We start from the raw sequence: 56523 nt of genomic DNA, 5'->3' as shown, positions 1-56523 counted from the left end.
GAAAGGCGTCAGCCTCGACGACAACGTCAAGCGCATGCGCGGCGAGCCGGGCACCAAGGTGTCGCTGACCATTGCCCGCAAGGATGAAGCGCAGCCGCTGGCCTTTACCATCACGCGCGAGGAAATCCATCAAAAAAGCGTGAAGGCGAAGATGGTCGAACCGGGCTACGCCTGGCTGCGCGTGTCGCAATTCCAGGAACCGACCGTCGACGACATGGCCGCGCAGATCACGGCGCTATATCAACAAGATCCGAACATCAAGGGCATGGTGCTCGACCTGCGCAACGATCCGGGCGGCGTGCTGCAGGGCGCCATCGGCGTTTCGGCCGCCTTCCTGCCGAAGGATGCGGCCATCGTCTCGACCAACGGCCAGTTGCCGGACTCGAAACAGGTGTTCTACGGCCGCGCCGAATACTATACCTTCCGCTCGGAAGGCGATGCGCTGGCGAAATTGCCGGCTGCCATCAAGAAAGTGCCGCTGGTGGTGCTCGTCAACACGGGGTCGGCCTCGGCCTCGGAAATCGTCGCCGGCGCCCTGCAGGATTACAAGCGCGCCACCATCATCGGCACGCAAACCTTCGGCAAGGGTTCCGTGCAAACCATCCGCCAGCTGACAGCCGACACGGCCGTCAAGCTGACGACGGCCCGCTACTACACGCCGAACGGCCGCTCGATCCAGGCCAAGGGCATCGTGCCCGACCTGCTGGTCGATGAAAATGCGGATGGCGACGGCTTGAACGGCTTGCGCATCCGCGAAGCGGACCTGACCAAGCACCTGAGCAACGACCGCGACAAGGAAAGCACCAAGGCCGCCCCCGTCAACGACGAGATGGAAGAGCAATTGCGCATCATCGCGCTGGAAAAGACCCGCAAGCCGCTGGAATTTGGCAGCAAGGACGATTTCCAGTTGCACCAGGCACTCAATCACCTGAAGGGCTTGCCGGTGCAACTGGCCAAGGCCGAACCGGTGGTGGTGCAGGCCGACGTCAAGAAAGAGCAGAAGAAGTAAGCAGTTTGGGGTCAGACCCGGCGGGTCTGACCCCATCACACGCAATACCCCCAGCACCGCTCCACGCGACAAAAATCAATCTTCCGCCACACATCGCCCTGCCCCGCAACACGAAACTCTCTACAGTCGAGCCTGTTTGTGTAAAATTTGCTTCACTTATCGGCGCCACGTCGATTGCCAAATTTGAAAGTTTAACCATGAAACAAGTCGTCATCAGCGGTACCGGACTGTACACGCCGCCATTTTCGATCTCCAACGAAGAGCTGGTCACCTGCTTCAATGCCTACGCGGAAAAGTTCAATGCCGACAACGCCGACGCGATCGCCGCAGGCACGGTGACGGCGCTGGACCTGTCGAGCGTGGCCTTCATCGAAAAGGCGTCCGGCATCAAGTCGCGCTTCGTGATGGAAAAGGAAGGCATCCTCGACCCGGCGCGCATGGTCTCGCGCATTGCGGAACGGGGCGATGACGAACTGTCGCTGCAGGCGGAAATGGCGGTCGCCGCCGCGCGCGATGCGCTGGCCCGCGCCGGCCGCACGCCAGCCGATATCGACATGGTACTGGTCGCTTGCAGCAACATGCAGCGCGCCTACCCGGCCATGGCCGTGGAAGTGCAGGATGCACTGGGCATCGATGGTTATGGTTTTGACATGAACGTGGCGTGTTCATCCGCCACCTTCGGCATCCAGCAAGCCGTAGCCGCCGTGCAAAGCGGCCAGGCGCGCGCCGTGCTGGTCCTGAATCCCGAAATCACCAGCGGCCACCTGAACTGGCGCGACCGCGACAGCCATTTCATTTTCGGCGACGCCTGCACCGCCATCATCGTCGAAGCGAAAGACAAGGCCGTGTCCCAGCACCAGTTCGAGATCATCGGTACGGAACTCAAAACGCGTTTCTCGAACGCCATCCGCAACAATTTCGGCTTCCTCAACCGTTTTGACGAGTCCGGCGTGGGCCAGGCCGATAAACTGTTCCGCCAGCAAGGCCGCAAGGTCTTCAAGGAAGTATGCCCGATGGCGGCCGAGATGATCAAGGCGACCCTGGCCAAGGCCGGCGTGGAAGTGGCGCAAGTCTCCCGCTACTGGCTGCACCAGGCCAACTTGAACATGAACCTGCTGATCGCGCGTCTGATCCTGGGCCGCGACGCGCAAGCCAATGAGGCGCCCGTGATCCTCGACACCTACGCCAACACCTCGTCGGCCGGTTCCATCATCGCCTTCCATAAATATCAGGATGACATGGCGGCAGGCAGCACCGGCGTCATCTGCTCGTTCGGCGCCGGCTATTCCATCGGCTGCGTGGTCGTGCGCAAGCTCTGAGCGCATGGGTGTAACATCGCCTGACTCCTGAATTAGGCGATGTTCAAGGTGGATAGGCATGCGTTCGTGGCCACCTGGACGAAGATATAGCACAGGTTTTTTGCAATAAAGCCGCAGGAAATTTTCCGGCAGGGGCTTTGATGCGTTTATACTTGGTCGCTGAGCAACATCTTTTTCTACCCGCACGTCCCCATAAGGAACCCCACACGCATGCCCCATGACATCAGCCTGATCACCACCATCGCCGCCGCCCTCGGGTTCGGCCTTATCTTCGGCTTCATCGCCGCGCGCCTGAAACTGCCGGCACTGGTCGGCTATCTGGCCGCCGGCATCATCATCGGACCGGCCACGCCCGGTTTTGTGGCGGATGCGGAAATCGCGGGACAATTGGCGGAAATCGGGGTGATGCTGATGATGTTCGGTGTCGGCCTGCACTTTTCCATCGAAGATTTATGGGACGTGCGCAAGATCGCGCTGCCCGGCGCCATCCTGCAGATCGGCGTCGCCACGGCGATGGGCATGGGCCTGGCCCACTGGTGGGGCTGGACCCTCGGTGGCGGGCTGATCTTCGGCCTGGCCCTGTCCGTGGCCAGTACCGTGGTGCTGCTGCGCGCGCTGGAAGAGCGGGGCATCCTCGACTCGCTCAATGGCCGCATCGCCGTCGGCTGGCTGGTGGTGGAAGACCTCGTCACCGTGCTGGTGCTGGTGCTGCTGCCGGCGTTTGCCGGCGCGCTGGGCGGCAAGGTCGCCCCTGGCGCCGAATCCGTCAGCCTGTGGCAAACCCTGGCCGTGACCCTGGGCCAAGTGGCCGGTTTCATCATCTTCATGCTGGTCGTCGGCCGCAAGCTGTTCCCGTGGATTTTGTGGCAAGTGGCGCGCACCGGCTCGCGTGAGCTGTTTACCCTGTGCGTGATCGCCGCCGCCGTCGGCATCGCCTACGCTTCGACCAAGCTGTTCGGCGTGTCGTTCGCGCTGGGCGCCTTCTTCGCCGGCATGGTGCTGCGCGAATCCGAACTCAGTCACCGCGCCGCGGAAGAATCCTTGCCCCTGCGCGACGCGTTTGCCGTGCTGTTCTTCGTTTCCGTCGGCATGCTGTTCGAGCCGAACATCCTCATCGACAAGCCCCTGCAAGTGCTGGCCGTGTGCGCCATCATTATCTTCGGCAAGTCGATCGCCGCCTTTTTGCTTGTGATGGCGCTGCGCTATCCGCCGAAGACGGCCATCATCGTCTCGGCCAGCCTGGCGCAGATCGGCGAGTTCTCGTTCATCCTGGCCGCGCTGGGCCTGTCCCTGGGCCTGATGCCGCAGGAAGGCCAAAGCCTGATCCTGGCCGGCGCCATCCTGTCGATCGCCCTCAACCCGCTCGTCTTCAGCATGGCCAAGCCGCTGCTGCGCGTGATGAACAACAGCGATTTCGCGCGCAAGTTCGAACGCACGACCGACCCGCTGGCCGAGCTGCCGATGACGGTGCCGCAAGAAAAACTGTCGGGCCAGATCGTCCTCGTCGGCTATGGCCGCGTAGGCCGGCGCATCGCCGCCGCCCTGATGGAGCGGGGCATCCACTTTGTCGTGGCCGAGGAAAACCGCGAAATCGTCGACCAGCTGCGCAAGCAGGGCATTCCGGCCGTGGCCGGCAATGCGGGCGAACCGGCCGTGCTGATCCAGGCGCACATCACGCACGCCACCATGCTCGTCATCGCCACGCCGGACACCTTCCACGTGCGTGCCATGATCGAGACGGCGCGCGCGCTGAACCCCGCCATCCTGACGGTGGTGCGCACGCACAGCGAAGAAGAGGCGGAATTGCTGCGCGCAGAAAACGCGGGCAAAGTCTTCATTGGCGAGCACGAGCTGGCCAATGGCATGGCCGAGCACGTGCTGCAAAGTTTTGAGACGGCGAAGAAGGGGCATGGCGGGCATTAAGCCAGCGCCCTTTCCGTCCAGCAAGCCTGCCCGCTACCCAGCCGGCAGGCTTTCTTCTTACAGGCTGGCGGCCAGCTCAGCCCCTTCCCGTATCGCCCGCTTGGCATCGAGTTCCGCCGCCAGCGCGGCGCCGCCGATTTTATGGAAGCGCGGACCTCCCGACGCCAGCGGCTTGCCATCCTTGTCGACTGGCGGCATGAGTTCCGTGAGACTATCCTGCCCCGCGCAGATGACCACGTTGTCCACCGCCAGCAGACGCTGCTCGCCGCCCACGGTGATATGCAAACCCTGCTCGTCGATCTTGTCGTAGCTCACGCCAGCCAGCATGGCCACGCCGTTTCTCGCCAGCGCCGCGCGGTGCACCCAGCCCGACGTCTTGCCCAGCCCCGCGCCCACTTTTGACGTCTTGCGCTGCAACAGGAAGATTTGCCGCACAGGATGGGGCGCCACGGGCGGCACCAGGCCGCCACCGGTCGCCGCGTTCAAGTCCACGCCCCACTCGCCCGCCCACGTCGCCACGGCTTGCGGCAATGGATGCGCCGGGTCGTGCAGCAGATACTCTCCCACGTCGAAACCGATGCCGCCCGCGCCGATGATGGCCACGCGCGCGCCTACCGGTTTCTTGGCTTGCAGCACGTCCAGGTACGACAGCACCTTCGGATGGTCGATGCCGGGAATGGCCGGCAGGCGCACCTTGATGCCCGTGGCGACGATGACGTCGTCGTAGCCGCCGGCCAGCAATTGCTCGCGCGTCACGCGCTGGCCCAGGCGCAGCTTGACGTCCAGCAGCGCCAGACGGCGCGCAAAATAGCGGATGGTTTCCGTGAATTCTTCCTTGCCGGGAATCTGCATGGCCACCTTGAACTGGCCGCCCACGCTATCGCTGCTGTCGAACAGGGTCACCGCGTGCCCGCATTCGGCCGCCACGCAGGCGGCGGACAAGCCGGCCGGGCCCGCGCCGACGACGGCCACCTTGCGCGGCACGGCCTTTTTCGCGTACACGAGTTCCGTTTCATGGCAGGCGCGCGGGTTGACGAGGCAGCTGGCGCGCTTGTTGGCGAACGTGTGGTCGAGGCACGCCTGGTTGCAGCCGATGCAGGTATTGATTTCGTCGGCGCGTCCCGACGCGGCCTTGGCGACAAAGAAGGGGTCGGCCAGGAAGGGGCGCGCCATCGACACGAGGTCGCAGTCGCCCCGCTCGAGGATGGCGTTGGCTTCGTGCGGCATGTTGATGCGGTTCGAGGCCACCACGGGAATCGTCACTTCGCGGCGCAGCCGGCCCGCCACGGAAGCAAACGCGGCGCGCGGCACCGAGGTGACGATGGTGGGCACCCTCGCCTCATGCCAGCCGAAGCCGGTATTCAAAATCGTCACGCCCGCGTGCTCGAGCGCCTTGGCCACCGCCACCACGTCCTCCCAGGTATTGCCGCCCTCGACCAGGTCGAGCAGCGAGTGGCGGTACATGATGATGAAGCTGGGGCCGACGGCGGCGCGGATGCGGCGCACGATCTCGACGGGCAGGCGCATGCGGTTCTCGATGCTGCCGCCCCAGCGGTCCTGGCGCAGATTCGTGCGCGCGCACAGGAACTGGTTCAATAAATATCCTTCGCTGCCCATCACTTCGATGCCGTCATAGCCCGCCTTTTGCGCCAGGCGCGCGCAGCGCACATAGTCGCAGATCGTGCGTTCGATGCCACGCTCGCTCAAGGGACGGGGACGGAATGGCGAGATCGGCGATTTCTTGGCCGACGCCGAGACGACGAACGGCTGATAGCCATAGCGGCCCGCATGCAGGATCTGCATGACGATCTTCCCGCCCTCCTCGTGCACGGCGCGCGTCACCTTGCGGTGGTTGGGCACGTCGCCGAGGAAATTGAGGGTGCCGCCAAACGGCAGCAGCCAGCCTTGGCGGTTCGGCGAGATGCCGCCCGTGACGATCAGCCCCACGCCGCCGCGCGCCCGTTCGCGGTAAAAGGCGGCCAGCTTGCCATAATGATAAAATCGGTCTTCCAGGCCCGTGTGCATGGACCCCATGATGACTCGGTTGCGCAAGGTGGTAAAACCCAGGTCGAGCGGGGCCAGCAGATGGGGATAGGCAGTCATGGTGATCGGTCCGGTAGAAGTGGTTGCAGGCCGTACGGTAGCAAGCATTGCCGATCGCCGCAGCGACTTTCTCTAGACCGGGAGTTCTAAATCGCCCGGCGCAGCGGCCGGCGATGGGTACAGCTTGTGCCGGGCGGTACTTTCCCGTAGGCTAGCTGGCATGAAGCGACTCTTCCTCTGCCTGCTGATGCTGTGCGCCGTCCCCGCTACCGCGCTGGCACAGGCGATACGCCTGGACAAGCTCAAGGTCGAGGTCAAGCGCATCGAGGTCGACGGGCAGCGCATGTATGAAGTCGATGCCAGCGCCAGCGTGCAGGCGCCGCCGGCGTCCGTGTGGAAGACCCTGACCACCTACGAGCGCATGAGTGAATTCGTGCCCGACCTCAGCTCCTGCCGCGTGCTGTCGCGCAACGGCAATGAAGTCATCATCGAGCAGCAAGGCATGGCGCGCTTCCTGTTCATGAACCACCCCATCCACCTGGTGGTGCGGGCCACGGAAACGCCGTTGACGTCCATCGACATCGCCCTGATCTCCGGCGACATGCGGCATTACGAATCGCGCTGGAATTTGTATCCCGTGCCCGAGACGGGCGGCACGCGCATCGTCTTTTCCAGCCGGCTGATGCCGGGCTTCTATGTGCCCGGCATGCTGGGCACGACCATGATACGCGGCGATATCGAGCGCATGATGGCCGCCGTGCTGGCCCGCATCGACAGCCAGTACGCTGACAAATCCAGCTGAATTACGCCAAGTAGGTATCGCGGTCGCGGATTTCCGCGAAATTTTCCAGGCTGCCCAGCTTCACCGTGACGGGATTCAGGCTCGCCTGCGGCTGCATCGAGCGCCAGGCGAACAGCCATTCCTGCTCGGGCGCTTCGGCGCGCGTCTTGGTAAAGGCGGCGCCCAGGGCGGCGCGCTGGCCGTATTCGACCAGGCCATCGATGCCGGCCCAGCTGGGCAAGGTGCGCTGCACGGCGCGGTGCAGGCGTTCGCCGAATTCTTCCGTATTGTGGATGATCAAACAAGCGTCGGCCGGAGCGAACAGGTCGAACAGTTGCTTGTCCCACACTTGCGAAAAGCTCAGGGTCAAACAATTGCCCGCAGGCGCCAGGCGGAACTGGCCCAGGCTCAGCGCCAGCTCGAGTTCGCTGCGCTGGCCGTAGCGGTGCAGGGTGGGGGGACGTTTGTAATCGTGCATGCTGGACTCGTTCTTCAATAGTAGGGTAAAACCGGCGCGCCGCTTACCGTGGCGGGCGGATATGGCGCCGGATGCGCTGGGCCGTCGCGGCCAGGTAAATCTCGCGCAGTAAATAAATAAAACAGCCGATCAGGCAAATCACGGCCAGCACAAAGAAGGCCGCGATGTATCTGTCCAGGGTCAGGTTCAGAATATCGCCCAAAAACAGCATGGCGATGATGACGCAGACGAAGAAACCGCACGCCGTGCTCAGCGAAATCGAGTAATTGATCAGATGGGTACGCCGATACAGGGTATCTAGCTCATCCATATAGAAATCGTTGTAGCCGATGTCGAGCCGGTCTTCCAGCACGCGCGTGCGGTCGATGATGCGGCCCAGGCGGTTGGTCAGCACCACCAGCATGGTGCCGATACCGGTCAACAGGAAAACCGGCGCAATCGCCAGCTGGATGATATGGCCGATGTCGCCGATCTGTATGTTCATGGATAAAAAGTCGTGGGTTCACACCGGCGCCCGACCGTGGCGCCAGCACAGGCCATAGTGTAGCAGGTGGCGCACGCCGGCTGGCCGCTTTGCCAACCGGCATGTTCACAGTTCATGCGAAGCCGCGTCCAGGTACGAAGCGCTCGGTGGCGCGTACCAGCGCCGAAGCGATGCCGTGCTCGAGCGCGCCATGGCCCGCGTCCGGTATCATTTCCAGCTGCGCGCCCGGCCATGCCTGCTGCAGGCGGTAGGCCGACAGCGGCGGACAGATGGCGTCGTAGCGTCCTTGCACGATGACGGCCGGCAAATGCGCGATGCGCCCCATGTTGCGGATCAGCTGGTCTTCCTCGAAGAAACCGAGATTGGCCATGTAATGCGATTCAAGCCGGCCCACGCCCAGGTCCAGCGCATCGTTCGGCGCATCTTCCGGTTGTGGCATCAGGTAGACGCGGCGCCCTTCGAAGCGGCTCCAGGCGCGCGCGGCCGGCCAGTACACGTTTGGATCGCTGCTGAGGATGCGTTGCACATAGGCCGCCAGCAGGTCGCCCCGCTCTTCCGGCGGTATCGGCGCGGCAAATTCCGCGTACAGTTCCGGATAGAACCAGCGCACGCCCTCGATGAACCAGTCGATTTCCGCCTGCGTGCACAGGAAAATGCCGCGCAGTACGAAACCGAGGCAGGCTGCGGGATGCGCCTGGCCATACGCCAGCGCCAGGGTCGAGCCCCACGAGCCGCCAAACACCAGCCATTGGTCGATGCCGAACTGGGCGCGCAGGCGTTCGATGTCCTCGATCAGCAACTGCGTCGTGTTGTTGCGCCATTCGCCCAGCGGCGTGGACTTGCCCGCGCCGCGCTGGTCGAACAGGATCACGCGGTAGCGCTGCGGATCGAAGAAGCGGCGGTGCTGCGGCGACAGGCCCGCGCCGGGGCCGCCATGCAGGAACAGCACGGGAATGCCGTCGGGATTGCCGCACTCTTCCCAATAAATGGTGTGGATGTCATCGACCGCCAGCATGCCGTGCCGGTTCGGCGACAGGGCGGGAAACAAAGGAGACAGGGAATCGGGCATGGCGGTCCTTGGAGTGGCGGTCAGGGCGCCAGGCACGAGTCCTGGCAACTGTTCCAATTATAGTGCGCGCCCGGCGCCTCAGGCCAGCAGCAAAGGCAGGCGGTTCGACGACTTGATTTCGCGCATCGACAGGCTGGACTGGATTTCCGCCACGCCAGGCAAGCGGCGCAGCACGGTCGAGACGAATTCGCCATACGCTTCCAGGTCGCGCGCCACCACTTGCAGGAAATAATCGGCTTCGCCCGCCACGTTGTGGCAGGACAGAATTTCGGGAATCGTCGCGATGGCTTGTTCGAACTGCGACGGCTGCTCGCCGCCATGGTTGGCGAACACGACCCGTACGAACGCGACCAGGCCGATGCCCAGCTTCTTGCGGTTGAGCAAAGCCTGGTAGCCGGTAATAAAACCTTCCTCTTCCAGGCGGCGCAGACGGCGCCAGACGGGGGTTTCGCTCAGTTTCAAGCGCTCGGCCAGGCGCGCATTCGACAGCCTTCCTTCATCCTGCAACAGCCTGAGTATCTGCAAATCGGTGGCGTCGAGGCTAACTTCTGAAATTTTCATCTAATTTTTGTTTTTATACGAGTGGAATCTACCCGAATACTAGGGCATGCAGGGCAGGAAAAGCAAGCACATTTCATCGCCGCAAGAACATAATGGGGCCCGGCGAGCAGGCTGCACCGTGCGCATGCTCCCGCTTTTCTTTTCGACTGGCCCATGTCCGATTCTACCTTCCTGATGTACTTGCTGGCACTGGCTGGCGCCTTTTTATTACCGGGCCCCGACATGGCGCTGGTGCTGGCGACGGGCGCCGCGCGCGGCGTGGCCACGGCACTGGTGACGGCCGTGGGCATCGCCGGCGCGCGCGCCGTCCACGTGGCGCTGTCGGGCGCGGGCCTGGCGGCATTGATGGTGACGCATCCGCAAGCCTTGCAGTGGGTCAAATGGGCGGGCGCCGCCTACCTGCTGTACCTGGCGCTGCGCTTGCTGCAGTCGGCCCTGTCGAGCAAAACGGCGCAGGAAGAAGCGGCACCCGCCACGGCGCACAGCGCCCGCGCCAGCCTGATGCGCGGCTTCCTGACGAATCTGCTCAATCCGAAGGCACTGCTGTTTTGCAGCATGTTCCTGCCGCAATTCGTCGCCGGCAGCGAGCAGGTCGGCATGCAATACCTGCGCCTGGGCGCCGTCCTGGTGCTGATGGGCCTGTTGTTCGACGCCATCTACGCCGTGCTGGCCGCACGCCTGGCGCGCCGCCTGCGCGGCAAGCCTTCGCCCTATGGCAAGTTCGTGCTGCCGTCCGTCTTCGTGCTGCTGGCCGGACGGCTGGTGCTGGGCTGAACTGCTTTAGCGTCGGCAAAGAAGGCAGGATAATCGTTCAGCAGGCTGCGCTCGAGGTCGTTGACCTTGCGAAATTGCCGCAGCGACGGCGCCATGGCCCGGCCCGCATCCCAGCTGCGCCAGGCATTCGGCGCATCGAACTGCGCCAGCAGGGCGTCGCCCAGATCCTGATACACGGCCGCCATCTGCGGCTTTGCCTGCAGCACTTGCAGATACAAGGCCGTCGCTTCCGGCCATTGTCCCAGCTTGGCGCGCAAATTCCCCTCGAACAAGGCCAGGACGGGCTGCTCCAGCCCCGTTTGCTTCCTCAATTCCTGCACGGTGGCCAGCGCGTCCGCGATGCCCTCCTTGTCCTTGGCCTGCAATCCCCGCGTCAAATCGTGGATGGGCAGGCACTCCTGCATGGCCCGTTGTTGCTGAAGCGACAGTTTTTCGACCAGCGCGCCCGTGGAAAAATGGTCTTCCAACATGGTCAAGAAAGCCTCGAAGGGCTTTTCCGCGGCAAAGAGCTTTTCCGCTTCGGCGCGCAGCGCGGGATGCGCCTGGGGGCTCAACGGCGGCAACAGCGCCGCCTGCGCCAGCACCCGTTCGAGCGGCGGCGCGTCGGCCGCCAGCGGACGGGGCCGGTAGGCAGCCAGCGAATAGGTGGCGGGCGCCCCCGCCGTCATGGCGCTGATGCGGAAATGGCGCGCGACCTTGCCGCCCACCTCCTCGTAGTGCAAGGTGAATGCGGCGGGAATGCGCTGGCCATCGGCCAGCAGCTTCAATACCAGCGGATGGCCGCCCCAGCTGTAGCGCAAGTACTGGGCAAACGCCGTCGCGTCGTCGCCGCTGACAGGGCTGCCGGCAATGCCCAGGCGCAGCAGGGGCTGTTCGTCAAGCGACCACAGCACGGCGCCGTCGAGCAGCTGGGGCTGCAGCGCGCCGCGCCGCTTGTTGTCCAGCACCGACAAAGCTTGCTCCTCATACACGGGCAGCGTTGCGTGCTGCTCAAGGCCGCCCGCCTTCAACATGCCGGCGATCCCCTGCCGGTGGCGCAGCTCGAAGACGCGAAAACCCGCCACGTCGAACAGCGAATACGTGTCGTAGGTGGACGTCGCCATATCGATGACGTGGCGCCGGCGCGTGGCAAAGTCCAACACGGACAAGGCCTTGCCATCGCGCACGCTCAGGTACTGTTCGCCCAGCACGACATCGCTTTCCTGCGTAGTGCGCGCGGGCAGGCTGGTTTTCACGCCGGGCTTGTTGACGCGCTCGGTAGTCACCGTGACGTGGAACGCGACGCTGGCCTGGGCCGCGCTGGCGCCCAGGAAAAGGATGGCGGCCACGCTGGCGCGGCGCAAGGCGGAAACAAGGGTCATGGAAATGATGCAGTGGAGAAATGCTGATTTTAAGGCAAATCCAGCCATCCCCTTGTTTTGCTGGCAAGCATAAAAAAAGACAGCCGAAGCTGTCTTTCTGTTTTACCTCAACAACGATTACGACATGTGCTGGCCGCCGTTGATGGAAATGTTGGCGCCCGTGACGAACGCCGCTTCATCAGAAGCCAGGTAAGCGACCAGGCCGGCCACTTCTTCCGGCTTGCCCAGGCGCGCCATCGGAATTTGCGGGATGATTTTGCTGTCGAGCACTTCCTGTGGAATCGCCATGACCATCTTGGTGCCGATGTACCCTGGCGAGATGGTGTTGACGGTGACGTTCTTGCGCGCCACTTCCAGCGCCAGCGACTTGGTGAAACCATGCATGCCGGCTTTCGCGGCCGAATAGTTGGTCTGGCCGAAGGCGCCCTTCTGGCCGTTGACGGACGAGATATTGATGATACGACCCCAGCCGCGTTCCACCATGCCGTCGCAGACGGGCTTGGTCATGTTGAAGACGGAATCGAGGTTGGTGCTCATCACGGCGTCCCAGTTCGGCTTGTCCATCTTCTTGAACGTCATGTCGCGCGTGATGCCGGCGTTATTCACCAGCACGTCGACAGGACCGATTTCCGCTTCCACGGCCGCCACGCAGGCAGCCGCCGAATCGTAGTCGGCCACGTCGCACGGATACGCCTTGAAGTCATAGCCCATGTCCTTCGTCGTCGCCAGCCATTCCGCGACCTTCGGATTGCCTGGGGAATATGTGGTCACCACGCGATAGCCGAGCGCCGCCAGCTTGAAACACACCGCTTCGCCCAGACCGCCCATGCCACCAGTTACCAATGCAACTCTTGCCATTTTCATCCCCTCAGTGTCGTTCTATTGCTAGAAAGTTAATTATTTAGTGAAAGTAGTCCACAACCGTTGAACCACAGCGCCGTACCGCACCGTATCCAAGCGTAGCGAGCGGCGATGATTTGTGGCTAAGAAGTGCAACCGTGCTTTAGCACGGTGAGCATCGCAGGCCGCAAAGCGCGACGCGCAGTAGCTTAGGTTCGATGTCCACCATTAGTCCCGTTCGATCGCGAGAGCAACACCCATGCCGCCGCCGATGCACAAGGCTGCCAGGCCTTTCTTGGCGTCGCGGCGTATCATTTCGTGGATCAGGGTGACCAGGATGCGCGCGCCGGACGCGCCGATCGGGTGGCCGATGGCGATCGCGCCGCCGTTCACGTTGATCTTGCTGGTATCCCAGCCCATTTCCTTGTTGACGGCAATCGCTTGCGCGGCAAACGCTTCGTTGATTTCCATCAGGTCCAGCTCTTCATGCGTCCAGCCGGCTTTTTTCAGGCACAGACGCGATGCGGAGACGGGGCCCATACCCATGACGGCAGGGTCCAGGCCCGACGACGCGTAAGCCTTGATGCGCGCCAGGGGCTTCAAGCCCAGTTCTTTCGCTTGCGAAGCGGACATCATGATGACGGCGGCGGCGCCGTCATTCAGGCCCGAGGCATTGCCAGCCGTGACAGTGCCGTCCTTGGCGAACGCGGGGCGCAGGCCGGACAGCGACTCCAGGGTCGAGCCCGGCTTGATGTATTCATCGCTGTCGAAGACGACGGTGCCTTTTTTGTTGGCGATTTCCAGCGGCAGGATTTCATCCTTGAACTTGCCCGCTTTTTGCGCCGCTTCGGCCTTCAGTTGCGACTGCAGCGCGAATTCATCCTGCTCGGCGCGCGTCACTTCGTATTTCTTGGCGACGTTTTCCGCCGTGATGCCCATGTGGTACTGGTTGTACACGTCCCACAGGCCGTCGACGATCATGGTGTCGATCATCTTGAAGTCGCCCATGCGGAAACCGTCGCGCGAGCCGTTCATCGCGTGCGGCGACGCGCTCATGTTTTCCTGGCCGCCGGCGATGATGATGTTGGCGTCGCCGCACTTGATCGCTTGCGCCGCCAGGTGCGTGGCCTTCAGGCCGCTGCCGCAGACCTTGTTGATGGTAAATGCCGGGATGGCGCTGGGCAGGCCAGCCTTGATGACGGCCTGGCGCGCGGCGTTCTGGCCGACGGCGGCCGTCAGCACCTGGCCCAGGATCGCTTCGCCGATCAGGTTCGGGTCGATGCCGGTTTGAGCCATCAAGCCCTTGATTACATGCGCGCCCAGTTCGGACGCAGGAATCTTGGCCAGGCTGCCACCGAATTTGCCGACTGCGGTACGGCCAGCGGCCACGATTACGACATCATCCATTTATTTCTCCGATATGCAGGCCACGAGGGCCAAGGTCAAGGTGTTAATAGAATCCAATGAGAATCCGGGAAGACACAGCAAGCTGCGTTTCATTCTAGCGCGGCATGCGCCGCAGTTCCAGCGCCGCACCGCAGGCGGCGGCGATGACAGCCTGCTTGCGGTGGCGGCGGGCGGCCAGGCGCGGCGGATAGCCGCTGCCGGGCCGCAAAACGCTTACGCCTGGCGCGCAGGACGCGTGTTTTTATTTTTATCATACCCTTCATCTGCGCTGCCGAAAGTGGTTTTTAGAAAATTATTGAAGGGAATAATCAGGGGTACGGGGGTTTGCTTTACCACCTGCAACAGCTCGCCAAATTTTTGACGCGATGCAGCAAACTCACCCTTTGTCACAGTCTCGAATTTCTCCTGGGTTTCTTGGGCAACATCCTTTGCCTGGCGGCCATATGCACCGATGCGTTCGATGGCCAGTTGCGACTGCGTGCGCGACAGTTGCAGCAGCGCTTGCGGGTCCTTCACGGACAGCAGCTGATTGCCCGCCACCGTAGCGGCGGCCAGCGCTGCGCGGGCCGCATCGAGCTGCAAGTCCAGCACGCTGGCGCCGCTGTCGACGGCGGCCTGGGCATACGCTTGCGCGCTGATCAACTGCGCTTCCACCACGGCCTTGCCGGCCAGTGCCCATTGTTCGGAAAATGAAAACATGTCGTTCCTCCCCAAAGAGTAGGCAGCGCCATGTTGCGCCGCACAGTGCTCAACTGTAAGCGGTGGTTCATTGCTGAACCTTGATATTTATCAAGCTTTGCTGTTGGTTTGTTTCCAACTCAACGTTGATCAAGACAACAACTTGATACCATCGAGCGAGGCCGCGCACTGCTCGCGTATCACGCTGACGAAATCGCGCACGTACGCCTTGTCCTGCAGATGGTCGGGCACGGAGACATACAGGTCGCTCCACAGGCCATGCTCGCCCACCGGGCGCGCCACCACATAATCGTAATCGACGTAATTCTTGATGGCCCAGTTCGGCAAGGCGGCGATGCCGCGCCGGCTCGCCACCAGTTGCAGCACGGCGACCGTCAATTCGGCCGTGCGGCGCTCGAACTGGATGCCGGCGGGTTTGAGCACTTCGCGGATCAGGTCGATGCGCTCTTCCGGTACGGGATAGGTAATCAAGGTCTCGCCCGTAAAGTCGGCCGCCGCCAGCCGGCGCTGTGCCTGCAGCCGGTGCTTCTGCGCCATCACCACCAGCATTTCAAAGCGGAACAGGGGAAACACGGTGAAATCGGGGCCATACGGCGAACCGATGACCAGGTCCGCCTCGCCCGAACGCAGCAAGTCGGCCGGTTCGCTGTGAAAGCCGGAAACAAGATCGATTTCCACTTCCGGCCAGCGCTGGCGGAACGCATCCATCACGGGCATCAGCCAGTCGAAGCAGGTATGGCATTCGAGCGCCACGCGCAGCTGTCCCTGGTCGCCCTGCGACAGGCGCGCCACGTCGCGCTCGGCCAGTTCGATCTCGGGCAGCAGCTTGTCGGCCAGCTCCAGCAGCCGGCTGCCCGTGGCCGTAAAGGCAATCGGCATCGACTTGCGCTCGAACAAGGGCGCCTTATAGCGCTCTTCGAGCAAACGGATCTGGTGCGACAGGGCCGACTGGGTCAGGTTGAGCAGCTGCGCGGCGCGCACCAGGCTGCCGGACGAACGCAGGGCACTCAGGGTGCGCAGGTGGCGGATTTCTAGCATCGGGAAATTGGTGGCTGTACGTGAATTATTTTCATGTTATTCGTCAAAATGTTTCGTTTTGATTATAGACCAAGTTGCCGCACACTCTAGCGCATTCACATTAAATCTCGATGACATCATGACCATTCGTACCCACATTCTTGGCTTTCCCCGTATCGGCGCCGCGCGCGAACTGAAACTGGCACTGGAAAGCCACTGGCGCGGCGAGCTGACCGAGGCGGCGCTGGAAGCGACGGGCCAGCAATTGCGCGCGCGCCACTGGGCGCTGCAACGCGATGCAGGGCTCGACTACGTTACCGTGGGCGACTTCGCCTTCTACGACCAGGTGGCCAACCATATCCAGCTGCTGGGCTGCGAACCGGCCCGTTTCAGCTTCACGCCGGAGCAGTCGCCGCTGGCGCGCTATTTCACGATGGCGCGCGGTGCAGAGACCGGCACGCATGCGGAGCACGCGGACTGCGGCCATGCGCACCCTGCACACGCCGCAGGCACTGCCGCGCTGGAAATGACCAAGTGGTTTGACACCAATTACCATTACCTGGTGCCCGAATTGTCGCCGCAGACCCAGTTTTCTCTCGCTTGCGAGCGCCTGCTGGCGGAAGTGGCCGAAGCGCAGGCGCTGGGCCACCAGGTCAAGGCGGCCCTGATCGGCCCCCTCACCTTCCTGTGGCTGGGCAAGGAAAAGACACACGGCTTCGACCGCCTGTCCCTGCTGGAACAATTGCTGCCCGTCTACGGCGCCCTGCTCGACCGCCTGAAACAGCAAGGCGTGGCGTGGGTGCAGGTCGACGAACCGATCCTGGGCCTGGACTTGCCCACTGCGTGGCGCAGCGCTTTCGAGAGCGCCTACTGGCAGCTGAACCAGGTAGGTATCAATATCCTGCTGGCCACGTATTTCTCGCCGCTGGAAGAAAACCTCAGCCTGGCCTGCCGCCTGCCCGTGGCCGGCCTGCATGTGGACGGCATCCGCGCGCCGCATGAACTGGTCAGCGTGACGGACTGGCTGCCCGCGCATAAAGTCTTGTCGATCGGCATAGTCGATGGCCGCAACATCTGGCGCACCGACCTTGACGCGGCCCTGGCCGTGCTGCAGCCGCTGGCGGCCAAGCGCAACGGCCAGCTGTGGCTGGCGCCGTCGTGCTCCTTGCTGCACGTGCCGTTCAGTCTGGAAGCGGAAACAGAGCTCGACGGTGAAATCCGGACCTGGCTGGCGTTCGCCACGGAAAAACTGGCGGAGATCGCCATCCTCAAGGGCGCGCTCGAAGGCCATCCTGATGACAGCGCACTGGCCGCTTCCCGTCAGGCCATTGCCGGCCGCCGTACCAGCGCCCGGGTGCATCGCCCGCAAGTGGCGCAGCGCCTGCAAGCGCTCACGCCCACCGTGGACCGCCGCGATTCCAGCTTCCCGCTGCGCCAGGCCGTGCAGCGCGCGCGTTTCCAGCTGCCCGATTTCCCCACGACAACCATCGGCTCCTTCCCGCAGACGACGGCCATCCGCGCCGCCCGCGCGAGTTTCAAGCGCGGCGAACTGGCCATCGCCGATTACGAACAGCAGATGCGCGCCGAAATCGCCCACGCCGTGGGGCGCCAGGAAGCGCTGGGCCTGGACGTGCTCGTGCATGGCGAAGCGGAACGCAACGACATGGTCGAATACTTCGGCGAACAACTGGACGGTTTTGTGTTTACCCGCCACGGCTGGGTGCAATCGTACGGCTCGCGCTGCGTCAAGCCGCCCGTCATCTATGGCGACGTGCAGCGCCCGGCCGCCATGACGGTGGCCTGGACGGTGCACGCACAAAGCCTGACGCACAAACCGGTAAAGGGCATGCTGACGGGTCCCGTGACGATCCTGCAATGGTCGTTCGTGCGCGACGACCAGCCGCGCGCCACCACGGCGCTGCAGATCGCCCTGGCCATCCGCGACGAAGTGGCCGATCTGGAAACGGCCGGCATCGGCATCATCCAGATCGACGAGCCGGCCATCCGCGAAGGCTTGCCCCTGCGCCGCGGCCAGTGGGATACTTACCTGGCCTGGGCCACGCGCGCCTTCCGCATCGCCGCGTCCGTCGTCAGCGACGCGACACAGATCCACACGCACATGTGCTATGCCGAGTTCAACGACATCCTGCCGCAGATCGCCGCCATGGATGCCGACGTGATCACGATCGAGACAAGCCGCTCGGACATGGAGTTGCTGACAGGCTTTGGCCAATTTCAATATCCGAACGAAATCGGCCCCGGCGTGTATGACATCCACTCGCCGCGTATCCCCTCGACACCCGACATGGTGGCATTGCTGCAAAAAGCCAGCGCCGTGATTCCACCGGCCCATTTATGGGTCAACCCGGACTGCGGCCTCAAAACGCGGGGCTGGGTGGAAACGGAAGCGGCTTTAAAGAATATGGTCGCGGCGGCGCGGCAGATGCGCGCGGCTGCATGACCTAAGCCTATCCAGGCCGCATGCAGGGCTGCTTTCAGGGCGGCGCACCGGTTTTCCGGGGCGCCGTCCGTTTTTTTTGACATGAAGTAGGTGTTGCCCTGCGGAATAGCATGCGCCAGGCCCCTGACGCCGATTTTTTTGCAGTAGAATGCAAGAAATTTACTGCTCCCATTGTTGCCGTACGGAACATCTGGCCTGCCGCAGTTTCACTTTGATAAATGTTTATGTCCAAAAGCCCGTCGCAGAAGCCTATCGAAATCAAGATTTCCACCGTCGTTGCTGTCTCCGCCATCATGCATAGCGCCGATACGCAGGCCCTCGATGCCGCCTTGCGCGACATGACGGGAGGCGTGGCCGACTTTTTCGAGGACGACCTGGCCGTGCTGGACGTGGCGGCCTTGCCGCCCGGCAGCGTGCCCATCGACTGGGCCGCCCTCGTGGCCCTGCTGAAGAAATACCGTTTGAATGCCGTGGCCGTGCGCAATGCGCCGGCCGACATGCATGACGCCATCCTCGCGCAAGGCTTGAGCCTCGACAGCGGCAAGACGCGCGACGATGCGCCGCCCAAGGATGGCCCCAAGGATACGCCCACGGCGGCGGCCCAGTCGGGCGCCGATGCCCAGGTGATGGTGATCGACACGCCCGTGCGGGCCGGCCAGCGCATTTATGCGCGCGGCTGCGACCTGATCATCACCGCTGTCGTCAACAATGGCGCCGAAATCATCGCCGACGGCAGCATCCACGTATATTCCTCGCTGTACGGCCGCGCGCTGGCCGGCGCCTCGGGCAATGCCCAGGCGCGCATCTTCGCGCTGGCCATGGAACCGGAACTGGTCTCGATCGCCGGCGTGTACCGCACGTTCGAGGATGGTTTCCCTGCGGAAATGGCGCGCGGACCCGCGCAAATTCGTTTGGCTGGAGACAGAATCGATATACACTCTGTCAATCCGGTCACTCCCGTGAACCGCTCTTAAGCTGCACAATTCAAGAGATATCTGAAAAGGATTATTTGTGGCAAGAATTATTGTTGTGACGTCCGGCAAGGGCGGTGTCGGCAAGACGACCTCTAGCGCCAGTTTTTCCACTGGCCTGGCCATGCGCGGCCACAAGACAGCCGTGCTCGACTTCGACGTGGGCCTGCGTAACCTCGACCTGATCATGGGTTGCGAGCGCCGCGTCGTCTACGACCTGATCAATGTGATCAATAAAGAGGCCACCCTGAACCAGGCCCTGATCAAGGACAAGCACTGCGACAACCTGTTCATCCTGCCCGCGTCGCAAACGCGCGACAAGGATGCCTTGTCGGAAGAAGGCGTGGAACGCGTGTTGAACGACCTGATCAACATGGGTTTCGAGTTCATCATCTGCGATTCGCCGGCCGGCATCGAGCATGGCGCGCTGATGGCGCTGACGTTCGCCGACGAAGCCATCATCGTCACCAATCCGGAAGTGTCGTCGGTGCGCGATTCGGACCGCATCCTCGGCATCCTGCAAGCCAAGTCGCGCCGCGCGCAGACGGGCGGCGAGCCGGTCAAGGAACATTTGCTGATCACCCGCTACTCGCCGAAACGCGTGGAATCGGATGAAATGCTGTCCTACCAGGACGTGCAGGAAATCCTGCGCATCCCGCTGGTGGGCATCATTCCGGAGTCGGAGCAAGTGCTGGCCGCCTCGAACCAGGGCAACCCGGCCATCCATTTCACGGGCACGGACGTGGCGCAAGCCTATGAAGACGTGGTCTCGCGTTTCCTCGGCGAAGAAGTCGAGTTGCGCTTTACCAACTATGAAAAGCCTGGATTACTCCAGCGCATTTTTGGGGCGAAGTGATATGGCCTTGCTTTCTTTCCTCTTCCCCCCCAAGCCGAAGACGGCCACCGCGGCCAAGGAACGCCTGCAGATCATCATCGCCCGCGAACGCAGCGGACGCGATGGTCCGGACTTCCTGCCCGCCCTGCACAAGGAATTGATCGCCGTCATTTCCAAGTACACCAAGGTCAATGCCGACGACATCAAGATTTCGCTGGACCGCCAGGGCAACCTGGAGGTGCTCGACGTCAACGTGGTGCTGCCGGACGCGTAATAGTTAATCCGGCCTGACCGCGAGCAATTCCTGCGCCACCGCGGCGCAGGCGTTCACGTGCTGGTTGCCGATCTGGCGGAACACGGCGTAGCCGATGGCTGCCGCCACCGCCTGGCCGGCAAACGGCACGAAGCGCGCCACCTGCTTGGTGGCTATCTTGACGCCACTGCGCTTGAGCAGGTGGAGGATCAGTTCGCGCGACACCAGCTTTCCCACCAGCATGCCGCCCATGCCCACCGCCGCGCGGTAGGCCATCATCTTGAACTGCGGGTTCAGGCGCTCGATCTGCTCGGGCGTCAGGCCGAATTCGTGGTTGATATCGTTGATCAGCATGGAAAACAGGCCTACGTCGGACATCAGGTCGACGCCGGGAATGGGAATGGCCGAGGCGCCCGCCGACATCATCGCGCGCCGCTGCACCAGGCGCCGGCAACGCTCGCGCACTTGCTCGATTTCCGCACGACTGGCCGGTATCAGTGTCCAATCGGTAGTGCTCTTGTCTGGCATGGCCGCTTCTCCACAGTAGGGGGTAGATGAACAAGTGTAACGTAAAGGCTCCGCCCTCCGATTTCACTGGACACAGTTGCAATCTCTGTTATATTTCACTTGAGCATTCCTTAACATTACGATAAGCAGAGCAGACCGTCTGTTTGTTGCTACACACTCCAGCCAATTATGCGAATTGCCGTACTCGATAGCGACCATAGCCAGGCAGAGCTGATCTGCCAGGTGCTCACCGCCGCCGGCCACGCTTGCCACGAGTTTCAGAGTGGTAAGGAAATGCTGGGGCAACTGCGCAAGGACAGTTGCGACATGCTCATCCTCGACTGGCATGTGAGCGATCTGGACGGCGCGGAAGTCTTGCGCCGTGCCCGCGAAAAACTGGCGCCGAAGGCGCCCGTGTTGTTTATGACCAACAGTTCCGGCGAAGACGATGTGGTGGCGGGCATGACGGCAGGCGCCGACGACTACATGATCAAGCCCCTGCGGCGCAGCGAACTGACCTTGCGCACCCAGGCGCTGTTGCGCGTAGCCTACCCGGCCCAGAATGGCGCCGAGTACTTGCAATTCGGGTCCTACACGTTTGAAACCCGCCCCGGCCGCCTGCTGCGCGATGGCGAAGTGCTGGACGTGACGCACAAGGAATTCGCCCTGGCGCTGCTGTTTTTCCGCAACCTGGGCCGGCCCCTGTCGCGTGCCTACATCCACGAAGCCGTGTGGCAGCGCGACACGGCCCTGCCTTCGCGCACCATGGATACCCATGTCTCGCGCGTGCGCAACAAGCTGCAGCTGAAACCGGAACACGGCTACCGGCTCGTGCCCGTCTACAGCTACGGTTATCGCCTGGAAAAACTGGGCGGCTGAATGGCGGCAACGGCTGACCTGCTCAAAGCGCGGGCACAAAGCGCTATAATGTCGGCATAAGTCACCCCAACAGCCCTGAAATGCAACTGCTCGCCGTCGGCCTCAACCATACCACCGCCCCAGTGTCGCTTCGCGAACAGCTGGCGTTTGCGCCTGAGCACTTGGGTTCGGCGGTGATGGCGGCGCGTACCTGGTTCCAGCGCATCGACTTGCGCGACAACGACGAAGCGGCCATCCTGTCGACGTGCAACCGCACCGAGCTGTATGCGGCCAGCCATGTGCCCAATCCGCTCGACGCAGGCGCGCATTTCCTGGCCGACTACCACCAGCTCAATTACAGCGAGCTGCGCCCGCACTTGTATATGCTGCCGCAGCACGATGCCGTGCGCCACACCTTCCGCGTCGCCTCCGGGCTCGATTCGATGGTGCTGGGCGAAACGCAGATCCTCGGGCAGATCAAGGACGCCATCCGCACGGCCGACGAGGCGGGCGGCCTGGGCACGTATCTGCACCAGTTGTTCCAGCGCAGCTTTTCGGTGGCCAAGGAAGTACGCAGCAGCACGGAAATCGGCGCCCACAGCGTGTCCATGGCGGCCGCCGCCGTGCGCCTGTCGCAGCGCATCTTCGACAAGATCGCCGAGCAGAACGTGCTGTTCATCGGCGCCGGCGAAATGATCGAATTGTGCGCCACGCACTTTGCGGCGCAAAACCCGAAAAGCATCACCATTGCCAACCGCACCATGGAACGGGGCGAGGAACTGGCGCACCGCTTCAACGGCAAGGCCATCCGCCTGGCGGACTTGCCGGAGCAGCTGCACCAGTTCGACATCGTCATCTCGTGCACGGCGTCATCGTTGCCCCTGCTGGGCCTGGGCCTGGTCGAGCGCGCCATCAAGGCACGCCGCCACAAGCCCATGTTCATGGTCGACCTGGCCGTGCCGCGCGATATCGAAGCGGAAGTGGGCCGTTTGAACGACGTTTTCCTGTACACGGTCGACGACCTGGGCAAGGTCGTGCAGACGGGCCTGGAAAGCCGGCAAGCGGCCGTGGCGCAAGCCGAAGCCATCATCGAGACGCGCGTGCAATCGTTCATGAGCTGGGTCGACGACCGCGCCATGGTGCCCGTCATCCAGCATTTGCATGAAAACAGCGAATCGTTGCGCCTGATGGAAGTGGAACGGGCGCGCAAGATGCTGGCCAAGGGCGCCGACATCGACGCCGTCCTCGAAGCGCTGTCGAAAGGCTTGACGGCCAAGTTCCTGCACGGCCCGCAGCAGGCGCTGCACCACGCGCAAGGCGACGAGCGCAAGCAGCTGGTCACCCTGTTGCCAAAACTGTTCCGCCCCCGCCGTTAGCGCAGCCCCGCTGGCCGCCCGCGCGCGGCCACCCCTGCCCGCCTGCCGTAGTTGCAGAACCTGCACCATCCCTACACTCTTTTACCGCGAATCGCTATGAAACCATCCATGCTGGCCAAACTCGATCAACTGGCGAACCGCCTGGTCGAACTCGACGAACTGCTGATGCACCCGGACGCCACGTCGAACATGGACAGCTACCGCAAGATGACGCGCGAGCACGCCGAACTGGGCCCGCTGGTGGCCCTGTACCGCTCCTACCAGGAAGCGGGCAACGATATTACGACGGCGCAAGAGATGCTCGGCGATCCGGACATGAAGGAATTCGCCCAGGAAGAAATCGAAGCGGCGAAAACCACCATGGCGCGGCTCGAGCGCGAACTGCAGACCATGCTGCTGCCGAAGGACGTCAATGACGAGCGCAATATCTTCCTGGAAATTCGCGCCGGCACGGGCGGCGACGAATCGGCCCTGTTCGCCGGCGATTTATTACGCATGTACACGCGCTTTGCCGAGCGCAACCGCTGGCAGGTGGAACTCGTGTCCTCGTCCGACTCCGACCTGGGCGGCTACCGCGAAGTGATCGTGCGCGTGGTGGGCAATGGCGCGTATTCGAAACTGAAATTCGAATCGGGCGGCCACCGCGTGCAGCGCGTGCCGGCCACGGAAACGCAGGGACGCATCCACACGTCGGCCTGCACGGTGGCCGTGATGCCGGAAGCCGATGAAGTCGAAGACGTCAACATCAACCCGGCCGACTTGCGCATCGACACCTACCGCGCCTCGGGTGCCGGCGGACAGCACATCAACAAGACGGATTCGGCCGTGCGCATCACCCACTTGCCGACCGGCATTGTGGTCGAATGCCAGGATGACCGCAGCCAGCACAAGAACAAGGCGCAAGCGATGAAGGTGCTGGCCGCGCGCATCAAGGACGTGCAGTTGCGCGAACAGCAGTCGAAGGAAGCGGCCACGCGCAAGAGCCTGATCGGCTCGGGCGACCGCAGCGAGCGCATCCGTACGTACAATTTCCCGCAAGGCCGGCTGACGGACCACCGCATCAACCTGACGTTATATAAACTCGACTTCATCATGGATGGGGATTTGACGGAGTTGACGAATGCGCTGGCGGCCGAGCATCAGGCGGAATTGCTGGCGGCACTCGGTGACTAAACGCTGACGCCGCTGTGTCGGCTTACGCTGCGCTAAGCCGACCTACGCCGACCACCCCGCAGTTGTAGGTCGGCTTGGCGCGCAGCGCGTAAGCCGACAGCTTTAAGTAGCGGCTAAGCAATAAAAATCGGCCCTTGTGCGAAAATGACCAGCTCGATTCCATCCACCTCACCGTGTCGCCCATGAAAAATTCACGCACCGTCCTCCTGTTGACCGCCGCCCTGTGTTTCCTGATGCTGGGCGTGGCCATGTATTTGCAGCACGCCATGAACATGGCGCCGTGCCCGCTGTGCGTGATCCAGCGCTACCTGTTCCTCGCCATCGGCATCGCCTGCCTGGCTGGCGCGGTGGCCAACCGGCCGAAAATCGGCGCCAGCGTCGGCCTGCTGGCAGCCCTGGGCGGCCTGGGCGTGGGCGCCAAGCATTTGTACGTGCTGGCCAATCCCGGCTTCTCGTGCGGCATCGATCCGGTGGAAACGGCGCTGAACAAGGTCTTCACGGCCGAACTCATGCCCTTCATGTTTGAATCGTACGGCGCCTGCGAAAGCGCCGGCGAGCCGTTTTTCGGCCTGTCGATCCCGCAATGGGCCTTCGCCTGGTTCGCCATCTTCGCCATCGCCATGCTGTGGACCTTGCTGCGCCGTCAGAAATAATTGAAAGCACCATGCCAGAAACCTTGATTCCCGCCGGCAGCACTGTCGGCGCCCTGCAAATCCGTCCGCTGCTCGATCCGCTCGATAACCGCATTTTGCTCGGCCACGCGCTGGGCCTGTCGCGCGTGAGCCTGATCACGCAATCGGAGCGTGTACTCACTCCCAACGAAACGGAACGGCTGTCGAACTTGCTGGCGCGCCGCCTGCAGGGCGAGCCGATCGCCTACATCGTCGGCCAGCGTGAATTTTTCGGCCTGCCGTTCGAAGTCAACGACGCCGTGCTGATCCCCCGCCCCGACACGGAAGTACTGGTGGAACTGGCGCTAGAGCGCCTGCCACCGGGCGGACGGGTGCTCGACATGGGCACGGGCAGCGGCGCCATCGCCGTTGCGCTCGCGCACACGCGGCCCGACGCCGTCGTCACGGCCCTGGACGTGAGCAGCGCGGCGCTGGCCGTGGCGCGCCGCAACGCCAGCGCCAACGGCGTCAACATCACCTTCATGGCCAGCGACTGGTTCGAAGCGCTGGGCACGGAAAAATTCGACCTGATCGTCTCGAATCCCCCCTACATCGCCAGCGGCGACCGCCACCTGGCCGAAGGCGATCTGCGCTTCGAACCGACGGGCGCGCTGACCGACCACGCGGACGGCTTGTCGGCCCTGCGCACCATCGTTTCCGGCGCCGCACGCCACCTGGCCTCAGGCGCCTGGCTGCTGATGGAGCACGGCTACGACCAAGCGGCGTCCGTGCGCGGCTTGCTGGCCGACGCCGGCTACAACAAAGTGCAAAGCTGGCGCGACCTGGCCGGCATCGAACGGGTCAGCGGCGCCCGCCTGGGCTGACGGCCGCCACGTGCGCAAAGCTTGACCCGGCAGCGCGCCAGATCCCCCCGCAGTTTGTTAAACTATCAAGCGAATTCCTGACCGAAGCGCCGTCCCCGTTGCCCGGGACGGACGCTGGCGACGCGGCGTTTTTTGGGCCGGCGCCGACGCATTTGCCAAAATTCGGTTAATCTCAGCACAAATTATTTATATGCTGCACAAGAAAGGAAGCTCAAATTGCCCAACCTGTTGACTCGCCGCCTGGCATTGCTGACCGAAGATGCCAACCGCGCGCTGCTGGGCGGCTTGCGCGGCATCGAACGTGAAACCCTGCGCGTCGACCACGCCGGCCATCTGGCTTCCACGCCCCATCCCGCCGCTCTGGGCTCGGCGCTGACGCACCCTGAAATCACCACCGACTACGCCGAGGCGCTGCTCGAATTCATCACCCCGGCCGAAGCCGACATCGGCGTCACGCTCGACAAGCTCGACACCGTGCACCGCCACGCCTACAGCCGCCTCGGCGACGAGTTGCTGTGGAGCCAGTCGATGCCATGCCAGCTGCCGCCCGAAGCGGAGATCGAGATCGCCAACTACGGCACCTCGAACATGGGCATGCTCAAGCACGTCTACCGGCGCGGCCTGGCCTTGCGTTACGGCAAAGCCATGCAATGCATCGCCGGCATCCATTACAACTACTCGCTCGACGAGCAGCTGTGGCAAGTGCTGGCCAGCAATCCGGACACCAGCGCCAGCGCCACGCAAGCAGCCGCCACGCCGAAAGACGTGCAGTCGGAAAGCTATCTGGCAACGATCCGCAATTTCCGCCGCTACAGCTGGCTCCTGATGTACCTGTTCGGCGCTTCGCCGGCCCTGTCCGCCGGTTTCCTGCGCGGCCGCGCGCACAAGCTCGACACCTTGTCCGACGACACCCTGTTCCTGCCGTACGCCACCAGCCTGCGCATGAGCGACCTCGGCTACCAGAACGATGCCCAGTCGGGCCTGCGTCCGCACGAAAACAGCCTGGAAGACTACGTCAACGCGCTCACGCACGCCGTCAACGACCCGTATCCGCCATATGCGGCGCTGGGCACCAAGAAGGATGGCGAGTGGATTCAATTGTCCACCAACGTGCTGCAGATCGAAAATGAATACTATTCGACCATCCGCCCGAAGCGCGTGATCCGCACGGGCGAGCGCCCGATCCAGGCTCTGTGCCTGCGCGGCGTGCAATACATCGAAGTGCGCTGCATGGACGTCGACCCGTTCGAACCGGTCGGCATCAGCCTGGAAACGGGCCGTTTCCTCGACGCGTTCCTGCTGTTCTGCGCGCTCGACGACAGCGGTCCCATCTCGGCCGAGCAAAGCGCCTGCTACACGAACAATTTCGCCCGCACCGTCAAGGAAGGCCGCAAGCCGGGCTTGACCCTGCGCCGCGACGGCGAGGAGATCACCCTGCAGGCCTGGGGCGAGGAATTGCTGGCACGCATCGCCCCCGTGGCGGCCCTCCTCGACTCTCGCCATGGCGGCACCCAGCACGCGGACAGCCTGGCGGCGCAAGCCGTCAAACTGGCCAACCCCGATGCGACGCCATCGGCGAAGGTCTTGGCCGAGCTGCGCGCCAACGGCGGCTCGTTTGCCGCCTTCGGCCTGCAGCAAAGCGAACGCCATGCGGCGTTTTTCCGCGCGCATCCGCCCACACCCGAGCAAAGTGCGTATTTCGACGCGATGGCCGCCAGCTCGCTGGCCGAGCAGCGCGCCATGGAAGCGGCACCGGCCGGCAGCTTCGACGATTTCGTCGCCGCCTACCGCGCCAGCACCCTGTGCTCGCACACCTGATCCTGCCCGACTTTTCGCCTGGCGCCCCATGCTGACCTTCTACAATGAATTGCACGGCCAGCACCGGGGCCGCTTCGAGATGTTTCGCGGGACCATGGTGCCTTGCTTCGAAACGCCCGAACGGGCCGACATGGTGGTGGCCGAGCTGGGGCGACGCAACCTGGGCCGCATCGTCACGCCGCATGGCGTGCCGCTGACGTCGTTAGAGCGCATCCACACGCCCCGTTACCTGCATTTCCTTCGCCACGCCTGGCACGACTGGCTGGCGCTCGACCCCGACAACGCGGGCAAGGATGCACTGCCATCCGTCTGGCCCGTGCGCACCTTGCGCAGCGATATCGAACCGGACGATTTCACGGCCAAGCTGGGCCTGTACTCGATGGATAATGGCACGCCGCTGACGGCCGGCACGTGGACGGCGGCCAAGACAGGCGCCGACTGCGCCGTCAACGCGGCCCACGCGCTGCGCCTGGGCGAGCGGGCCACGTTCGCCCTCACGCGCCCACCGGGCCACCACGCGGGCAGCGACTTTTTTGGCGGCTACTGTTTTCTGAACAACGCGGCCCTGGCCGCACAGCATTTGCTCGACGATGGCGCCCGCAAGGTCGCCATCCTCGATATCGACTACCACCACGGCAACGGCACGCAAAGCATCTTTTACCAGCGCGACGACGTGCTGTTCGCCTCCATCCACGCCGACCCGCGCAATGAGTATCCGTTTTATCTGGGCCACGCCGACGAGACGGGCAGCGGCGCGGGGCTCGGCTACAACGTCAACCTGCCGCTGCCGGCCGGCAGCACCACGGCCAGCTGGTTCGCCGCGCTGGAAACGGCCTGCCTGCGCATCAATATGTACGCGCCCGACGCGCTGGTGGTGTCGCTCGGTGTCGACACCTTTGCTGGCGACCCGCTGTCGCACTTCGCCCTGCAAAGCGGCGACTATCTGCGCGTGGGCGAGCGCCTGGCCCACCTGAACCTGCCCACCGCCTTCATCCTCGAAGGCGGCTATGCGGTGAAGGAAATCGGCATCAATGTCGTCAATGTGCTCGAAGGGTTCGAGACGGCGGAATAGGCCTGTAGTGATGTCGGCTTACGCCCTGGCGGGCCTTGGCGGCCCCGCTAAGCCGACCTACATATTCCGGAACAAGGCCATGAACGGCTGGCTCACGGCCAGCGTTTCCGGCCGCGTCTTCAGGCGCAAGGCGCCGCGTCCCACCTCGTCGCGCGTCACCGACGCCACCATCTTCATGTTGACGATGGTGGAGCGGTGGATCTGCTTGAAGATGGCAGGATCGAGCACGTCGAGCAGTTCGCGGATCGGCTTGCGCAGCAGCGCCTCGCCGTCCGCCGTCATGACGGCCGTGTACTTGGTATCGGACTGAAAATAGGCGATGTCTTCCACCATGATCAGCCGCGTATCCTTGCCGCTGCTGGCCGTCAGCCACACCAGCGGCGGCGACTTGGCGGCCGCAGGCAAGGCGCTGCTCAATTGCTGCAGCAGGCCGGCCAGCCCGCCGTCGCCCGCCCGGGCCTTGCCGGCCCGCGCCTGCACACGCTGCAGGGTCGCTTGCAGGCGCTCGCGTCCGATCGGTTTCAACAGATAATCGACGGCGCCCTTGTCGAAGGCATCGATCGCGTACTGGTCGTAGGCCGTGACGAACACCACCTGCGTGGCGGGACTCGCTTCGAGCGCGCCGGCCGCCACTTCCAGCCCCGTCAGGCCCGGCATGCGGATATCGAGGAAGGCGACGTCGGGCTTGTGCGTGGCGATGGCCTCGAGCGCCGTGCCGCCGTCGTCGCAGGCGGCGACGATGCGCAAGTAGGGCCACTCTTCGGTCAGCAGGGCCACGAGCGCGTCGCGCAGCAGGGTTTCATCTTCGGCAATGACGCAAGTCATCTCAGGCTGATGCATACGACACTCCTTGCGCCGTGCTGTCCGGCACCGTGATGGTGGCTGTCACGCCATCGGGAAAATTGGCGACAATGGCAAACGCGGCGGCATTGCCGTAGGTCAGGCGCAAGCGTTCGCGCACATTGCGCAGGCCGATGCCCGTGCCGGCACCATCGTCGCTGAAACCCTTGCCGTCGTCGGCCACCGTGACGATCACCGTGCCATCGCCGCTGCGCGCCATGATCCAGATGGTACCGCCGCCGCTTTTCGGCTCCAGGCCATGCTTGATGGCGTTTTCCACCAGGGTTTGCAGCATCATCGGCGGCAGCTCCACCTGACGCAGGTATTGCGGCACTTCGATCTGCAGGTTCAAACGCCCGCCCATGCGGATTTTCAAAATATCGAGATAGGCGCGCGCCCGTTCCAGCTCCGTGCCCAGGGTCGACATCGCTTGCTCCGTGCGTGGCAGCGAGTGGCGCAGGTACAAAATCAGGTTGCCCAGCATTTCATCGGCGCGCACGGGGTCGCTGCGCGTGAGCAGCTGCGCGCTGGCCAGGGTGTTGTACAGGAAGTGCGGCTCGACCTGCGCATGCAGCAGGCTCAGCTTGGCCACCGTGAGTTCCTTTTCCGTCACCGTCTGGCGCGCCTCGGCCTGCTCGCCGCGCCGGCGCTGCGCCACGCGGCGCGTCATCGCCCGCGTCACCGCTTCCGCGTTTTCCAGGTTGCTGCCATGGTCGACGAGGAACCAGTCGGTCCAGGCATTGCGCGCCGGTTCGCAGATCAGGGTCACGCTGCCCGCCTCGCCATTCGGCGTGACGGTGGCGAGGATCTGGTTCGGCCGCGGCTCGAGGAAACCAAGCACGCGCATGCGGGGCAAGCCCGTGTGCGTGTACGGCGCGGCACGGCGCACTCTAGCCTGCACCTGCAGGCTGTCGCGTGCGCTTTCGACCACTTCGCTGCCCGGCAATTCGCGGATGGCCGCGTCGATCATGTCGAACGCCTCGCCCGCCTCGAACGGGATCTCAATTTGGCGCCGCTGGCGGCTCGACAGGGTGCCGGCGTTGACGGCGCCGGCGATCAAGCGCACGCGCCGCACGTGCGAAAACGCATTCGTGATGACGGCGCTGGCCAGCAGCGCGCCGACGATGACAAAGAAGCCTTCCGTATTCCCGAAGATATAGCGCAGGAAGTTCTCCACCAGGATCGCCGTGGCGATGATATAGGTGAGCATCGTGGCCACGGTGATGCGTAGGATAAAGAAGAGGCTAGTCATGATTTTTCCTTGGGGTGTGAAGTGGGCCAAGCATAACCATCGGCCCCGGCGGCGGTGGCCATTATGCGATGGAAGCCAGGTAGTGGCGACAAAGGCTGCAAAATAAAGCATCAATTCGCGCCACCCCGAAATAAAATCGCTTGCAATTAAATAGCACGCGATATATATTGTGTACATGGACGCCGGCAAGTGCTTCTGCAGACGGAGATCCTGGGGCGAGAGCCCACGAAACAAGTAGCACACTATTTAGTAGCCACCTATTTATCTACCTAAAGGAAACCACCATGTCGATCAAACAAGTCCTGTACCGCGCTCAAGCCACCGCCACCGGAGGCCGCGAAGGCCGTGCCGTGTCGTCCGACAATGTGCTGGACGTCAAGCTGACCACGCCAAAAGAACTGGGTGGCAATGGCGCTGTCGGCACCAATCCGGAACAACTGTTCGCCGCCGGCTACTCGGCCTGCTTCATCGGCGCCATGAAATTCGTCGGCGGCCGCGACAAGATCGCCGTACCAGCGGACCTGTCCATCGAAGGCAACGTCGGCATCGGCGCCATCGAAACGGGCTTCGGCATCGAAGTGGAACTGAAAATCTCGCTGCCAGGCATGGAACGCGCCGCCGCCGAAGCGCTGGTCGCCGCCGCCCACATCGTCTGCCCATACTCGAACGCCACGCGCGGCAACATCGACGTCACCCTGACGATCGTGTAATCTCCGCTGCATGCACTCTACCTCCCCGGACGCGCCACTTGGCGCGGCCGGGGATTTTTGCTTTAGCGCAGCGCCTGCAGCAGCTTGTCCGCCAGGGCCGGTGCCGAGGCGGGATTCTGTCCCGTGATCAGTTCGCGGTCGACCACGACGTTGCTGGTCCACGGCGTCTGGTTCTGCACATACTGCGCGCCGGCCGCCTGCAAGCCCGACTGCGGGTAGAACTTCATCGTCCCGCCCTTCAGCGCGCCTTGCGCCGCCAGTTCTTCCTGATTGCTGATCACCGTCATGCGGTAGCCGCTGTAGATCCAGTCCGCCGGCTTGGGCGGCGTGCGGCCCGCTTCCAGCACAGCCGCAAACGCGCCCGCCTGCGGCAAGGCCGACAGCAGGGCGATGGGGCCATGGCACAGCAGCGCCGTCGGCTTGCCATCCGCGTGGAACTGGCGCAGCAAGGCGCCCAGGCTGGCATCCTTCAACAGATCCTGCATCGGCGCGTGGCCGCCCGGCACCAGCACGGCCGCGTAGTGGCCATAACCGATCTGTTCCACGCGCTTCAGGCTGATCACGGGCGAGCGGCCCGGTACCGTCAGCGCCAGCTGGTCCAGCAGCGCCTTGTGCGCCGCATGCGCGGCCGCGTCGCCGCCAAAGTAATCGACCGTATCCGAGCTGGCATCCAAGGTGGGCACCTGGCCCTGCGGCGTGGCGAACGTCACCGTGTGGCCCGCATCGAGCAGCTTTTTCACGGGCTGCATCAATTCATTCAGATAAAACCCCGTCGAAAAGACCTTGCCGTCGCGCAAGTCAAGGTGATTGGCGTCCGACAGCACGACGAGGACCTCGGCCGCCTGGGCGTTGGAAAAGGCGGCGAGCAACAGGCTGCTGATCAGTAATTTTTTCATGGTGTGGCCTTTCTGTAGAGAGGTCACCAGCATATTCCGAATCAAAATGGGGAAAAATGATGAATAATGCACAGCACTGATGCAGAATAAGACCGAATAGAAGCGCCGAATAGGAATGAAATGGACAAATTGCAGGCAATGCAGCTGTTTCGCCGTGTGGCCGAGCTGGGCAGCTTTCGCCGCGCCGCCGATGAACTGGACCTGTCGGCTTCGTATGTGAGCCGGCGCATCGGCCAGCTGGAGCAGGAACTGGGCGGGCGCCTGATGACGCGCACCACGCGCCAGCTGGCCCTGACGGAAACGGGCGCCGCCTACCTCGAGCACTGCCGCAAGCTGCTCGACGAGCTGGCGCAAGCGGAAGACATGGTGGCCCACTCGACGGCGCACGTGACGGGCCGCCTGCGCATCAACGCGCCGCTGACCTTGGGCGTGGGCGAGCTGGCCGAGGGCCTGGCCGATTTCATGGCCGACTGGCCCGCGCTGCGCCTGGACGTCGACCTGAAGGATGAATACGTCGACCTGGCGGCCGCCAACTACGACCTGGGTTTTCGCGTCACCACCGCGCTCAACGATTCGAGCTACGTGGCGCGCCATATCCACGACTACCGCCTGCACATCTGCTGCGCGCCCGCCTACCTGGAACGCCACGGCCCCTTGCGGGAACCCACGGACCTGACGCGCCAGCGCTGCTTCATCTACAGCCACGCGCTGTTCGGTAGCCGCTGGCCGCTGCGCCATGCGGGGCCGCACAGCGACATCGAAGTGCCGAACTGGGTCCGCACGAACAACACGCTGTTCATGCGCAGCCTGATCCTGCGCGGCCTGGGCATCGGCATCCTGCCCACCTTTGTCTGCCGCGAGGAACTGGCCAGCGGCGCCCTGGTCGAGCTGTTTCCGGACATCGAGCGGCCCAGTCTGGCGCTGTTCGCCATCTATCCGTCGCGCCAGCTGGTCGCGCCCCGCGTGACGCGCTGCATCGAGCACCTGAAGCAGTGGTATGCGCAGCGCTATCCCACGCCGGCTGCGTGAAGCCGGTAAAATCACGCCACTCTCAATCAAGGATGACCCCATGATCAGCTGGCAATGGAACACGTTCGACGAACTCGGCCCCCACGATTTGTACCAAGTGCTGGCCTTGCGCCAGCGCGTGTTCGTCATCGAACAGCAGTGCATTTATCCGGATCTGGACGGCCATGACCAGCAAGCCATGCATTTGCTGGGCTGGCAAACGGTCGATGGCCAGCGCCGTCTGGCCACCTACCTGCGCGTGCTGGCACCGGGCGCCAAGTATGTGGAAATGTCGCTGGGCCGCGTGCTGACGGCGCCCGAGGCACGCACCACGGGCGCCGGCAAACAGCTATTAACGGAAGGCATCGCCCGCGCCGTACGCCAGCATCCTGGCCACGCCATCCGCATCGGCGCACAGCAGTACCTGGAGCGCTTCTACCAGTCGTTCGGCTTTGTCACCGTCAGCGCGCCGTACGACGAAGACGGCATACAGCACGTCGACATGCTGCGCGCGGTGGAGCAAGCGGCATGACGACGGCCCTGATTTCCTGGAGCGGCGGCAAGGATTCCTGCCTGGCCCTGTGGCGCGCGCGCAACGCCGGCATGGACGTGCCGCTGCTGATCACGGCCATGGATGAAGATGGCCGCAAGTCGCGCTCGCACGGCGTGCCGCCCGAGCTGCTCGCCGCGCAGGCGGCCAGCCTGGGCGCGCGCCTGCAGCGCTATCACGCCAGCTGGGCCAGCTACGAAGAGCAATTCATCGCCATGCTGCGCGCGGCCAAGGCCGAGGGCATCGATCACGCGCTGTTTGGCGACATTGACCTGCAGCCGCACCGCGACTGGGAAGAAAAAGTCTGCGCGGCCGCCGGCCTGACGGCGCACCTGCCCCTGTGGGGCGGGGATCGCCGCGCGCTGGTCGACGAATTTCTCGCCGCCGGCTTCAAGGCCATCGTCGTGTGCATCAATGGCCGGCACCTGCCGCGCGCATTTTGCGGACGCGAGTTCGACGCTTCCTTCCTCGCCGACCTGCCGCCCGGCGTCGACGCCTGCGGCGAAAACGGCGAATTCCACACCTTCGTCTACGACGGTCCCGCCTTCAGCGCACCGGTGGCGCTGCGCCGCACGCAAGTGCTGCAATATGACGCGCCGGCCAATCTGGGCGGCGCCACGTATTACTTCCAAGAGCTGGCCCCGCCCGAGGCGTAAAGGGCCCGCCAAAGCAAAAAGGGCGATTCCGTGGAATCGCCCTTTTGTTTGCTGCCCTGCGCGTGCCTACTTTTTCGTCACGCTCACCAGCTTGATCTCGAACAGCAAGCCGGCATAGCCAGGAATCTTCGGCGCGCTGCCCGCCTTGCCATAACCGAGGTCATACGGAATGGCCAGCACGCGCGTGCCGCCGACCTTCATGCCGACCAGGCCGCGGTCCCAGCCCAGGATGACCTGGCCGATACCGAGAGGGAAACTAAAACCGGCGCCAGTCTGGTTCGCATCGAACTGCACGCCCTTGTTGCCCGGCTTGCTTGCGTCATACAGCCAGCCCGTGTAAGTCACCAGCAGGGTGTCGCCCGCTGCCGCTGCCGTACCGGTGCCGACCACCGGATCGGTAATGGTCAGTTCTTTCACTTGCGTATTCGGGTCGAGCACGACCGGCTTCTCGGTGTTGGCAGCAGCACCGCAAGCGGTCAGGGCCACGGCACAAGCGAGGGTGGCGATCATTTGAAATACCGATTTCATGGTTTCCCTTTAAATATTGGTGTGTGGCTGAGGCCCGTACGGTGCGGACCGGTGCGAGCAGCAGTTTAACAGGAGTCGCGCAGCCAATTTGTAAGCAGACGTAAGCGCGACGGAAGATTACGCAACAATACAACATTGCCATAATAACCATTCCGTCCCATTGTCACGTCTAGATTTCCACCTGCGTGCCCAGTTCGATCACCCGGTTGCTCGGGATCTGATAGTAGTCGGCCGCCGTGCGCGCATTGCGCGACATGGTGACGAACAGGTGCTCGCGCCACGGCATCATGCCGGCGCCCGGCGTCGAAATGATGGTCTGGCGCGCGATGAAGAACGACGTTTCCATCATCTCGAAATCCAGTCCCTGCTGCGCGCACTGGGCCAGCGCGGACGGAATGTCCGGTTCATCCTTGAAGCCGTAATGCACATTGACCTGGTAGCACTGATGGCCCAGGTCCACCACGCGCACGCGCTCCGATGGCGCCACCCACGGCTCTTCATGCATGAAGACGGTGAGGAAAATGACGCGCTCATGCAACACCTTGTTGTGCAGCAAGTTATGCAGCAGCGCATGCGGCACGCCATCCGTTTCGCCGCGCAGGAAAATGGCCGTGCCCGGCACGCGCAGCGGCGGCGCGATGAACAGCGACGAAAGGAAATCGTCGAGCGGGATCGCATGCTTTTCCAGGTTCTGAAACACCAGCTGGCGGCCGCGCTTCCAGGTCAGCATGACGATGAACAAAATCGAGCCCAGCAGCAGCGGGAACCAGCCGCCATGGAACAGTTTCAGGGCAGTTGCCGACACCAGGTTGACGTCGATGATCAGGAAAAAGCCCGTGGCGGCCCAGCACAGGGCCAGGTTCATCTTCCAGCGGTAGCGGATGACGAAGAACGTCAGGATCGTGGTCGACAGCATGGTGGCCGTCACGGCGATACCGTAGGCGGCGGCCAGGTTTTCCGAAGAACCGAAGCCGATGACGGCCAGCAGCACCACGGCCAGTTGCAGCCAGTTCACGGCGGGGATGTAGATCTGCCCGATTTCGCTTTCCGACGTGTGGCGCACGCGCATGCGCGGCAAGAAGCCCAGCGCGATCGCCTGCTTGGTCATCGAGAAGGTGCCGGAAATGGTCGCCTGCGAGGCGATCACGGTGGCCATGGTCGACAGGATCACCAGCGGGTAGACGCTCCATGCGCCCAGCTGCTGGTAAAACGGATTCGTGACGGCTTCCGGATGCGCGAGCAGCAAGCCGCCCTGGCCCAGGTAGTTCAGCGCCAGCGCGGGAAAGGCGATCAGGAACCAGGCCAGGCGGATCGGCTTCTTGCCGAAATGGCCCATGTCGGCGTACAGCGCCTCGGCGCCCGTCAGCGCCAGCACCACGGCGCCCAGGGCAACGAAGGCAACGAAGCCGTTATTCATCAGGAAGGTCGCCGCGTGCAGGGGATTGAGCGCGGCCAGGATGGCTGGCGACTTGATGATGTTGACCACGCCCATGCCGGCCAGCGCGGCAAACCACAGCACCATGATGGGGGCAAAATAGCGGCCGATGCCGGCCGTGCCGTGCGATTGCACCGAGTACAGCGCCACCAGCACGACGATGGTCAGCGGTACCACGTACGGACTGAAGGCGGGCGTGGCCACTTCCAGGCCTTCGATGGCCGACAGCACGGAAATGGCCGGCGTGATCACGCTGTCGCCATAGAACAGGGTGGCGCCGAAGACGCCGATCACCATCAGCGGGAAATGCCAGCGCGACAGGCGGCTGACGGACGACAGCACCAGCGCCATCAGGGCCATGATGCCGCCCTCGCCGCGGTTATCGGCGCGCAACACCAGGGTCACGTACTTGAGCGAGACGATCAGGGTCAGGCCCCAGAAGATCAGCGAGACGATGCCCAGCAAGTTCTCGGGCGAGAGCATCAGGCCGTGGGCCGGGTCGAAGACGGTCTTCAAGGTGTACAGCGGACTGGTGCCGATATCGCCGTAAACGATGCCGACGGCCGCCAGGGTCATGCCGGCCAGGCCGCTTTTTTTATGTTCCGACGTCAAGATTGCACCCGTTTTTGTTTTGTTGCATCGCACAATATGATAGGTATTAGCAAATAGCAAGAGTATTTTTGCATGGTTCCGGGCTACCCCAAAGTCGTGATTTTGTGCCGCTCCGCCTTGCTGCGCGGGCTTGCGGCCATTGATTTGTTGCCATTCTACGCCTCGCCAGCGGCGCCGGGCAGCCCCCGATGTTTTCAGCCATAATGACAGACTGTCTACTCTCCTGCGAAGCCCATCATGAATCCAGGCATGTTGTACGCCTCCCTCGCCTTCCTGTGCTGGGGCCTGTTCCCCCTGTACTTTCATGCCATCGGCGAGATCGCGCCGCAGGAAATCCTCGCGCACCGCATGGTCTGGTCGCTATTGTTCCTCGGTATCGTACTGACCGTGCGCCGGCAGTGGAGCTGGCTGGGCAGCCTGAAAGCGCAACCCAGGGTCGTGGCCAGCTTTGTTGCCAGTGCGTTTTTGCTCTCGGCCAACTGGTTCATCTATATCTGGGCCGTCAACAACGGCCACGTGGTCGACGCCAGCCTCGGCTACTTCATTACGCCCCTGATCAATGTCATGCTGGGCTTTCTGCTGCTGCACGAACGCCTGCGCCGCCTGCAGTGGCTGGCCATCGGCCTGGCCGCCTGCGGCGTGGCCTGGCTCACCTGGCAGGCGGGGCAAGTGCCCTGGATCGCCCTGCTGCTGGCGGCCTCGTTCGGCGGCTATGGCTTGCTGCGCAAAACGGCCGCGCTGGGCGCGCTGGAAGGCCTGTCGTTCGAAACATTGATTCTGTTCCCCCTGGCGCTGGCCTACATGCTGTGGCTGGCCTGGCATGGCCAGAGCGGCTTCGTCAATACAGATTCCACCGCCACGCGCGCGCTGCTGCTGGCATCCGGCCCCATCACGGCCATTCCCCTGCTGCTGTTTGCCGCCGGCGCGCGCCGCCTGCCGCTGGCCGTGCTGGGACTATTGCAATATATCGCGCCCACGGGCCAGCTCCTGATCGGTGTGTGGGTCTTCCATGAATCGTTCACGCCCGAGCGCATGCTGGGCTTCCTCGTCATCTGGACGGCGCTGGGCCTGTATGCGGCCGAAGGCCTGTGGAGCAGCCGCCGCGCGCGCGTGGCGGCCTGAGCGGCCCGTTCCGGCAGCGCACAGCGCTGGCCGGAAGCGGGCGTTTACCGTATCCTGTCCGTCTTTGTATATCACCCGAGATTTCTAATGGCAAATTACGTCTACACCATGAATCGCGTGGGCAAAATCGTCCCGCCCAAGCGCCAGATTCTGAAAGATATTTCCCTCTCCTTCTTCCCAGGCGCGAAGATCGGCGTGCTGGGCCTGAACGGCTCCGGCAAATCGACCCTGCTGAAAATCATGGCCGGCATCGACACCGACATCCAGGGCGAAGCCGTGCCGATGCCGGGCCTGAACATCGGCTACCTGCCGCAGGAACCGCAGCTGGATCCGGCAAAAACCGTGCGCCAGGAAGTCGAATCGGGCCTGGGCGAAGTGTTTGAAGCGCAAGCCAAGCTGGAAGCCGTGTACGCCGCATATGCCGAGGAAGACGCCGATTTCGACGCCCTGGCCACGGAACAGGCACGCCTGGAAGCGATCATCTCGACTTCCGACGGCGGCAATCTGAATCTGCAGCTGGAAATGGCCGCCGACGCACTGCGCCTGCCGCCATGGGACGCCACCATCGGCGTGCTGTCCGGCGGTGAAAAGCGCCGTGTGGCGCTGTGCAAGCTGCTGCTGTCGAAACCCGACATGCTGCTGCTCGACGAACCGACCAACCATCTGGATGCGGAATCGGTCGACTGGCTGGAACAATTCCTGCTGCGCTTCCCCGGCACCGTGGTGGCCATCACCCATGACCGCTACTTCCTCGACAACGCGGCAGAGTGGATTCTGGAGCTGGACCGCGGCCACGGCATTCCATGGAAGGGTAACTACTCGACCTGGCTGGACCAGAAGCAAGCCCGCCTGAAGCAGGAAGAGGCGACGGAATCGGCGCGCCAGAAAGCGCTGCAGAAGGAATTGGAATGGTCGCGCCAGAACCCGAAAGCGCGCCAGGCCAAGTCGAAAGCCCGCCTGGCCCGCTTCAACGAGCTGTCCGAGCACGAATACCAGAAGCGCAACGAAACGCAGGAAATCTTCATTCCCGTGGCCGAACGCCTGGGCAATGAAGTCATCGAGTTCAAGAACGTGTCGAAAGCGTTCGGCGACCGTTTGCTGATCGATAACCTGAGCTTCACCGTGCCGCCAGGCGCCATCGTCGGCATCATCGGCCCCAACGGCGCCGGTAAATCGACCCTGTTCAAGATGATCACCGGCAAGGAAACGCCGGACAGCGGCGAAGTGGCCATCGGCCAGACGGCGCGCGTGTCCATCGTCGACCAGAACCGCGATAGTCTCGCTGACAACAAATCCGTGTTCGAAGACGTGTCCGGCGGCGCCGACATGCTGACCGTGGGCCGCTTCGAAATGCCGTCGCGCGCCTACCTGGGCCGCTTCAACTTCAAGGGCTCGGACCAGCAAAAGCAAGTGGGCAACCTGTCCGGCGGTGAACGCGGCCGTCTGCACCTGGCGAAAACCCTCTTAATGGGCGGCAACGTCCTGCTGCTCGATGAACCGTCGAACGATCTGGACGTGGAAACCTTGCGCGCGCTGGAAGACGCCCTGCTGGAATTTGCCGGCAGCGTCATGGTCATTTCCCATGACCGCTGGTTCCTCGACCGTATCGCCACGCACATCCTGGCGTTCGAAGGCAACTCGCAAGTCACCTTCTTCGACGGCAACTATCAAGAGTACGAAGCCGACAAGAAGAAACGTCTGGGCGAAGAAGGCGCGAAGCCAAAACGTATCCGTTACAAGCCTTTGACCACGTAATTTCGGTCCGGCCATGCAAAAAGGCAGTTACCTCGCGGTAACTGCCTTTTTTTTCAGCAAACTTCCAGGTGATTAGAAGTTGTAGCGTGCGCCTAAAGCGAGGCCCGTAGCCTTGCGGCCCTGGTCGGCGCTCTTGCCGAAGTGTTCCACTTCCGCCGTCAGCGAGACTTTCTCGTTGATCGCGTACTGGGCGCCGACGGAAGCGTACACGCCCGTCTTGTCGTTGCCGCTGATGCCGGTCGACAGGCCCGTGCCGCTCAGGCTATTCTTGACCTTGGCCACGCCCAGCTTGCCGAACACGCCGACCTTGTCGGTCACGGGCATGGTGGCCTTGCCGGCCAGGTAGTAGCCGTGCGAATCGCTTTTCACGGAACCGTTGCCGGCGCCGGTGACATAGCTGTAATCCTTGCTGCCGAAATCGGCATAGCCACCCTCGACCGCCCAGGTTTTATCGAAATCGTAACCGGCGAAGATCTTGGCGCCCACCTTGTAGCCGCTGTGATTATCGGCGCTGGTGGCGCCAGGAATATCGAAGTTATAACGGTTGCCCGTGACGCCGGCACCCACATAGGCGCCCTCGGCGTGTGCGGCGCTCATGCCGGTCAGTGCGGTAACGGAAGCGATCATTGCAAACAGGATTTTCTTCTTCATCATGTTCTCTCTCTTAATTGGTTGACATGCCTGGATTCGCAGTTCAGCGAAGTGCGATGAGGACACAATAACAGCCGAAAAAAGCTACGTCTTTCTCCATTCCGTAAGAACTGTGACAAGATGTAAGCCAACATACCAAACTGACAATAACCGTAAAATGCGCACCGTTGAGCGAACTTAAGATAGACTTAAGAACATTATCGATTTTCAGTCAGAGGAGAAGTGCATGCATAAACGCCAGTTTCTCGCCGCCGCCATGGCCGGCGCGGCCTTGCCCACCATCGCCCGGGCGGCACCCGCCGGCCTGCGCGGTCCGGCCTTGCTGACCGTCACAGGCAGCATCGACAAGCCGAACCGCGGTCCGTTCGACGCCGTGCGCGACCAGATGATGCACAAGCAAAAGATCAGTTTTGAGCGGGCGCGGGCATTCGACTTTGCGGCGCTGGCGAACTTGCCGGCGCGCACGATTCACCCCACCCTGGAATACGACGGCAAGGCGCATGCCTTGCGCGGGCCGTTGCTGGTCGATGTATTAAAGGCGGCGGGCGCGCCCGAGGAAGGTGAGATTCGCTTGCTGCTGCGCGCCGTCGATGGCTATGCGGCGGCGCTGACCATGGCGCAGGCGCGCGCACAGCGTTTTATTGTCGCCACCCACCTGGACGGGCAAGCGATGGCGCTGGGTGGGCTGGGGCCGCTATGGGCGATTCACGATGCGGACCGCATCGCGGCCGTGGCGGCGCTGCCTCTGGCCGAACGTTTTGCCAGCTGCCCTTGGGCGCTGTATCACATCGGTGTAGAGACAGGTTGAGGTGCTTAGGCGTAGGCTTCCGCCATCGACATCACCCGTGGGGAGATAGTGATGCCATGCTCCTCGAACAGCGCCGTGATGGCCGCCACGTTCTGCGTGCACTCCTCGGTTTTCCAGCCCTTGAAAATATCCGTGCCATCCTTCTGGAAATGCAAGTCCAGCACTTTGCCCCCATCCTTGTGCAGGTAGGGCGAGCTATAGGTGTTCTCGAAGCCCAGCGCCTTCAATTGCCCCAGCAAGGCTGATGGTGGATGGTCGGGATCGGTGGCGAGAAAAATGCCAAAGGTTTTGCCAGGCGGCTTGGCGGCGATGTCGACCTCGTAGATGCCGGGGGCCTTGCTGACGGACGTACTCTTTAAAAATAACATGCAACACTCCCTGCGCGTAATGTCCCACGCCTGAAACGGGCGGCAAGACAGGGGCGGTGCGCAATGATTCCCCTCGTCAAATCTTATTGCTAATTGGCATCTTTGTCGACAAATCGGCACTTTTATTTGGTAAGTCGTGGTTATCTTGTCGCGTTCGCCAGGGTAAATTATCAATAAAACCAGTTATCATTGCGCCAATACCCACCCTGCTGCATACTTTTGGCTTGCGTCACGATAGCCTTCCCGCCGGCCACTCCCCGTCTCCATGCGTCTTCTGTCGATCAAGTACCGCCTGCTCATCCTCCTGACCCTGATCCTGGGGGCGGGCTTCATGGCGACCAGCCTGGCCAGCTACCTGGCCTCGCGTCAGGCCATCGAACACGGCATCGCCGACCAGACCCTGCCGCTGACAGGCGACAATATTTATTCGGAAATCCAGAAGGACATGCTGCGCCCCGTCTTCATCTCGTCGCTGATGGCACACGACACCTTCGTGCGCGACTGGATACTGGCCGGCGAAAACAAGCCGGAGCAGATCGTGCGCTACCTGGCCGAGGTCAAGAAGAAGTACGGCGCCATCACCAGCTTTCTCGTCTCGGACAAGAGCAGCAAATATTACTATGCGGAAGGCACCTTGAAATCCGTCAGCCCGCAGGCGACGCGCGACATCTGGTACTACCGCGTGCGCGCCATGGACAAGACCGATTATGAAACGAACGTCGACATCGACATGGCCAACCGCGACAGCATGACCATCTTCATCAACCACCGCGTGGTTGACTACGACGGCCAGTTCATCGGCGCCACCGGCATCGGCCTGACCCTGGACACCATGAGCCACATCATCGACCGCTATCAGGCGCGCTTCCACCGCAACATCTATTTTGTCGATGCCGCCGGCACGCTGGTATTGGCGGGCAAGACCATGCGCAACGGGCGCGGCAACATCCGCAGCCTGCCCGGCGTGCGCGCCATTGCCGGGCAGATCATCAACCACCGCAGCGAACCGACGCATCTGTCGTACCAGCTGGGCCGCGCGGAAATCCTCGTCAATTCGCGTTTCATTCCCGAACTGGGCTGGTACCTGGTGGTCGAGCAGAATGTCAGCGACGAAGTCCAGTCGCTGCAGCGCGTGTTCATCTTCAACCTGGCCATCAGCTTTGGCGTCACCCTGCTGGTACTGGGGCTGACCTTGCTGACGGTGAACCGCTACCAGCGCCGCATCGAACGCATCGCCTCGACGGATGCGCTGACAGGGCTATTGAACCGCCAATCGCTGGAATTGCTGTTCCAGCGCGCCATGCTCTTGTCCAGACGCAACGAGCAGCCGATGTCCGCCATCCTCTTCGACATCGATTTCTTCAAGCGCGTCAACGATACGCACGGCCACCTGTGGGGCGACAAGGTCATCCGTGGCGTGGCCGACGTGGCGCGCGCCACCGTGCGCGAAAGCGACGTCATCACGCGCTGGGGCGGCGAGGAATACCTGGTACTGCTGAATAACTGCAGCCTGGCGCAAGCGATGGAAGTGGCGGAAAACCTGCGCGCCGCCATCGAAGGCCACGATTTCGGCCTGCCCGCGCCGCAGCTACCCGTGACGATCAGCCTGGGCGTGGCCGAGTACCGGCCGGAGGAAAGCGAATCGGCCTTCTTTTCACGCGCCGACAGCGCCTTGTACCAGGCCAAGCATCACGGCCGCAACGGCGTGCACGCGGCCTGAGTCATCCACCGCGCTTGCGCCTGGCCAGGTCCTGCGTGGGCGCCACCAGCGCGCGGTACAGCTCGCCAGTGTCGGCATCCCAGCTTTGCACGGCCAGCTGCTGGCGTTGCACGGTAGCCGAATCACCGCGTGCGATGGGGCCGGACAGCGCGGGCGCGGCACCCAGGCGGAATACATTGGCCACCGCTTCCGTCACCAGCGGCTGCGCCAGTTCGCGCGCCACCGGCTCGGAAATGCCGGCCGCCTGATACGCGCGCAAGGCCGCGTCGAGCACCGTCACCAGGTAATTGCTGGCGAAGACGGCAGCGGCGTGATACAGGGTCTTGGCGGCCGGATCGATGGGCACGGGGCGCGCGCCGATGGCATTCAAGGCGGGCGTGAGGAAGGCCAGCGCCAGCGGGTCGCCTTCCACGCCGCAAAACGTGCCGTCAAAGGTGGCGGCCACCTGTGCCGGATCGGCAAAGCTGCGGATCGGGTGGGCGCTGGCGACAAACGCGCCGGCCTGCGTGGCCGCCAGCAGCACGTTCGAGGCCAGCGCGCCGCTACAGTGAAACACGATGGCGCCCGCCTGCCGTCCTTCGGCCACCAGCGCCGCGCAGGCCGGGCCGATCTGGTCGTCGGAGACGGCCAGCATGGTGACGTCGGCGTGGCGCAAGGCAGCATAGCTGTCGACGGGCGTACCGGCGCCGATGAAAGCGACGGCCGCTTGCGCCGAGGCCATCGACCGCGTCAGCACATCCTGCACCAGGATTTTTCCACCATGCGTCCCCTCGGTTTGCGCAAACAGCCTGCCCAGCACGCGGCCCACGTGGCCGGCGCCGATGATATTGAGTGTGACGTTCATGATGATTTTCTAAAAGCTCGATCCCGGCTGGCGCAAAAATTCCAGCTCTTGCGGCGTGGACGCGCGGCCGAGGATGGCGTTACGGTGCGGGAAGCGGCCAAAGCGGGCGATCACTTCCTGGTGGCGCTCGGCATAGTCGAGCATGCCGTCAAAACCGGGCTGCGCCTGCGACAGCAGCTGGAACAGCTCGACGGCGCGCGCCTGCATGGCCAGGTCTTCCGCGTGTTCGAACGGCAGGTAGGCAAAAGCGCGCAGCATCGGCGGCAGTTGTCCATCCTGCCCCGCTTGCGTCAAGGCGATGGCCAGCGCCAGCGCCTGAGCGTCGCCGGCAAAGGCGCGCGACGTGCCGCGATACACATTGCGCGTGAACTGGTCGAGCACGATGAGGCGCGCCAGCGCGCCGTGCGGCGTCGCATCCCATTCGCGCAAGCCGCCGTCGATGGCGGCATCGATCAGCGCGCCGAAACGCGCGCGTATCTGCGCGTCGAAAGCATCATCCTTGCGGAACCATTCCGCGCGCGATTGGCCATAGTCTGGGTTATCCGGCGGCAGGAACCAGAAATCGAGTACCTCTTGGGCCTGTGCATCCATGTCCATCCTCTCAGCATCCATGTCAATTGCGGGCATGCGACAGCTGGAAGCCGGCGATGCCTTCGAAGGCGGCCAGTTCGGCCGACATGGCCGACAGGCTGGCGCCCGTGTTCTTGCCATGCGCGATGGCGACAAAGCGCCATTCCTGCATGCCTTCGTTGCTGCCGATGGTCAGCGAGCCGCCGGCAATGTCGTAGCCGCGCTTGGCGGCCATGCGCCGCAGCGCATCTTCACGGGGAATGAATCCTTGCTTGAAGCGCATGGTGATGGCCACGGCGTGGCGCGACGGCAGCCAGTTCTCCAATTTTGACAGAAAAATCATCGCCATCGCGCACAAAAAGGCCAGGCCCATGGCCGACAGATAAAAGCCGATGCCGACCATGATGCCGATCACGGACGAAGCCCAGATCGAGGCGGCCGTCGTCAGGCCGCTGATATTGAACCCCTCGCGCATGATGACGCCGGCGCCGAGGAAACCCACGCCCGTGACGATGCCCTGGATCACGCGCGTGGGGTCGCTGCCGACGATGGCGCCATGGCCGCCGTACCAGAACTCGGGATAGCCGCCCAGCACCGTCAGCGCGGCCGAGGCCATGCAGACAAGGCTGTAGGTGCGCATGCCCGCCGCGCGCCCGTGATACGAACGCTCGTAACCCACCAGCAAGCCCAGCAGCAGCGCGCCCAGCAGGTTCAGCAGGATCACGCCATTCGTCGCCAGCTCGGCCGGCGACCAGTAGGCGCGCAGGAAGTCGATGGTCGGCATTTAGGGCTTTTTCGTCAGCTGCTTTTCAAACGCCACATCGAGCTTGCTGACGCGGCGCGCCTTTTGCGGTCCCAGGCCATTGACGAAGGCGACAAAGGCATCGAGTTCCAGCGGCGGGCACAAAGGCGGCAAGCCGGGGCCTTCGGTGAGGAAAAACAGTTCATCGCCCGTGCGCGCCATCGTGTAGAGGCGGTTGCCGGTGCGTTCCTTGAGCCGTTCGATGGCGGAGGTGGCGCGGGTCGAGCGCATCAGATGGCTCCCGTGCGCTGTTCCAGCCACGCCAGCGCACCGCCGGCCAGGTGCGGCGCCAGGCGCGCGCGCACGGTGGCGTGATAGTCGTTGAGCCAAGCCGCCTCGTCATCGCGCAACAGCGAGCGTTCCACGCAGCGCGTGTCGATCGGGCACAGGGTCAAGGTTTCGAAACGGAGGAATTCACCGAACTGCGTCGTCCCTGCGGGAACGTTGAGGACCAGGTTCTCGATGCGGATGCCCCACTGGCCAGGGCGATAAATGCCCGGTTCGATGGAGGTGATCATGCCCGCTTCCATGGCCGTCTGCGGCTCCGGCATGGCGGACTGCGAAATCGATTGCGGTCCTTCATGCACGTTGAGGAAAAATCCCACGCCGTGGCCCGTGCCATGGCCAAAGTCGATGCCTTCTGCCCACAGCGGTGCGCGGGCAATCGCGTCCAGCATGGGCGACTTCACGCCGCGCGGGAACTGCGCGCGCGACAGGGCGATCATGCTGCGCAAGACCAGGGTGAAATCGCGCTTGTGCTCGGCCGTGATCGTGCCCACGGGGACGACGCGCGTGATGTCCGTGGTGCCGCCCCAATACTGGCCGCCCGAATCGATCAACAGCAAGCCGTCGCCTTCGATGGTGGCGGCCGTATCCGCATGCGCGTGGTAATGCATGATGGCGCCATGCGCATTGAAGCCGGCGATGGTGCCGAAGCTGGGGCTGACAAAACCAGTGCGGCGGGCGCGGGCGGCCGTCAGGTGTTCGTCAACGCCGATTTCCGTCAACGGCGCGCGCTGCGGGTCGGCCAGGGTGGCGTCCAGCCAGCTGAAAAACTCGCACAGGGCGGCGCCATCCTGCTCCATGGCGGCGCGCACGTGGGCCGCTTCACTGTCCGTCTTGCGCGACTTGGCCAGGGTGGTCGGGTTGATAGATTCGACCACCCGCACGCCATCGGCCACGGCCTGGCGCGTGCCGAACGTGATGCGGCGCGGGTCCAGCAGCAAGGTGGCGCCGGCCGGCAAGGCGGCCAGCGCGGCCGCCGTGCGGTCATACGCGGCCACGTCCACGCCTTCGCTTTCCAGGGTGGCGCGCAGGGCGGAGGCGACTTTGCCGTCGGCGACGAACAGCGTGGCGCGCTCGGGACCCACCAGCGCATGCGCGAGGAAGACGGGGTTGTAACTGACGTCGGCGCCGCGCAGGTTGAACAGGTAGGCGATATCGTCGAGGGTGGAAATCACATGGTGGCTGGCGCCGTGGGCCGCCATGCTGGCGCGCAGGGCCGCCAGTTTCTGCGTGCGCGACAGCGACGGATAGGCGGCCGCATGCTCAACCACGGGCGCGGCCGGCATGGCCGGGCGATCGGGCCAGACGGCTTGCAGCACGTCGGTGTCCGTGCGCAGGGTCACTTGCTCACCCAGCGCCTGCTGCAGCAGGCGCGCATTGGCCAGGCCCAGCACGGCACCGTCGACGGCCACCGTTTGCCCCGGCTGCATGGTCTCGCCCAGCCAGTCGATATACAGCACGCTGGCGCCGGACGGGATTTTTTTGAGGACGATGCCGCTGCCGGCCAGCTCGTCTTCCGCCTGTTCCCAGTAGCGGCCATCGGTCCACACGCCGGCAAAATCCTGCGTCACGACCAGGGTGCCGACGGAACCCGTAAAGCCCGACAGCCACTCGCGGCCCTGCCAGCGCGCCGGCAGGTACTCGGACAAATGCGGGTCGGCCGATGGCACGATCAGGGCATCGATATGCTGCGCGCGCATGGCGCTGCGCAGCAAGGTCAAACGGGAGGCGGGATTACTGTGAACGGATGTCTGCATGGCGGCGAAAAGGTGCTGTGCTGGGAAGCGATCATGATACTCCGATTGCCGGCAATGCAGTACTCACGCAGCCTCAGAGCCAGGATCAGATCAGGATGCGGGGCTCATCTTCAACGCTTGAGCAGCTGGCCGGCGAGGCCGACGATTTTTTCCAGCAGCGCCTCATCGTGCGGCAGCCAGGGCACGGCGCCCAGCTTGTTCCCCTTCACAAGCACCTCGGTCGCCACTTCAGCGCCGTCCAGCGTGACCCTGCCGGTGACCAGGTGAATCGCATGCCTGCCTACCGTCAGGTGACGCGGTTCGAGCGCCATGCGCCCGGCTTCGATCTGCTGCGCAAACACCTGACGCAGCACGGTGCGCGGCATGCCCGCCATCGGCCCCGGTGCCAGATTGGCCAGGTAAAACAGGCGCTCTTCGCGCTGCGCGCTTTGCTCTTCTTCCACCAGCGCCAGGGTGCTGGCGCTGACCAGCAGGTCCACCGCGCGGCACGCTTCCGAATACGCCACCGGCGCCATCGGCATCATCTGCGCGGGCGCCAGTCCATTTGACGTGCAGGCGCCGCCCGCGCCTGGATATACGCGTCCTCCGAGGCGCAGCAATACGCGCCAGGCGCCGAACTGGCGCGACAAGCCTTCATCGTCATCCAGCCGCCAGCCTTCGCTGCGGGCCAGTCCCAGCAAGGTAGGCAGCGACAACTGGTAGCCGGCAAATGGGGCGCTGCCGTCGCCGGACGGTGCATATATTTCACGATACACCTGGCGCAGCGGCTGGCGCACGCGCCGCTGCGCGAGCAGCGCCTGCCAGGCGGCGCGCTGCTCACCGCTGCCGTGCAGGGGATGCCACAGGCCGATGTCGCCGTTTTCAGGCAATTGCACTGGCTGCCCCTGCGCATCGATGGTCCCCTCGCCATCAAGCATAAAAGCCTGGCCGTCGGCCGTGCGCCAGACCAGCGCGCGCGCCACCATATCGATATCGGCATCGTCGCGCAAGGCGCGCCATTGGTCCAGGCTAAACCACACCTCGCTGGCGTAGCCCGCTTCCAGGCGGCGCGCCAGCATGGCCTGGCGCCGCTTGCCCATGGGGCCGGGCATGCCGATCCTCCAGGCGATATCGGGCCGCTCGGCCAGCGCCCGTTCGGCCGGTTTCAGATTGCGTTCCAGCTTCTTGCGGATGCCCGCATGGCGCACCTGCGCCAGCGCCGTGCGCAGGGCCAGCAAGCTTTCGGGCGTGGGGATGGTTTCCACCGCATGGCCCAGCGCCATCGCCAGCGATTGCGACGGCGCGCTTTTTGCCGCGCCGGGCGCCACGCATGCCAAAGGCAGCAAGACGGCGATCACGGGCCGGAACCAGGCATCATCGCGATAGGCGGCGACCCGCGCGGCGCGCGCCAGCACCGGAGAGTCTGCCGTGGCAAAGGCGGCATCGGCCGCATACGGCACGCTGCCGTCATGGATGGCGGCGATATGGCGCGCCGCCTGTTCCAGTATCGTGCGCGCAAAATCGACATACGCCGCATCGTCGGCCAGCACCTCGGCGGGATCCGCCTCGCCGATACTGTTGCGGTTCCAGAAGCTGCTATGGGGCGAACCGGCCAGCGCCAGCAGGGACGCTTGCGCCAGCTGCGGCAGCAGTGCCAATTCCTGCAAGGTCAATGGCATCGGATAACGGGCGTGGGGCTCCTCCATCAGCTGCGCAAATTGGGCAGGGGCGTCGTCGCCAGCAAGGCGCGCCAGCAGCCAGGCCTGGTAGGGCCGCTCGACCCAGCCCGAGGTTTCGCCGAGAATGCGCCGCGCCTGCGCCGCCGTGTCTGCCGGTGCCTCGCCCTGCAGGCAGGCCAGGCAGCCGATGACATACTCCCATTCCCCGTTGTAATCAGCGGCCGCGTCGAGCGCGTCGAGGAACACGGCGCCGGCCAGCAGCGGCGCCAGTCCGGCCTCAGTCACCTGTTCCAGCAGCGTGTGCGCCAGATTAAACCGCGCAATATCATCATGGCCGAAGCGCGCCGCGCGGTGCAATGCACCCCAGATGGCGCCCAGTTCTTCCGGTGTCCAGTCGTTGAAATCGACAGGCGGCCCCGCGAACCGCGCATGGTCGACGGCAGCACCCTCGAGGCGCGCACGCAGCGCTGCGGCACGGCTGGAGACTTCAGTCTCCATCATCGGCCTCGTAGCGGCGCAAGCCTTCCAGGTCCAGCACGCGGATACCGCCGTAATCGAGGCGCAATAAACCTTTTTTTTCCAGCACCTGCAAGGCCTGGTTGGCGCGCTGGCGCGAGGAACCGGACAGCAGGCCGATTTCTTCCTGCGACAGTTGCACCAGGGTGTCCACGCTCGGGTACAGATGCGAATGGAACATCGACGCCAGGCAGCGCGCCACGCGCGTGTTCAGGTCGAGCAGGCGCTCGTTTTCCATCATGCCGATGAACTGGCCCAGGCGCTCGTTGAGCTGCATCAGCAGGAAGCGCGTGAATGGCAGGCTCGTTTCCAGCAGCCAGTGGAAGGTGCTGGCAGGCAGGCGCGCCACGCGCGTGTCGCGCACGGCGATGGTGTCGTATTTGCGCATCTCGCGCTTGAGCAGCGAACCTTCGCCAAACCAGCTGCCCGGTGACAAGCCCGTAAACGTCATGGCCTTGCCGGAAGCGGAAAAATTATTCATCTTGACCATGCCGCTGATGACGCCGATCCAGTTGTCCACCGGCTCGCCCTTGCGGCAGACAAAGCCGCCTTTCGGCACGAAAGTCTCGAACACATCGGCCTCGACCCGGGCCATTTGCACGGGGTCGAGCAATTGCGCCCAGTGGGCCGCGCGCACGGCATCCTTGAGGCTGATATCAGGATTGATCATTGTGCGATGCACCATCGAAAAGTGGGTAAATGTCCCCGAAAAGACAACTTGGCAAACTAACGCAAGCTACTATCATTGCACAAACGCCTTACACATAAAAAACACAGAGCGCCATCCAACGAGGTGGGGCCTGAGACAAGCAACAGGGAGACACTGGTGCAAACGAATACCACAGCAGCAATGCCGACTTTTCCGCGGCGCTTATTGCAACACGGGACAGTACGATCCGACAAGCCCGCCTTTCGCGAAAAATACCTGGGCATCTGGCAAACCTGGACCTGGTCCGAGGTGAACGAGGAAGTGCGCGCGCTGGCCTGCGGCCTGGCCGCCATCGGCTTCCAGCGCGGCATGAACTTGGCCATCATCGGCGACAACCGTCCCCGCCTGTACTGGGCCATGCTGGCCGCGCAAAGCCTGGGCGGCGTGCCCGTGCCACTGTACCAGGACGCGCCGGCCGCCGACATGGCCTATGTGCTGCAGGATGCGGAAATCCGCTACGCCATCGTCGAAGACCAGGAGCAGGTCGACAAGCTGCTCGAACTCAAGGCCCTGTATCCGCACGTCGCCCACATCGCCTATGACGATGAACGGGGCATGCGCCATTACCGCCAGCCGGAGCTGACGTCCTTTGCCGCCCTGCAGACGCTGGGCCGGGCCTATGACCGCGAACACCCGGGCTTTTTCGACGCCGCCGTGGCAGCGGGCCAAGGCAGCGACTCGGCCGTGATCCTGTACACCTCGGGTACCACGGGCAAGCCGAAGGGCGTGTGCCAGAGCCATACGGCACTGCTGGCAGCCGGCGAAGGCGGCGTCGCCTTCGACAAGCTCACCGACAATGAAGACATCCTGTCCTACCTGCCCATGGCGTGGGTCGGCGACTGCCTGTTCTCGCTGGCGCAAGCCATGGTGGCCGGCTTCACCGTCAACTGCCCCGAATCGGGCGACACGGTGATGATCGACATGCGCGAAATCGGCCCCACCTGCTACTTTGCACCGCCGCGCGTGTTCGAGAACATGCTCACCAGCGTGATGATACGCATGGAAGACGCGAGCAGCATCAAGCGCCACATGTTCAGCCATTTCATGGACGTGGCCAAGCGCTGCGGCGCGCAGATTTTGGACGGCAAGCCCGTGCCGCTGGCGGACCGTCTCAGCTACAAGCTGGGCGAACTGCTCGTCTACGGCCCCCTGAAAAACGTGCTGGGACTTTCGCGCGTGCGCGTCGCCTACACGGCCGGCGCCGCCATCGGCCCCGACCTGTTCCGCTTCTACCGCTCCATCGGCGTCAACCTCAAGCAGCTGTACGGCTCGACCGAAACCTGCGCCTATGTGTGTCTGCAACCGGACGGCAATATCAAGTTCGACAGCGTCGGCTTGCCCGCACCGGGCGTGGAAGTCAAGCTGGCGGCCAATGGCGAAGTGCTGGTCAAGTCGCCCGCCACCATGAGCGGCTACTTCAAGCGCCCCGACGCCACGGCCGAAGTGATCGACGATCACGGCTACTTCCATACGGGCGACGCGGGCGTGTTCGACAGCGAAGGCCATCTGAAAATCATCGACCGCGCGGCCGACGTGGGCAAGATGAATTGCGGCGCCATGTTCGCGCCCAACTACATCGAAAACAAGCTCAAGTTCTTCCCCTTCATCAAGGAAGTGGTGGCCTTCGGCCATGCGCGCGACCAAGTGTGCGCCTTCATCAACATCGACATCGAAGCAGTGGGCAACTGGTCCGAGCGGCGCGGCATCGCCTACTCCGGCTATACGGATCTGGCGGCGCGCGACGAAACCTATGGCTTGATCCGCGACTGCATCGAGCAGGTCAACGCGGAACTGGCGGCCGACCCGCTGATGGACCGCACGCAGGTGCACCGCTTCCTCGTGCTGCACAAGGAACTCGACCCGGACGACGACGAGCTGACGCGCACGCGCAAGGTGCGCCGCAAATTCATCGCCGAAAAGTACGCGGTGCTCATTTCTGCCCTGTATGAAGGCAAGACAACGCAATACATCGAGACCCAGGTGAAATTCGAGGACGGCCGCACCGGTTCGACCAGCGCCGACCTGCAGATCTGGGACAGCAAAACGTACCGGCCCCAAGGCCTGGCCGCATGATGGAGCACAGCACGATGCAAATGAACGAACCCGACGCCCATTTCGGCACGGCCCGCAAGGCGGGCCCCGTGATCCTCGACCTGAAGAACATCTCGCTGTCGTTCGGCGGCGTGAAAGCGCTGACCGACATCTCGTTCGACGTGAAACAACATGAAATCCGCGCCATCATCGGCCCGAACGGCGCCGGCAAAAGCTCGATGCTGAACGTGATCAACGGTGTGTACCGCCCGCAGCAGGGCGAAATCATCTACCGGGGCGAGCACCGGCGCGGCATGGACTGCTATGCGGCCGCCAAATCCGGCATCGCGCGCACCTTCCAGAACATCGCCCTGTTCAAGGGCATGACGGTGCTCGACAACATCATGACGGGGCGTAACCTCAAGATGAAGTCGAATTTCCTGCTGCAAGCCCTGTACTGGGGCCCGGCGCGGCGCGAGGAAATCGAGCACCGCAAGAAGGCAGAAGAGATCATCGACTTCCTGGAAATCCAGGCCATCCGCAAGACGCCCGTGGGGCGCCTGCCCTACGGCCTGCAAAAGCGCGTGGAACTGGGCCGCGCGCTGGTGGCCGAACCGGAAATTTTACTGCTCGATGAACCGATGGCCGGCATGAACGTGGAAGAAAAGCAGGACATGTGCCGCTTCATCCTCGACGTCAACGACCAGCTGGGCACGACCATCGTGCTGATCGAGCACGACATGGGCGTGGTGATGGATATCTCCGACCGCGTGGTGGTGCTCGATTACGGCAAGAAGATCGGCGACGGCACGCCCGACGAGGTGCGCAGCAACCAGGATGTCATCAACGCCTATCTCGGCGTGGCGCACTAGACGAGGAATAGCAATGAATATCAATTTTTTCTTTGAAGTGCTAATCGGCGGCCTGCTGTCGGGCGTCATGTACGCGCTGGTGGCGATCGGCTTCGTCCTGATCTACAAGGCCTCGGGCGTGTTCAACTTCGCGCAGGGAGCGATGGTGTTTTTCGCCGCCCTCACCTGCGTCGGCATCATGGACAAGTTCGGCCTGTCGCTGTGGCTGGCCATCCCGCTGACGATGGTAACGATGATCGTGCTGGGCATGGCGATTGAAAAAGTCGTCTTGCGCCCCCTCGTCAACCAGCCAGAGATCACGCTGTTCATGGCCACCATCGGCCTGACCTTCTTCATCGAAGGGCTGGCGCAGCTGATGTGGGGCTCGCAGGTGCACAAGCTGGACCTGCCCATCGAAGACGTGCCGATGCCCTTCCTGATGGACCATTTCAACATCATCATCTCGCAATTCGACGTGGTGGCGGCCGGCATCTGCGCGCTGCTGGTGATCTGCCTGGCCTTGCTGTTCTCGAAAACCAAGGTGGGCCGCGCCCTGCGCGCCGTCGCCGACGACCACCAGGCGGCGCTGGCCGTGGGCATTCCGCTGCAGCGCATCTGGGCCGTCGTGTGGGGCGTGGCGGGCCTGGTGGCGATGGTGGCCGGCTTGCTCTGGGGCGCGCGCAACGGGGTGCAGTTCGCCCTCACCTTCATCGCCCTGAAAGCGCTGCCGGTGCTGATCCTCGGCGGCTTTACGTCGGTGCCGGGCGCCATCGTCGGTGGCCTGATCATCGGCGCGTCGGAAAAGCTGGCCGAAGTCTACCTCGGTCCCATGGTGGGCGGCGGCATCGAAGGCTGGTTCCCGTATGTGCTGGCCCTGCTGTTCCTGCTGGTGCGTCCGGAAGGCCTGTTCGGCGAGAAGATCATCCGACGAATATAAGGCCCCAAGAGCATCGTAGGTCGGATTAGCCGAAGGCGTAATCCGACAAACACCCCAACAGCCAGTAAAGGACACGCCATGATTTACCGTGAAGCAGGACAATTCAAGACCAGCTACCAGGCTGACAACCAGATTTTCCCGATCAGGCAAGACCGCCTGGCGCTGACGGCCACGCTGCTCGTCGCCGTCTTCCTCCTGCCGTATTTCGCCTCGCCCTACATGCTGTCGGCGATCCTGATCCCCTTCCTGATCTTTACCCTGGCGGCGCTGGGCCTGAACATCCTGACCGGTTACGCGGGCCAGCTGTCGCTGGGCACGGCCGCCTTCATGGCCGTGGGCGCCTTTGCCTCGTATAACTTCATGGCCCGCCTGCCTGGCTTGCCGCTGCTCGTGTCCTTCATCCTCGGCGGTCTGTGCGCAGCCATGGTGGGCATCGCCTTCGGCCTGCCGTCCTTGCGCATTCGCGGCTTTTACCTGGCCGCCTCCACCCTGGCGACGCAGTTCTTTGTCGTCTGGTGCCTGACCAAGATCCCGTATCTGACCAACTACAGCTCCTCGGGCGTGATCACGGTGCAGAAGATGACCATCCTCGGCTACCAGTTCGACACGCCGCAAAGCAAATACCTGCTGGTACTGGCGATTGTCGCCGGCATGGCGCTGCTGGCCAAGAACATGATCCGCTCGAACGTGGGCCGCTCGTGGATGGCCGTGCGGGACATGGACATGGCAGCCGAAGTGATCGGTTTCAGACTGATGCGCACCAAGCTGCTGGCGTTTGCCGTCAGCTCCTTCTACTGCGGCGTGGCCGGCGCCCTGTATGCGTATGCCTACCTGGGCACGGTGGAGCCGGAAGCGTACAACCTGGACCTGTCCTTCCGCATCCTGTTCATGATCATCATCGGCGGCGTCGGTTCGATTCTCGGCTCCTTCCTCGGCGCGGCCTTCATCGTACTGCTGCCCGTCTTCCTGAACACCATCGCGCATGGCCTGGCATTGCCGACCAGCGTGGCTTCGAACCTGGAACTGATGGTGTTCGGCGCGCTGATCATTTTCTTCCTGATCGTCGAGCCGCACGGCCTGGCCAGGCTGTGGCAGATCGCGAAGGAAAAGTTGAGACTCTGGCCCTTCCCACACTAAGTTTTTGCAGTCGATGTCGGTTCACTTGAATACCAAATAAAACAAGAGGAGACACATAATGAAACACATCAAATCGCTCATGCTGGCCGCCGCCATCGCCAGTACCGCACTCACCATGGCCGGCAGCGCGCAAGCGCAGGACAAGGAACAGTACATCGCCCTGCCGTCCTACCGCGTGGGTCCGTATGCGGCCGGCGGCTCCGGTTTCTACGGCGGCATCATCGATTACTTCAACCTGGTCAACCAGGCCGGCGGCGTCAATGGCGTGAAAATCAGCTGGGAAGAATGCGAAACCGAATACAACCCGTCGCGCGGCGTCGAATGCTATGAACGCCTGAAAACCAAGCAGGGCGGCGCCACCCTGGTCGAAACCCTGTCCACGGGCGTCGCCTACGGCATCCTCGACCGCGTGGCGCAGGACAAGATCCCCATGACGATGATCGGCTACGGCCGCTCGGACGCCGCCAACGGCAAGGTCTTCCCGTATGTGTATCCGCTGATCTCCAGCTACTGGAGCCAGGCCGCCGCCATGATCAAGTACCTGGGCGACAAGGATGGCGGCATGGACAAGCTGAAAGGCAAGAAGATCGTCCACCTGTACCACGATTCTGCCTTCGGCAAGGAGCCGCTGCCCGTGCTCGAAGCGCTGTCGAAACAGTACGGCTTCGAGCTGGTGAAAATCCCCGTCGCGCCGCCGGGCAGCGAACAGCAATCGCAATGGCTGCAAATCCGCCAGGCCAAGCCGGACCACGTGATCCTGTGGGGCTGGGGCGTGATGAACTCCGTCGCCATCAAGACGGCGCAGCGCAACGGCTTCCCGCGCGACAAAATGCTGGGCGTCTGGTGGGCCGGCTCCGAGGAAGACACGATTCCATCGGGTGACGCGGCCAAGGGCTACACGGCGATGACGTTCAATACCCCTGGCAACTAC

At 63.3% G+C, this 56523-nt stretch carries 54 protein-coding genes (2 of these 54 cut by a window edge); 29 read left to right on the top strand and 25 right to left on the bottom strand.

Features of this window, described 5'->3' with window-relative positions; genetic code table 11:
- The 3 genes from V3C40_RS18810 to ybaL form a co-directional block, all read left to right on the top strand.
- Positions 1 to 1009: the 3' portion of a S41 family peptidase gene (locus V3C40_RS18810; RefSeq protein ID WP_070304461.1), read on the top strand. Its footprint begins 434 nt before the window's first position; only the last 1009 of its 1443 coding nucleotides appear in the window; the start codon falls outside the window, past its left edge; its stop codon occupies positions 1007 to 1009.
- Positions 1010 to 1206: 197 nt separating this feature from the next.
- The gene (locus tag V3C40_RS18805; RefSeq protein WP_331778236.1) at positions 1207 to 2328 is read left to right on the top strand and encodes a beta-ketoacyl-ACP synthase III; all 1122 of its coding nucleotides are present in this window, start codon (positions 1207 to 1209) and stop codon (positions 2326 to 2328) included.
- A gap of 210 nt (positions 2329 to 2538) precedes the next feature.
- Positions 2539 to 4251, top strand: a complete 1713-nt coding sequence (gene ybaL, locus V3C40_RS18800) for a YbaL family putative K(+) efflux transporter (RefSeq protein WP_034752902.1) — start codon at positions 2539 to 2541, stop codon at positions 4249 to 4251.
- 57 nt (positions 4252 to 4308) lie between these two features.
- Here the strand turns inward: ybaL and V3C40_RS18795 are convergent, their stop codons facing one another.
- Positions 4309 to 6354, bottom strand: coding sequence for an NADPH-dependent 2,4-dienoyl-CoA reductase (locus tag V3C40_RS18795; protein WP_331778235.1), 2046 nt, complete (start codon positions 6352 to 6354; stop codon positions 4309 to 4311).
- A 160-nt stretch (positions 6355 to 6514) separates the two neighbouring features.
- Here V3C40_RS18795 and V3C40_RS18790 point away from each other — a divergent pair, with 160 nt between their 5' ends.
- A complete protein-coding gene (locus V3C40_RS18790; RefSeq protein ID WP_254671738.1) occupies positions 6515 to 7096 on the top strand; it encodes an SRPBCC family protein in 582 nt (193 codons plus the stop codon).
- A gap of 1 nt (position 7097) precedes the next feature.
- On the opposite strand, the gene V3C40_RS18785 is transcribed toward V3C40_RS18790, so the two are convergent.
- From V3C40_RS18785 to V3C40_RS18770, 4 genes are all read right to left on the bottom strand, one after another.
- Positions 7098 to 7553, bottom strand: coding sequence for a hypothetical protein (locus V3C40_RS18785; RefSeq protein WP_034752899.1), 456 nt, complete (start codon positions 7551 to 7553; stop codon positions 7098 to 7100).
- 43 nt (positions 7554 to 7596) lie between these two features.
- Entirely contained in the window at positions 7597 to 8037 is a 441-nt protein-coding gene (locus V3C40_RS18780; protein WP_034752898.1) for a DUF2721 domain-containing protein, read from the bottom strand.
- Between the two features lie 112 nt (positions 8038 to 8149).
- Positions 8150 to 9106 carry a prolyl aminopeptidase gene (pip, locus tag V3C40_RS18775; protein ID WP_219328545.1) on the bottom strand — a complete coding sequence of 319 codons (957 nt, stop codon included), beginning with the start codon at positions 9104 to 9106 and terminating at the stop codon, positions 8150 to 8152.
- Between the two features lie 78 nt (positions 9107 to 9184).
- Positions 9185 to 9667, bottom strand: a complete 483-nt coding sequence (locus V3C40_RS18770) for an Lrp/AsnC family transcriptional regulator (RefSeq protein ID WP_034752896.1) — start codon at positions 9665 to 9667, stop codon at positions 9185 to 9187.
- 153 nt (positions 9668 to 9820) lie between these two features.
- On the opposite strand from V3C40_RS18770, the gene V3C40_RS18765 reads away from it, so the two are divergent.
- Positions 9821 to 10441 (top strand): LysE family translocator, encoded by a 621-nt coding sequence (locus tag V3C40_RS18765; RefSeq protein ID WP_257620333.1) that lies wholly within the window; start codon positions 9821 to 9823, stop codon positions 10439 to 10441.
- Here the strand turns inward: V3C40_RS18765 and V3C40_RS18760 are convergent.
- The 5 genes from V3C40_RS18760 to V3C40_RS18740 form a co-directional block, all read right to left on the bottom strand.
- Positions 10378 to 11802, bottom strand: coding sequence for a hypothetical protein (locus V3C40_RS18760; RefSeq protein WP_219328546.1), 1425 nt, complete (start codon positions 11800 to 11802; stop codon positions 10378 to 10380). The genes V3C40_RS18765 and V3C40_RS18760 overlap by 64 nt on opposite strands.
- Before the next feature lie 117 nt (positions 11803 to 11919).
- Positions 11920 to 12660 (bottom strand): acetoacetyl-CoA reductase, encoded by a 741-nt coding sequence (gene phbB, locus V3C40_RS18755; protein ID WP_034752894.1) that lies wholly within the window; start codon positions 12658 to 12660, stop codon positions 11920 to 11922.
- Positions 12661 to 12870: 210 nt separating this feature from the next.
- The gene (locus tag V3C40_RS18750; RefSeq protein ID WP_034752893.1) at positions 12871 to 14049 is read right to left on the bottom strand and encodes an acetyl-CoA C-acetyltransferase; all 1179 of its coding nucleotides are present in this window, start codon (positions 14047 to 14049) and stop codon (positions 12871 to 12873) included.
- Between the two features lie 213 nt (positions 14050 to 14262).
- Positions 14263 to 14748 carry a TIGR01841 family phasin gene (phaP, locus tag V3C40_RS18745; RefSeq protein WP_051991330.1) on the bottom strand — a complete coding sequence of 162 codons (486 nt, stop codon included), beginning with the start codon at positions 14746 to 14748 and terminating at the stop codon, positions 14263 to 14265.
- Positions 14749 to 14877: 129 nt separating this feature from the next.
- Positions 14878 to 15786 carry a LysR family transcriptional regulator gene (locus V3C40_RS18740; protein ID WP_034752892.1) on the bottom strand — a complete coding sequence of 303 codons (909 nt, stop codon included), beginning with the start codon at positions 15784 to 15786 and terminating at the stop codon, positions 14878 to 14880.
- 118 nt (positions 15787 to 15904) lie between these two features.
- Between V3C40_RS18740 and metE the strand changes: the two genes are divergently transcribed.
- The 4 genes from metE to minE all read left to right on the top strand — a co-directional run bounded on the left by metE (position 15905) and on the right by minE (position 20306).
- Positions 15905 to 18226, top strand: coding sequence for a 5-methyltetrahydropteroyltriglutamate--homocysteine S-methyltransferase (metE, locus tag V3C40_RS18735; protein WP_331778234.1), 2322 nt, complete (start codon positions 15905 to 15907; stop codon positions 18224 to 18226).
- A 224-nt stretch (positions 18227 to 18450) separates the two neighbouring features.
- Positions 18451 to 19200 carry a septum site-determining protein MinC gene (gene minC / locus V3C40_RS18730; RefSeq protein ID WP_034752890.1) on the top strand — a complete coding sequence of 250 codons (750 nt, stop codon included), beginning with the start codon at positions 18451 to 18453 and terminating at the stop codon, positions 19198 to 19200.
- Between the two features lie 37 nt (positions 19201 to 19237).
- Complete coding sequence (gene minD / locus V3C40_RS18725; RefSeq protein ID WP_034752889.1) at positions 19238 to 20053, top strand: septum site-determining protein MinD; 816 nt, start codon at positions 19238 to 19240, stop codon at positions 20051 to 20053.
- Between the two features lies 1 nt (position 20054).
- On the top strand, positions 20055 to 20306 hold the full coding sequence (minE, locus tag V3C40_RS18720) for a cell division topological specificity factor MinE (RefSeq protein ID WP_034752886.1): 252 nt from the start codon (positions 20055 to 20057) through the stop codon (positions 20304 to 20306).
- Between the two features lie 3 nt (positions 20307 to 20309).
- Here the strand turns inward: minE and V3C40_RS18715 are convergent, their stop codons facing one another.
- Complete coding sequence (locus tag V3C40_RS18715) at positions 20310 to 20813, bottom strand: YcjF family protein (RefSeq protein WP_219328549.1); 504 nt, start codon at positions 20811 to 20813, stop codon at positions 20310 to 20312.
- A 168-nt stretch (positions 20814 to 20981) separates the two neighbouring features.
- Between V3C40_RS18715 and V3C40_RS18710 the strand changes: the two genes are divergently transcribed.
- The 7 genes from V3C40_RS18710 to V3C40_RS18680 all read left to right on the top strand — a co-directional run bounded on the left by V3C40_RS18710 (position 20982) and on the right by V3C40_RS18680 (position 28584).
- Positions 20982 to 21671, top strand: coding sequence for a response regulator transcription factor (locus V3C40_RS18710; RefSeq protein ID WP_034752882.1), 690 nt, complete (start codon positions 20982 to 20984; stop codon positions 21669 to 21671).
- A gap of 80 nt (positions 21672 to 21751) precedes the next feature.
- The gene (gene hemA / locus V3C40_RS18705) at positions 21752 to 23026 is read left to right on the top strand and encodes a glutamyl-tRNA reductase (RefSeq protein ID WP_034752880.1); all 1275 of its coding nucleotides are present in this window, start codon (positions 21752 to 21754) and stop codon (positions 23024 to 23026) included.
- 96 nt (positions 23027 to 23122) lie between these two features.
- Complete coding sequence (prfA, locus tag V3C40_RS18700; RefSeq protein WP_034752877.1) at positions 23123 to 24199, top strand: peptide chain release factor 1; 1077 nt, start codon at positions 23123 to 23125, stop codon at positions 24197 to 24199.
- A 134-nt stretch (positions 24200 to 24333) separates the two neighbouring features.
- A complete protein-coding gene (locus tag V3C40_RS18695; protein WP_331778233.1) occupies positions 24334 to 24852 on the top strand; it encodes a disulfide bond formation protein B in 519 nt (172 codons plus the stop codon).
- A gap of 11 nt (positions 24853 to 24863) precedes the next feature.
- Positions 24864 to 25694 carry a peptide chain release factor N(5)-glutamine methyltransferase gene (gene prmC / locus V3C40_RS18690; protein WP_046681907.1) on the top strand — a complete coding sequence of 277 codons (831 nt, stop codon included), beginning with the start codon at positions 24864 to 24866 and terminating at the stop codon, positions 25692 to 25694.
- Between the two features lie 216 nt (positions 25695 to 25910).
- A complete protein-coding gene (gene gshA / locus V3C40_RS18685) occupies positions 25911 to 27512 on the top strand; it encodes a glutamate--cysteine ligase (protein ID WP_034752873.1) in 1602 nt (533 codons plus the stop codon).
- A 28-nt stretch (positions 27513 to 27540) separates the two neighbouring features.
- A complete protein-coding gene (locus V3C40_RS18680) occupies positions 27541 to 28584 on the top strand; it encodes a histone deacetylase family protein (RefSeq protein ID WP_058049326.1) in 1044 nt (347 codons plus the stop codon).
- Between the two features lie 57 nt (positions 28585 to 28641).
- Here the strand turns inward: V3C40_RS18680 and V3C40_RS18675 are convergent, their stop codons facing one another.
- Entirely contained in the window at positions 28642 to 29424 is a 783-nt protein-coding gene (locus tag V3C40_RS18675; RefSeq protein WP_331778232.1) for a LytR/AlgR family response regulator transcription factor, read from the bottom strand.
- On the bottom strand, positions 29411 to 30676 hold the full coding sequence (locus V3C40_RS18670) for a histidine kinase (RefSeq protein WP_034752864.1): 1266 nt from the start codon (positions 30674 to 30676) through the stop codon (positions 29411 to 29413). The genes V3C40_RS18675 and V3C40_RS18670 overlap by 14 nt, the downstream gene beginning before the upstream one ends.
- Positions 30677 to 30960: 284 nt before the next feature.
- On the opposite strand from V3C40_RS18670, the gene V3C40_RS18665 reads away from it, so the two are divergent.
- The gene (locus V3C40_RS18665) at positions 30961 to 31386 is read left to right on the top strand and encodes an organic hydroperoxide resistance protein (RefSeq protein ID WP_034752862.1); all 426 of its coding nucleotides are present in this window, start codon (positions 30961 to 30963) and stop codon (positions 31384 to 31386) included.
- A gap of 62 nt (positions 31387 to 31448) precedes the next feature.
- Here the strand turns inward: V3C40_RS18665 and V3C40_RS18660 are convergent, their stop codons facing one another.
- Complete coding sequence (locus V3C40_RS18660) at positions 31449 to 32282, bottom strand: type 1 glutamine amidotransferase domain-containing protein (protein ID WP_331778231.1); 834 nt, start codon at positions 32280 to 32282, stop codon at positions 31449 to 31451.
- A gap of 120 nt (positions 32283 to 32402) precedes the next feature.
- On the opposite strand from V3C40_RS18660, the gene V3C40_RS18655 reads away from it, so the two are divergent.
- From V3C40_RS18655 to V3C40_RS18645, 3 genes are read left to right on the top strand one after another with little or no spacing between them, the layout of a single operon-like run.
- On the top strand, positions 32403 to 33311 hold the full coding sequence (locus tag V3C40_RS18655) for a LysR family transcriptional regulator (protein ID WP_058049329.1): 909 nt from the start codon (positions 32403 to 32405) through the stop codon (positions 33309 to 33311).
- Positions 33312 to 33351: 40 nt separating this feature from the next.
- A complete protein-coding gene (locus tag V3C40_RS18650) occupies positions 33352 to 33822 on the top strand; it encodes a GNAT family N-acetyltransferase (RefSeq protein WP_331778230.1) in 471 nt (156 codons plus the stop codon).
- A complete protein-coding gene (locus V3C40_RS18645) occupies positions 33819 to 34496 on the top strand; it encodes a diphthine--ammonia ligase (protein WP_072455946.1) in 678 nt (225 codons plus the stop codon). Before V3C40_RS18650 ends, V3C40_RS18645 begins: the two co-directional genes overlap by 4 nt.
- A gap of 66 nt (positions 34497 to 34562) precedes the next feature.
- Here the strand turns inward: V3C40_RS18645 and V3C40_RS18640 are convergent, their stop codons facing one another.
- Together V3C40_RS18640 and V3C40_RS18635 are read right to left on the bottom strand one after the other, a co-directional pair.
- On the bottom strand, positions 34563 to 35024 hold the full coding sequence (locus V3C40_RS18640; protein WP_034752853.1) for an FKBP-type peptidyl-prolyl cis-trans isomerase: 462 nt from the start codon (positions 35022 to 35024) through the stop codon (positions 34563 to 34565).
- 169 nt (positions 35025 to 35193) lie between these two features.
- Positions 35194 to 37071, bottom strand: coding sequence for a potassium transporter Kup (locus V3C40_RS18635; RefSeq protein ID WP_072455948.1), 1878 nt, complete (start codon positions 37069 to 37071; stop codon positions 35194 to 35196).
- A gap of 237 nt (positions 37072 to 37308) precedes the next feature.
- Between V3C40_RS18635 and rarD the strand changes: the two genes are divergently transcribed.
- Both rarD and ettA read left to right on the top strand, forming a co-directional pair.
- Positions 37309 to 38193: an EamA family transporter RarD gene (rarD, locus tag V3C40_RS18630; protein ID WP_219328558.1), complete on the top strand. Its 885-nt coding sequence runs from the start codon at positions 37309 to 37311 to the stop codon at positions 38191 to 38193.
- 87 nt (positions 38194 to 38280) lie between these two features.
- Complete coding sequence (ettA, locus tag V3C40_RS18625) at positions 38281 to 39948, top strand: energy-dependent translational throttle protein EttA (protein ID WP_034752850.1); 1668 nt, start codon at positions 38281 to 38283, stop codon at positions 39946 to 39948.
- A 72-nt stretch (positions 39949 to 40020) separates the two neighbouring features.
- On the opposite strand, the gene V3C40_RS18620 is transcribed toward ettA, so the two are convergent.
- Positions 40021 to 40602: a porin family protein gene (locus V3C40_RS18620; protein WP_331778229.1), complete on the bottom strand. Its 582-nt coding sequence runs from the start codon at positions 40600 to 40602 to the stop codon at positions 40021 to 40023.
- A gap of 223 nt (positions 40603 to 40825) precedes the next feature.
- Here V3C40_RS18620 and V3C40_RS18615 point away from each other — a divergent pair, with 223 nt between their 5' ends.
- Positions 40826 to 41407: a molybdopterin-dependent oxidoreductase gene (locus V3C40_RS18615; protein ID WP_319992034.1), complete on the top strand. Its 582-nt coding sequence runs from the start codon at positions 40826 to 40828 to the stop codon at positions 41405 to 41407.
- Positions 41408 to 41412: 5 nt separating this feature from the next.
- Here V3C40_RS18615 and V3C40_RS18610 read toward each other — a convergent pair whose 3' ends face one another.
- Positions 41413 to 41775, bottom strand: coding sequence for a hypothetical protein (locus V3C40_RS18610; RefSeq protein WP_034752842.1), 363 nt, complete (start codon positions 41773 to 41775; stop codon positions 41413 to 41415).
- Positions 41776 to 42040: 265 nt separating this feature from the next.
- On the opposite strand from V3C40_RS18610, the gene V3C40_RS18605 reads away from it, so the two are divergent.
- A complete protein-coding gene (locus V3C40_RS18605; RefSeq protein WP_331778228.1) occupies positions 42041 to 43495 on the top strand; it encodes a sensor domain-containing diguanylate cyclase in 1455 nt (484 codons plus the stop codon).
- A 1-nt stretch (position 43496) separates the two neighbouring features.
- Here V3C40_RS18605 and V3C40_RS18600 read toward each other — a convergent pair whose 3' ends face one another.
- From V3C40_RS18600 to V3C40_RS18570, 7 genes are all read right to left on the bottom strand, one after another.
- Positions 43497 to 44339, bottom strand: a complete 843-nt coding sequence (locus V3C40_RS18600) for a Rossmann-like and DUF2520 domain-containing protein (RefSeq protein ID WP_331778227.1) — start codon at positions 44337 to 44339, stop codon at positions 43497 to 43499.
- A gap of 9 nt (positions 44340 to 44348) precedes the next feature.
- On the bottom strand, positions 44349 to 44936 hold the full coding sequence (locus V3C40_RS18595) for a DUF924 family protein (protein WP_331778296.1): 588 nt from the start codon (positions 44934 to 44936) through the stop codon (positions 44349 to 44351).
- A 16-nt stretch (positions 44937 to 44952) separates the two neighbouring features.
- Positions 44953 to 45693 carry an MgtC/SapB family protein gene (locus V3C40_RS18590; RefSeq protein WP_034752834.1) on the bottom strand — a complete coding sequence of 247 codons (741 nt, stop codon included), beginning with the start codon at positions 45691 to 45693 and terminating at the stop codon, positions 44953 to 44955.
- On the bottom strand, positions 45694 to 45942 hold the full coding sequence (locus V3C40_RS18585) for a hypothetical protein (protein ID WP_034752831.1): 249 nt from the start codon (positions 45940 to 45942) through the stop codon (positions 45694 to 45696).
- Complete coding sequence (locus tag V3C40_RS18580; protein ID WP_331778226.1) at positions 45942 to 47753, bottom strand: aminopeptidase P family protein; 1812 nt, start codon at positions 47751 to 47753, stop codon at positions 45942 to 45944. The genes V3C40_RS18585 and V3C40_RS18580 overlap by 1 nt, the downstream gene beginning before the upstream one ends.
- Before the next feature lie 110 nt (positions 47754 to 47863).
- The gene (locus tag V3C40_RS18575) at positions 47864 to 49912 is read right to left on the bottom strand and encodes a DUF4132 domain-containing protein (protein ID WP_331778225.1); all 2049 of its coding nucleotides are present in this window, start codon (positions 49910 to 49912) and stop codon (positions 47864 to 47866) included.
- Positions 49899 to 50597, bottom strand: coding sequence for a Crp/Fnr family transcriptional regulator (locus V3C40_RS18570; RefSeq protein ID WP_034752824.1), 699 nt, complete (start codon positions 50595 to 50597; stop codon positions 49899 to 49901). Before V3C40_RS18570 ends, V3C40_RS18575 begins: the two co-directional genes overlap by 14 nt.
- Positions 50598 to 50777: 180 nt before the next feature.
- On the opposite strand from V3C40_RS18570, the gene V3C40_RS18565 reads away from it, so the two are divergent.
- From V3C40_RS18565 to V3C40_RS18545, 5 genes are all read left to right on the top strand, one after another.
- Entirely contained in the window at positions 50778 to 52709 is a 1932-nt protein-coding gene (locus V3C40_RS18565; protein WP_072455960.1) for an AMP-binding protein, read from the top strand.
- A 14-nt stretch (positions 52710 to 52723) separates the two neighbouring features.
- Complete coding sequence (locus V3C40_RS18560) at positions 52724 to 53539, top strand: ABC transporter ATP-binding protein (RefSeq protein WP_034753577.1); 816 nt, start codon at positions 52724 to 52726, stop codon at positions 53537 to 53539.
- Between the two features lie 19 nt (positions 53540 to 53558).
- Positions 53559 to 54455: a branched-chain amino acid ABC transporter permease gene (locus tag V3C40_RS18555; RefSeq protein ID WP_175444594.1), complete on the top strand. Its 897-nt coding sequence runs from the start codon at positions 53559 to 53561 to the stop codon at positions 54453 to 54455.
- Between the two features lie 78 nt (positions 54456 to 54533).
- Positions 54534 to 55592 (top strand): branched-chain amino acid ABC transporter permease, encoded by a 1059-nt coding sequence (locus V3C40_RS18550; RefSeq protein ID WP_319992030.1) that lies wholly within the window; start codon positions 54534 to 54536, stop codon positions 55590 to 55592.
- Between the two features lie 58 nt (positions 55593 to 55650).
- Positions 55651 to 56523: the 5' portion of an ABC transporter substrate-binding protein gene (locus tag V3C40_RS18545; protein WP_331778224.1), read on the top strand. The gene runs 447 nt beyond the window's last position; the window shows 873 of its 1320 coding nt (coding positions 1-873); it begins with the start codon at positions 55651 to 55653; its stop codon lies off the right edge, out of view.

This window comes from Janthinobacterium sp. LS2A (assembly GCF_036543145.1).
Classification (GTDB): Bacteria; Pseudomonadota; Gammaproteobacteria; order Burkholderiales; family Burkholderiaceae_D; genus Janthinobacterium; species Janthinobacterium aestuarii.
Note: the sequence above shows the minus strand (reverse complement) of the source record. Positions and strands in the feature narration are given on the sequence as shown.

Bases quoted from the DNA above. Each gene is read 5' to 3' on its own strand.
- V3C40_RS18805 (WP_331778236.1), top strand. From the start codon at position 1,207: ATGAAACAAGTCGTCATCAGCGGTACCGGACTGTACACGCCGCCATTT.
- ybaL (WP_034752902.1), top strand. From the start codon at position 2,539: ATGCCCCATGACATCAGCCTGATCACCACCATCGCCGCCGCCCTCGGG.
- V3C40_RS18795 (WP_331778235.1), bottom strand. From the start codon at position 6,354: ATGACTGCCTATCCCCATCTGCTGGCCCCGCTCGACCTGGGTTTTACC.
- V3C40_RS18790 (WP_254671738.1), top strand. From the start codon at position 6,515: ATGAAGCGACTCTTCCTCTGCCTGCTGATGCTGTGCGCCGTCCCCGCT.
- V3C40_RS18785 (WP_034752899.1), bottom strand. From the start codon at position 7,553: ATGCACGATTACAAACGTCCCCCCACCCTGCACCGCTACGGCCAGCGC.
- V3C40_RS18780 (WP_034752898.1), bottom strand. From the start codon at position 8,037: ATGAACATACAGATCGGCGACATCGGCCATATCATCCAGCTGGCGATT.
- pip (WP_219328545.1), bottom strand. From the start codon at position 9,106: ATGCCCGATTCCCTGTCTCCTTTGTTTCCCGCCCTGTCGCCGAACCGG.
- V3C40_RS18770 (WP_034752896.1), bottom strand. From the start codon at position 9,667: ATGAAAATTTCAGAAGTTAGCCTCGACGCCACCGATTTGCAGATACTC.
- V3C40_RS18765 (WP_257620333.1), top strand. From the start codon at position 9,821: ATGTCCGATTCTACCTTCCTGATGTACTTGCTGGCACTGGCTGGCGCC.
- V3C40_RS18760 (WP_219328546.1), bottom strand. From the start codon at position 11,802: ATGACCCTTGTTTCCGCCTTGCGCCGCGCCAGCGTGGCCGCCATCCTT.
- phbB (WP_034752894.1), bottom strand. From the start codon at position 12,660: ATGGCAAGAGTTGCATTGGTAACTGGTGGCATGGGCGGTCTGGGCGAA.
- V3C40_RS18750 (WP_034752893.1), bottom strand. From the start codon at position 14,049: ATGGATGATGTCGTAATCGTGGCCGCTGGCCGTACCGCAGTCGGCAAA.
- phaP (WP_051991330.1), bottom strand. From the start codon at position 14,748: ATGTTTTCATTTTCCGAACAATGGGCACTGGCCGGCAAGGCCGTGGTG.
- V3C40_RS18740 (WP_034752892.1), bottom strand. From the start codon at position 15,786: ATGCTAGAAATCCGCCACCTGCGCACCCTGAGTGCCCTGCGTTCGTCC.
- metE (WP_331778234.1), top strand. From the start codon at position 15,905: ATGACCATTCGTACCCACATTCTTGGCTTTCCCCGTATCGGCGCCGCG.
- minC (WP_034752890.1), top strand. From the start codon at position 18,451: ATGTCCAAAAGCCCGTCGCAGAAGCCTATCGAAATCAAGATTTCCACC.
- minE (WP_034752886.1), top strand. From the start codon at position 20,055: ATGGCCTTGCTTTCTTTCCTCTTCCCCCCCAAGCCGAAGACGGCCACC.
- V3C40_RS18715 (WP_219328549.1), bottom strand. From the start codon at position 20,813: ATGCCAGACAAGAGCACTACCGATTGGACACTGATACCGGCCAGTCGT.
- V3C40_RS18710 (WP_034752882.1), top strand. From the start codon at position 20,982: ATGCGAATTGCCGTACTCGATAGCGACCATAGCCAGGCAGAGCTGATC.
- hemA (WP_034752880.1), top strand. From the start codon at position 21,752: ATGCAACTGCTCGCCGTCGGCCTCAACCATACCACCGCCCCAGTGTCG.
- prfA (WP_034752877.1), top strand. From the start codon at position 23,123: ATGAAACCATCCATGCTGGCCAAACTCGATCAACTGGCGAACCGCCTG.
- prmC (WP_046681907.1), top strand. From the start codon at position 24,864: ATGCCAGAAACCTTGATTCCCGCCGGCAGCACTGTCGGCGCCCTGCAA.
- V3C40_RS18680 (WP_058049326.1), top strand. From the start codon at position 27,541: ATGCTGACCTTCTACAATGAATTGCACGGCCAGCACCGGGGCCGCTTC.
- V3C40_RS18675 (WP_331778232.1), bottom strand. From the start codon at position 29,424: ATGCATCAGCCTGAGATGACTTGCGTCATTGCCGAAGATGAAACCCTG.
- V3C40_RS18670 (WP_034752864.1), bottom strand. From the start codon at position 30,676: ATGACTAGCCTCTTCTTTATCCTACGCATCACCGTGGCCACGATGCTC.
- V3C40_RS18665 (WP_034752862.1), top strand. From the start codon at position 30,961: ATGTCGATCAAACAAGTCCTGTACCGCGCTCAAGCCACCGCCACCGGA.
- V3C40_RS18660 (WP_331778231.1), bottom strand. From the start codon at position 32,282: ATGAAAAAATTACTGATCAGCAGCCTGTTGCTCGCCGCCTTTTCCAAC.
- V3C40_RS18655 (WP_058049329.1), top strand. From the start codon at position 32,403: ATGGACAAATTGCAGGCAATGCAGCTGTTTCGCCGTGTGGCCGAGCTG.
- V3C40_RS18650 (WP_331778230.1), top strand. From the start codon at position 33,352: ATGATCAGCTGGCAATGGAACACGTTCGACGAACTCGGCCCCCACGAT.
- V3C40_RS18645 (WP_072455946.1), top strand. From the start codon at position 33,819: ATGACGACGGCCCTGATTTCCTGGAGCGGCGGCAAGGATTCCTGCCTG.
- V3C40_RS18640 (WP_034752853.1), bottom strand. From the start codon at position 35,024: ATGAAATCGGTATTTCAAATGATCGCCACCCTCGCTTGTGCCGTGGCC.
- rarD (WP_219328558.1), top strand. From the start codon at position 37,309: ATGAATCCAGGCATGTTGTACGCCTCCCTCGCCTTCCTGTGCTGGGGC.
- ettA (WP_034752850.1), top strand. From the start codon at position 38,281: ATGGCAAATTACGTCTACACCATGAATCGCGTGGGCAAAATCGTCCCG.
- V3C40_RS18620 (WP_331778229.1), bottom strand. From the start codon at position 40,602: ATGATGAAGAAGAAAATCCTGTTTGCAATGATCGCTTCCGTTACCGCA.
- V3C40_RS18615 (WP_319992034.1), top strand. From the start codon at position 40,826: ATGCATAAACGCCAGTTTCTCGCCGCCGCCATGGCCGGCGCGGCCTTG.
- V3C40_RS18610 (WP_034752842.1), bottom strand. From the start codon at position 41,775: ATGTTATTTTTAAAGAGTACGTCCGTCAGCAAGGCCCCCGGCATCTAC.
- V3C40_RS18605 (WP_331778228.1), top strand. From the start codon at position 42,041: ATGCGTCTTCTGTCGATCAAGTACCGCCTGCTCATCCTCCTGACCCTG.
- V3C40_RS18600 (WP_331778227.1), bottom strand. From the start codon at position 44,339: ATGAACGTCACACTCAATATCATCGGCGCCGGCCACGTGGGCCGCGTG.
- V3C40_RS18595 (WP_331778296.1), bottom strand. From the start codon at position 44,936: ATGGACATGGATGCACAGGCCCAAGAGGTACTCGATTTCTGGTTCCTG.
- V3C40_RS18590 (WP_034752834.1), bottom strand. From the start codon at position 45,693: ATGCCGACCATCGACTTCCTGCGCGCCTACTGGTCGCCGGCCGAGCTG.
- V3C40_RS18585 (WP_034752831.1), bottom strand. From the start codon at position 45,942: ATGCGCTCGACCCGCGCCACCTCCGCCATCGAACGGCTCAAGGAACGC.
- V3C40_RS18580 (WP_331778226.1), bottom strand. From the start codon at position 47,753: ATGCAGACATCCGTTCACAGTAATCCCGCCTCCCGTTTGACCTTGCTG.
- V3C40_RS18575 (WP_331778225.1), bottom strand. From the start codon at position 49,912: ATGATGGAGACTGAAGTCTCCAGCCGTGCCGCAGCGCTGCGTGCGCGC.
- V3C40_RS18570 (WP_034752824.1), bottom strand. From the start codon at position 50,597: ATGATCAATCCTGATATCAGCCTCAAGGATGCCGTGCGCGCGGCCCAC.
- V3C40_RS18565 (WP_072455960.1), top strand. From the start codon at position 50,778: ATGCCGACTTTTCCGCGGCGCTTATTGCAACACGGGACAGTACGATCC.
- V3C40_RS18560 (WP_034753577.1), top strand. From the start codon at position 52,724: ATGCAAATGAACGAACCCGACGCCCATTTCGGCACGGCCCGCAAGGCG.
- V3C40_RS18550 (WP_319992030.1), top strand. From the start codon at position 54,534: ATGATTTACCGTGAAGCAGGACAATTCAAGACCAGCTACCAGGCTGAC.